The sequence below is a fragment of the Pseudomonas fontis genome, from assembly GCF_028656955.1.
GTDB classification, from domain to species: domain Bacteria; phylum Pseudomonadota; class Gammaproteobacteria; order Pseudomonadales; family Pseudomonadaceae; genus Aquipseudomonas; species Aquipseudomonas fontis.
Map to the genome: position 1 here is coordinate 1 of NZ_JAMDGY010000044.1, position 57671 is coordinate 57671.

Here is a 57671-nt window from a genome sequence, read left to right on the forward strand (position 1 = left end):
AATCATTAGGCCAGTTCAGCTCGTCCCGCGATAGCGCCTAGAAGGCCGCGACAAATATCCCTTCAATCTCCGCCTGGCTAGCCGGCCGAGGGTTGGTCAGCCCACAGGCGTCCTTCAGCGCGTTGACCGCCAGCAGGGCGACATCCTCCTGACGCGCCCCGAGCACCGCCAAACCTTCCGGAATGCCAATGTCGCGGCTCAACTGCTCGATGGCATCGATAGCCGCCGCACTCCCCGCCGCCTCGCCCATCCGCGCTACATCCACGCCCAACGCCTTGGCCACATCACGCAGGCGCGCACCGCTCACGGCTGCGTTGAAGCGCTGCACATGCGGCAACAGCACGGCGTTGCACACGCCATGCGGCAAGTCATAGAAGCCGCCCAACTGGTGCGCCATGGCATGCACATAGCCCAGCGAGGCATTGTTGAACGCCATCCCCGCGAGGAACTGCGCATACGCCATGTTTTCCCGCGCCTGCAGATCCTCGCCGTCCGCTACCGCCTGACGCAGGTTGACGCTGATCATCTCGATAGCCTTGATCGCGCACGCGTCAGTAATCGGCGTGGCCGCCGTCGACACATAGGCCTCGATGGCATGGGTCAATGCATCCATGCCGGTGGCCGCCGTCAGCGACTTGGGCATGCCGACCATCAGCGCCGGATCGTTGACCGACAACAGCGGCGTGACATTGCGGTCGACGATTGCCATTTTCACGTGGCGCGCCTCATCGGTGATGATGCAAAAACGCGTCATCTCACTGGCCGTACCCGCCGTGGTGTTGATCGCGACCAGCGGCAGTTGCGGCTTGCTCGAGCGGTCGACACCTTCATAGTCACGGATATGCCCGCCATTGGTCGCACACAGGGCAATGCCCTTGGCACAGTCATGCGGCGAGCCACCGCCCAGCGACACCACGAAATCGCAGCCTTCACGCGTCAGCATCGCCAGGCCTTGCTCGACATTGGCGATGCTCGGGTTGGGCTTGGCGCCATCGAACACCACCGCATCGATGTCGCGCACGGCCAACTGCTCGGCAAGCCGCTCGGCAATGCCGGCCTTGGCCAGCCCTTCATCAGTCACGATCAGCGCTTTGCGAAAGCCGTAGCCGACCATCGCGTCCAGCGCTTGTGCCAGGCAATCGATGCCCATGATGTTCACGGCGGGAATGAAAAACGTGCTGCTCATGGCGTATCCCTCAGGCAATGTTTCATGCCTAAAGGATCCGCCTCTATGCCCTGCCCCGTGTTGATCTGGGGCAAAACCGCCTCAGCCAAGGAACAGCCGATACGCAGGGTTGTCGGTTTCATCCCAGTAGCGGTAACCCATGGCATCCAGGGCGGTGGGCAGGTCGGCGCGTTCGTCAGGCGGAACTTGCAGCGCAGCGAACACCCGCGCTTCGGCGGCGCCATGGTTGCGGTAATGGAACAGGCTGATGTTCCAGCGCTTGCCCAGCCGTTCAAGGAAGCCCAGCAAGGCCCCCGGCCGCTCCGGGAACTCGAAGCGCATCACCACCTCGCCTGCCGCCGGCCCTGCATGGCCGCCCACGGTGTGTCGCACATGCAGCTTGGCCAGCTCGTTGTCGGTCAGGTCCAGCACCTCATAGCCCTGCCCGGCCAGGCTGCCCAGCAATTGCTCGCGCGGGTCGTTCTGCGGGTGGGTCTGCACGCCGACAAACAGGCGGGCTTCCTTGCCCGGGTAATAGCGGTAGTTGAACTCGGTGATCTGCCGGCGCCCCAGTGCCTGGCAGAACGCGCGGAAGCTGCCGGGCTGCTCGGGGATGGTCACGGCGATGATCGCCTCGCGCTGCTCGCCCAGTTCGGCGCGCTCGGCCACATGGCGCAGGCGGTCGAAATTGACGTTGGCGCCCGAATCGATGGCCACCAGGGTCTGCCCACGGGCGCCCGTGGCCGCCACATATTTCTTGATCCCGGCTACGGCCAATGCGCCGGACGGCTCGGTGATCGAGCGGGTGTCGTCGTAGATGTCCTTGATCGCTGCACACAGCTCATCACTGCTCACGGTGATGACCTCGTCAACGAAATGCCGGGCCAGCTCGAAACAATGGGCGCCGATCTGCGCCACCGCCACGCCCTCGGCGAAGCTGCCGACTTGCGGCAGGATCACCCGCTCGCCCGCCTGCAACGCCGCTTGCAGGCAGTTGGAGTCCAGTGGCTCGACGCCGATGACCTTGACCTGCGGGCGCAGGTATTTGACGTAGGCGGCGATCCCGGCGATCAGCCCGCCGCCACCCACCGGCACGAAGATCGCGTCCAGCGGGCCCGGCTGTTGGCGCAGGATTTCCATGGCCACGGTGCCCTGCCCGGCGATCACGTCCGGGTCATCGAACGGCGGGATGAATGTTGCGCCCTCGCTCTGCGCCAGTTGCAGGGCATGGGCCAGCGCGCGCGGGAAGCTGTCGCCATGCAGCACCACCTGACCGCCACGGGAGCGCACGCCTTCGACTTTCAGTTCCGGCGTGGTGGTCGGCATGACGATGGTCGCCTGCATGCCCAGTTCCCGCGCCGCCAGCGCCACGCCCTGGGCGTGGTTACCGGCCGATGCGGTGATCACGCCGCACTCGCGCTGGGCCTGGGTCAGCTTGCTCAGCCGGTTGTAGGCACCACGGATCTTGAAGGAAAAGGTCGGTTGCAGGTCTTCACGCTTGAGCAGTACCTGGTTGCCCAGGTGTTCAGACAAGGCGCGAGCCGGCTGCAGGGGCGTTTCAATGGCCAGGTCATATACCGGAGCGGCAAGAATGCGGCGCACGTAGTCCGACAGCAGGCTCAGTGGCGCAGTCGGGGTGCTGGGGCAAACGGTAAGGCTGGTCATCGGTGACTCCTGGTTTTTTTGTAGTGCCCAGGAGTCAGAGAGAAAAAACCCGCCTCCAGGGCGGGTTAGGTGCAAGTGCCAGCTAGCCCGCCAATCTGATAATGGCGGTAATAATGCTGTGCTGTGGCAAGTGCAGGAATGTCGTCATGCCAGCGAAACTAGCCTAGCCGATTGAGCAAGTCAATCACTCGTTGCCTTCCAGGCAAGGGCGCGCGGAAGCCGGTACATCGAACACCCGGTCGAAGGCCCACTGGAACACGAAGGCGTAGACGAAGAAGAAGGCGAACAAGGCGATATTGGTAGCCAGCGCGGCCATCAGGCTGATCTGCAGCCAGTAGGCCACCACCGGCAGCAGGATCAGCACCAGCCCGCCTTCAAAACCAAAGGCGTGGACCAGGCGCCGGGTGAACGTGCGGGTACGTTGCGCCTGGCGCGCTTCCCAGTACTCGAAAGCGCCGTTGTAGAGCATGTTCCACAGCAAGGCCACGGCGGAGAGGATGAACGACAACGCCGTCGAATGGGCCATGCCCTCATCGAACGCCAGCGCCAGTGCCGGGGCGACGCAGGCCACGGCAATGGCTTCATAGAGAACCGCCTGGACGATCTTGCGCGGTGCGCCTTGCATGGTGTGGCTCCTGATCCGGTACTGCCTGGCAGGCTAGGCGCATTGAGACAGGGGTGCAATTGAGCTAGATTGAGCCACCCTCAATCTGGTTCATCAGCGTGTTCGCCAAGCTACCATTGACTGCCCTGCGTGCGTTCGAATCCGCTGCCCGTCTGGGTGGCTTCAAGGCGGCTGCCGATGAATTGGTGGTCACCCCCGCGGCGATTTCCCACCAGATCAAGACCCTGGAAACGTCACTCGGCGTGCAGCTGTTCACCCGCACCGGCCAGGGTGTGTTGCTCAACACCAATGGCGAGCGGTTGCAACGGCAGGTACATGCCGCGTTGCATGACATTCACCTGAGCTTGGCGGCGTTCCAGTGCGAGCCTGACCCATTGCAACTGAACCTGACGACCACCGCCGCGTTTGCCAGCCTGTGGCTGATACCTCGGCTGGGCGAGTTTCATCGGCGCCATCCGCAGATCCGCGTGCGGGTGCAGACCCATAACCAGGTAATCGACCTGCACCGTGACAGCTCGCTGGACCTGGCGATACGCGCGACGTTCAGCACGGACCCGTCGTTGTATGCGCTGCCGTTGTTCGATGAGCATTTTTCGGTGTATGCCCCGCCCGGCTGGCGCGTGCCAGAGGCTGACGGCGCCCTGGAACTGATCGATGCGCCGTGGATATCCGCTACGCAGTTGCCTATCGACTGGGAGCACTGGTGCGCGCAGGCTGGGCATGAGGATTGGCTTGGGCGGGCGATTCGTCATGGCTACGATGACGAGCAGTATGCTTTGCAGGCGGCGATGGCCGGGCATGGGCTGGTGCTGGCGAGCAATGTGCTGGTGTCGGACAGCCTGGCGCGTGGGCTGCTGGTGCCGTGGCGCGAAGATATTCGCCTGCCGGCGGCACACTACGCGGCCGTGTGCGTGCCGGGCCGGGAGCGCGAGCCTGCGGTGCGGGCTTTCATGGATTGGCTGGCGAACTTGATCTAGGTGATTGTTGCGCAATCATTCGCTGTAGCCGCTGCCGTCAGGCTGCGCTCGCCTGCATAGCAGGCGCAGCCCCTGGGAGCCCTCACGGGCTCCAGCGCAGCCTGTCGGCAGCGGCTACAAAAGGTGTGCACGACAGTTGCTCCCATCAAGGCTTGGGCTCTGCCTCCAGCTGTCCATCCCAGCCGCCACCCAGCGCGGCAATCAACTGCACGCTGGCTACCAGTTGCCCCTGGCGCAAGGTCAACACACTGCGCTCGTTGCTCAGCGCCGTGGTTTGCACGTTCACCACATCCAGATAGTCGATCAAACCGGCCTTGTACTGGTTCTCGGTCAGGCGCAGCGACTCCCGCGCAGCAACCAGGGCTTCAGCGCGCACCTGCGCCTCGTCCTCGTATACCCGCAACTGCACCAGGTAATCCTCCACCTCGCGGAACCCATCCAGCACCGCCTGGCGGTACTGCGCCACGGTCTGGTCATACACCGCCACCGTGCGGTCCACTTCCGCCGAACGCTTGCCGGCATCGAACAAGGTCATGGCCAACTGCGGCCCCACCGACCAGAAACGGTTCGGCAGGCTGATCCAGTCCTTGAAGCTGCTACTGCTGTAGCCACCGCTCATGCTCAAGGTCAGGTCCGGGAAATACGCCGCACGTGCGACGCCAATACTGGCGTTGGCCGACATCACCTTGCGCTCTGCCGAAGCGATGTCGGGACGGCGCTCAAGCAACTGCGACGGCAAGGCGCTCGGCACTTGCGGCAAGGTAGGAATGTCCTCGGTTTGCGCCAGGGAAAACTCCGCGGGGGCCTTGCCCATCAGTACCGCAATGGCGTTCTCCAATTGCGCACGCTGCCAAACCAGGTCGATCAGGTCGGCCTGGGTGCCCTTGAGCTGGGTCTGCGCCTGGGCCACTGCATCCTGGCCAGACACACCGGCGCGGTACTGGTTCTGGGTCAGCTTGAGCGAGCGCTCATAAGCCGCCACTGTGGCCTCGAGCAAGCGCTTCTGCTCATCCATCACCCGCAACTTCAAATAATTCTGCACCAGCAGCGACTGTTGGCTCAGGCGAATCGAGGCCAGGTCGGCAAAGCTGGCCTCTGCACTCGCTTCATTGGCTGTGAGGCCATCGCGCAGCTTGCCCCACAAGTCCAGCTCCCAACTCACCCCCAGGGTGGTGCTGTAGGTGTCGCGAATACCGCTGCTGTTGTTGCTCAGGCTGGAACTGCTGCTCCCGGTGCCCTGGCTTGAGCGGGTCTTGCCGGCCTTCAGGTCCAGGCTCGGGAACAAGGCGCCGCGCGAGCTGTTGACCAACGCCAGTGCCTGACGGTACTGGGCTTCGGACTGCGCGACAGTCTGGTTGCTGGCATTGAGCTGCTCGATCAGGCTGTTGAGCTGCGCATCGCCATACAACTCCCACCAGGCACCCCTGGCCAGGGCATCGGACGGGTTGGCCTGGGTCCAGCCTTCAGCCTGCTTGAACTGCGCTGGCGTAGTCATCTCCGGGCGCTGGTAGTCCGGGCTCAGGGTGCAGGCGCTGAGCATCAGCACGCACAGGCTGGCACTCAGCAGGCGCGAGCCACGGGCGCTGAACAGGCGCTGCAACGAGCGCTCGGCGGGCATTGGATGTTCGGTCATAGCGGAGTTTCCAGGGCAGCATCGGTCCGCACTCCGCGCCAACGGTTGAAGCGATGGCGCAGGCGGTCCAGGTAGAGGTAAACCACCGGAGTGGTGAAAAGCGTAAGGATCTGGCTGAAGACCAGCCCGCCAATGATGGTCAGGCCCAGCGGCTGGCGCATTTCGGCGCCTTCGGCAGTGCTCAGCAGCAACGGCAAGGCACCAAGGATCGCCGCCAGCGTGGTCATCAGGATCGGCCGCAAACGCAGCAGGCAGGCCCGACGGATCGACTCTTCAGGGCTCATGCCCTCGTGGCGCTCCAGTTGCAACGCCAGGTCGATCATCAGGATGGCGTTCTTCTTCACCACCCCGATCAGCAGGAACAGCCCCAACAACGAAATCAGGCTGAACTCGCTGCCTACCACGTACAGCGTGAGCAACGCGCCGACCCCGGCCGACGGCAAGGTCGAGAGAATGGTCAGCGGGTGGATGTAGCTCTCGTAGAGAATCCCCAACACCAGGTACACCGCCAGCAGCGCGCCGAGGATCATCCACGGCTGACCCTGCTGGCTCTTGGTAAAGGCGTCCCCGGTGCCACCGAGCTTGGCGATCACTTCTTCCGGCAAACCGACCTTCGCCACCGCGCGCTCGATGGCCGCCATGGCGACGTCCTGGCTGACGCCTTCGGCAACGTCGAAGGAGATGTCCTCGGAGGCAAACTGCCCTTCGTGACTGACGCGGTCTTCGGCCAGGCTGTTTTCGTAACGGGCGAAGGCTGACAGCGGCACGCGCGCGCCATCGGCAGTGATCACCTGGATCTGCTCGAGCGAACGCGGGTCCTGGGCGTATTTCGGGTTGATCTCCATCACCACCTGATACTGGTTCAGGCTGTCATAGATGGTCGAAATCTGCCGCTGGCTGTAGGCATTGTTGAGCACGGCGGTGACCATGTTCATGTCGATACCCATGCGCTTGGCCTGATCGCGGTCGACCACCAGCGTCACCTGCTGGGTACCACTGCCCTCGCGGGCATCGATAGCGGTCAGCTCGGGCAGCGCCTTGAACGCCGCCACCACTTTCGGGTACCAGGTCCGCAGCGCGGCAAGGTCACTGCTCTGCAAGGTGTAGAGGAACTGCGAACTGCTCTGGTCATGACCGCCGCCACCAAACTGCAGGTCCTGGTCGGCCATCAGGAACAGCCGCCCGCCCGGCACCTTGGGCATGTTCTTGCGCAGGCGCTCGATGATCTTCTGCGCCGACTCCTTGCGTTCCTTGATCGGCTTGAGGCGCACCAGCACCATGGCGTTGTTGATGCCGCTGTTGCCGCCGATAAAGCCGGCCACGCTCTCCACCGCCGGGTCCTTGAGCAAGGCGCGCCGGTAGATTTCCATTTTCGGCTGCATCACCGCGAACGACAGGCCGTCGTCGCCGCGCACAAAGCCCATCAACTGGCCGGTGTCCTGCTGCGGCATCAGGGTCTTGGGCACCACCACATACAGCGCCACATTGACCACGATGGTCACCAGCAAACTCGCCAAGGTCAGGCGCCGATGGCGCAGCACCCAGCCCAGGGCGCGGTCGTAGCCGGCCATCATGCGTTGGTTGAGGCCTTCGCTCCAGCGTTGCAGGCGGGTCTGCTCGCCACTTTGGTGAGGTTTGAGCCAGCGCGCACAGAGCATCGGCGTGAGTGTCAGCGACACCACCAGCGAAACGATGATCGCCGCCGCCAGGGTGATCGAGAACTCGCGAAACAGCGACTCGACGATCCCGCCCATGAACAGGATCGAGACAAACACCGCCACCAGCGAGGCGTTCATCGCCAGCAGCGTGAAGCCCACTTCCTTGGACCCGAGGAAGGCCGCGCGCATCGGCGACATGCCCTGGTCGATATGCCGGGAAATGTTCTCCAGCACCACGATGGCGTCGTCCACCACCAGGCCGGTCGCGAGGATCAGCGCCATCAGCGAAAGGTTGTTCAGCGAGAACCCGCACAGGTACATCACCGCGAAGGTCCCCACCAGCGACACCGGCACCGCCAGGGTCGGGATCAGCGAGGCGCGCAGGTTGCCAAGGAACAGGAACACCACCAGGATCACCAGCGCCACCGCGATCAGCAGGGTGTGCTCGGCCTCCTTCAGCGTGGCGTTGATCACCGGCGAACGGTCCATGGCCACATCGACCTTGACGCTCGCCGGCATCAGCGCTTCCAGGGCCGGCAACTGCTCGCGAATCTTCGCCACGGTCTCGATGATGTTGGCCCCGGTCTGGCGGTTGATCACCAGCAACACGGCCTGCTCGTCATTGAAGAAGCCGCTGTTGTAGCGGTTCTCCACGCCGTCGGTGATCTTCGCCACATGGCTCAGGCGCAGCACCGAGCCGTCCTGGTAGCGGATCACCAGGGGCTCGTAGTCCTTGGCCTTCTCCAACTGGTCATTGGCCTGTACCTGCCAGCTGCGCTGCTCGTCCTCGATAAAGCCCTTGGGGCGACGCTGGTTGGCATTGGCAATGGTCTGGCGCACCTCGTCGAGGCTGACCCCGTACTGGTTGAGCAGTTGCGGTTCGAGCTCGATGCGCACGGCCGGCAACGAACTGCCGCCGATCTGCACCTCGCCGACCCCCGGCACTTGCGACAGGCTTTGCGACAGGATGGTCGAGGCCAGGTCGTACAGCTGGCCCTTCTGCAACACCGTGGAAGTCAGCGACAAGACCATGATCGGCGCCTGCGCCGGGTTGATCTTGTTGTAGGTCGGCATGCTGCGCATGCCGCTGGGCAGCAGGTTGCGCGTGGCATTGATCGCCGCCTGCACCTCGCGGGCCGCGCCGTCGATGTCGCGGCCCAGGTCGAAGCCGAGGATCACCCGGGTCGAGCCCTGGCTGGAACGGCTGGTCAGGGTGTTGACCCCGGCAATGCTGCCCAGGGAACGCTCCAGCGGCGTCGCCACCGTGGACGCCATGACCTCCGGGCTCGCGCCGGGCAAACTCGCCGACACCACGATCACCGGGAAGTCCATCTGCGGCAACGGTGCAACCGGCAGCAAGCCGAAGCTGACACCGCCCAGCAGCATGATTGCCAGGCTCAGCAGCATGGTCGCTACCGGGCGGCGGATAAAGGGTCCGGAAAGGTTCATGCGTCAGCCTGTTGTGCGTCAGGCTGACGACGCCAGCGGCGTGCCAGGCGGTCGAAGTACAGGTAGATCACCGGCGTGGTGAACAGCGTCAGCACCTGGCTCAGCAGCAACCCGCCAACCATCACCAGGCCCAGCGGCTGGCGCAGCTCGGCACCCGAGCCGCTGGCCAGCATCAGCGGAATGGCGCCGAACAGCGCCGCCAGCGTGGTCATCAGGATCGGCCGGAAGCGCAGCATGGCCGCGCGGTAGATGGCGGTCTGCGGGTCCATGCCCTGATGCCGCTCCGCCTCCAGGGCGAAGTCGATCATCATGATGGCGTTCTTCTTGACGATACCGATCAGCAGGATGATCCCGATGATCGCGATCATGCCCAGGTCATTGCCACTCAGGAGCAACGCCAGCAAGGCACCCACCGCCGCCGATGGCAAGGTCGAGAGGATGGTGATCGGGTGGATGTAGCTCTCGTAGAGCACGCCCAGCACGATGTACATGGTCACCACCGCCGCGAGGATCAGCAGCAAGGTGCTCGACAGCGAAGCCTGGAAGGCTTCGGCCGCGCCCTGGAAGCGCGTCTGCACACCCAATGGCATGCCGATGTCTTTCTGTACCTGTTCGATCACCTGCACGCCCTCGCCCAGGGACACGCCCTCGGCCAGGTTGAACGACATCATCACCGCCGGGAACTGGCCAATATGGGCTATCGCCAACTGCGCCTGGCGCTGCTCGACGCGGGCCAGGCTCGACAGCCGGACCTGGCCGCCGTCGGTGGTCTTGACGTGGATCTGGTCAAGCACCTCCGGGCCGATGTTCGCCGCCGCAGCCGCCTGCAATACCACGCGGTACTGGCTGGCCTGGGTGTAGATGGTCGAGATCTGGCGCTGGCCGAAAGCGTCGAACAGGGCGTTGGTGATATCGGCGACGTTGACCCCAAGACGGCTGGCTGCGTCGCGGTCAATCGCCAGGTAGACCTGCAGGCCCTTGTCTTGCAGGTCGCTGGCAACGTCCTTGAGCTCCGGGCGCTCGTGCAAGGCATCGACCAGCTTGCCGGTCCACAGCGACAGCAGCTCGGCGTCCGGCGAGGACAGGCTGAACTGGTACTGCGTGCGGCTGACGCGGTCTTCGATGCTCAGGTCCTGCACCGGCTGCATGAACAGACGGATACCGACCAATCTGTCCAGTTGCGGCTGCAAGCGGTCGATCACCTGGGTGGCCGTGATGTCACGTTCGCTGTGCGGCTTGAGGTTGATCAGCACGCGGCCGCTGTTGAGCGTGGCGTTGTCGCCATCGACGCCGATGTAGGACGACAGGCTTTGCACGGCCGGGTCCTTGAGGATGATCGCGCTCAGCTCTTGCTGGCGCTGGCTCATGGCGGCGAACGACACCGACTGCGGCGCTTCGGAGATGCCCTGGATCACCCCGGTGTCCTGCACCGGGAAGAAGCCCTTGGGCACCATCAGGTACAGCACCACCGTCAGGCCCATGGTCGCGATCGCCACCAGCAGGGTCAGCGGTTGATGGCGCAGTACCCAGGTCAGCATGCGGCCGTAGTGCCCGATCAGCCAGTCGATCCAGGCACCGCTGGCGCGGTAGAAGCGGCCCTGGTCTTCCTCTTTTGGCTCACGCTTGAGCAAGCGCGCGCACATCATCGGCGTCAGGGTCAGCGAAACCACCAGGGAAATCAGGATGGCCACCGCCAGGGTAATGGCGAACTCGCGGAACAGCCGGCCGACCACATCAGCCATGAACAGCAGCGGGATCAGTACCGCGATCAGCGAGAAGGTCAGCGAGATCAGGGTAAAGCCGATCTGCCGCGCGCCCTTGAGCGCCGCCTGCATCGGAGTCTCACCTTCCTCGATATGCCGCGAGATGTTCTCCAGCATGACGATGGCATCGTCGACCACAAAGCCCGTGGCGATGGTCAGGGCCATCAGCGTCAGGTTGTTGATCGAGAAACCCGCCAGGTACATCACCCCAAAGGTGCCGATCAGCGACAGCGGCACGGCAATCGAGGGGATGATCGTGGCGCTGAAGCGGCGCAGGAACACGAAGGTAACCATCACTACCAGCACGATGGCGATCAGCAGCTCATGCTGCACGTCCTTGACCGAGGCGCGAATGGTCTGGGTGCGGTCGGTGAGGACGACCACGTCCAGGCCGGCTGGCAGGTTGTCGGTGATGGTCGGCAGCAGGGTCTTGATCCGGTCGACCACTTCGATGACGTTGGCACCCGGCTGACGCTGGATATTCAGCAACACGGCCTGGTTCTGGTTGGCCCAGGCGGCCAGGCGCTCGTTCTCGGCGCCGTCGACGATCTCGGCGACATCCTTCAAACGCAGCGGCGCACCGTTCTTGTAGGCCAGGATCAGGTTGGCGTATTCCTCGGGGGAACGCAGCTGGTCGTTGGCATCAAGCATCGATACCCGGGTCGGGCCATCGAAGTTGCCCTTGGGCTGGTTGACGTTGGACGCGCCGATCAGCGTGCGCACATCGCTAAGGTTGAGGCCGGCAGACGCCAGCGCCTCCGGGTTGACCTTGATTCGCACAGCCTGGCGCTGCCCGCCGGCGATGCTGACCATGCCGACGCCGCTGATCTGGGCGATTTTCTGCGCGACACGGGTATCGACCAGGTCGTTGAGCTTGGGCAACAACATGGTCTTGGAGGTGATCGCCAGGGTCAGCACCGGGGTGTCGGCCGGGTTGACCTTGTTGTACACCGGCGGCGCCGGCAGGTCGCTTGGCAGCAGGTTGGTGGCGGCGTTGATCGCGGCCTGGACCTGCTGCTCGGCGACGTCCATGTTCATTTCGAGGCTGAAGCGCAGGGTCAGCACCGAGGCGCCGCCAGAACTGGTCGAGGCCATCTGGGTCAGCCCTGGCATCTGCCCGAACTGGCGTTCAAGCGGCGCCGTCACCGCGCTGGTCATGACCTGCGGGCTGGCACCGGGGTACAGCGTCATGACCCGGATGGTCGGGTAATCGACCTGGGGCAAGGCGGCCACGGGCAGCAACTTGTAGGCGATCAGGCCGGCCAGGACGATGGCCAGCATGCTCAGTGTGGTCGCCACCGGGCGCAGGATGAACAGCCGCGAGAGGTTCATGCGTCAGCCTTTACCGGCTTGGCGTCGGTGGCCGACACATCTTTCTTGTCCTGGCCCTGCAAATGCTGGCCGGGAGTGGTCGGCACGTCGCTGCTGTCGTTGACCACTTCGACGTCACTGCCGTCGCGCAGGCGGTCAGTGCCCTCCAGGACGACTCGGTCGCCACTGGCCAGGCCTTCGGTAACCACGGTGTGATCACCATCGCTGGCGCCAACCTTGAGGTTGCGGATGCGCACCTTGGTGTCGCCTTCCATCACGTAGGCGAAGGTGCCGTCGGTACCGAATTGGATCGCGGCCGAAGGGGCCAATACGACGCCCTTGAGGGTATCGGCAAGCAGGCGCACGTTGACGAACTGGTTGGGGAACAGCACTTCGCTCTGGTTGTCGAAGAACGCCTTGAATTTCAGGGTGCCGGTGGTGACATCGATCTGGTTGTCGAGGCTGCGCAGTACGCCGTCAGCCTGCTTCTGCGTATCGCCACGGTCCCAGGCTTCCACAGGCAGTTGCGCGCCACTACGGAAGCGCGTCAGCACGGGCGTCAGGTTGGTTTCCGGCAGGGTGAAGGCCACGGTGATAGGTTGGGTCTGGGTGATCACCACCAGTGCGGTGGTGTCGTTGGCGGCCACCAGGTTGCCCAGGTCGAGCTGACGCAGGCCGAGGCGGCCGCTGATCGGTGCGCGGATCTTGGTGAATTCCAGGTTCAGCTTGGCGTCGTTGACCGCCGCCTGGTTGGTCTTGATAGTGCCCTGGTACTGGCCAAGCAGCGCTTCTGCGGTGTCGACCTTCTGCTTGGCGATGCTGTCTTCGGCGTACAGGCCTTTATAGCGCTCGAAGTCGATCTGCGCGTTTTTCAGCTGCGCCTGGTTTTGCGCCAGGGTGCCTTCGGCTTGCTGCAGGGCGATCTGGTAGCTGCGCGGGTCGATCTCTGCCAGCAGGTCACCGGCCTTCACCCGCTGCCCTTCCTGGAAGTAGATCTTCACCAGCTCGCCAGCCACGCGGCTGCGCACGTTGACCGTATTGGTCGCGGTGACCGTGCCCAGCGCCTTGTAGTACAGCGGGAAGTCGCCAACGGTTGCTGGCGAGACGCGCACAGGCACCGCCCCGGCAAAGGCGCCAAACCCGGGCCGACCACCCCCAGGCCCGCCTTTGCCCGCTGCGCCGGCGGCTGGCGCGTGCGCTGTCTTGGCCGGCCAAAGCCACCAGCACAGGCCAGCAATCAGCAGCAGGATCAGCAGGCCTGTAAGCCAGCGACGGGTATGACGGGAACCGGAGGATTGCATGGGTTGATCGACCATTGTGCGAAAGGAATCTTTTGAGGAGGCTGAACGATAAGCAACAGAGCGGTTTTAGCAAAGCGCCTTTACCGGCTATTTACCTAGAGCTGACGTTGGCAAAGTGCTGAACTATAAATAAAAAAGGCCTGGACTAAGGCCAGGCCGTTACAACTTTACGCACTTTTTCACGCAATACCCGAATAAACACCCGCCTGTGGGAGCTGGCCTTGCCAGCGATGGGCTCGGCGGGGTGTCATGGCATGCGTGCTGCCTGCATCGCTGGCAAGGCCAGCTCCCACAGGGTACAGCGTTGCGATTACTTCAAGACAGCCAGGGCAGCCTCGTAGTTCGGCTCGTCGGCGATCTCTTTTACCAGCTCCACGTGCAGCACCTTGTCGCTCTCGTCCAGCACCACGACAGCACGTGCGGTCAGGCCGGCCAGCGGGCCGTCGGCGATGGCAACGCCGTAGTTCTCGATGAACTCGCGACCACGCAGGGTGGACAGGTTCTGGACGTTTTCCAGGCCTTCAGCGCCGCAGAAGCGCGCCTGGGCGAACGGCAGGTCAGCGGAGATGCACAGCACAACAGTGTTGTTCAGCTCGCCAGCCTTCTTGTTGAAGGTGCGCACCGACGTAGCGCAGGTCGGGGTATCAACGCTTGGGAAGATGTTCAGCACTTTGCGCTTGCCGGCAAGGCTTTGCAGCGTCACGTCAGCCAGGCCAGCACCAACCAGCGAAAACGCCGGGGCCTGGGCGCCAACTTTTGGCAGCTCGCCGTTGACTTGAACCGGGTTGCCTTTGAGGGTCACTTGAGACATGAACGAAGTCCTTATGCGGGGGTGAGTAAAGGACCCAGAGTTAAGCATGAAAGTTGCGTACAACCTATGCCTTGCGCATAAATTGTTGAATTGCCAGACAAGTTTTGTGGGCAACGGCAATTGCCCAGGCACCGAAAGCGGCACCTGGGCTGTCAGGCATCAGCTCAGCAGCGAGTACACCAGCGCGGAAATCGCCACCAGGCCAACGGCCACGACGAACACGTTGGACATCGCCCCGCTGTATTTGCGCATCGCCGGCACACGGCGGATGGCGTACATCGGCATCAGGAACAGGATCGCGGCAATCACCGGGCCACCGAGGGTCTCGATCATGCCGAGGATGCTCGGGTTGAGGGTCGCGACGATCCAGCAGATCACCAGCATGAAGCCGGCCGTCATGCGGTCCAGGGCTTTCGCGCTCGGGCGCTTGCCGCTCTTGAGGACCAGGCCCTTGAGGCCTTCGCTGGCACCGATGTAGTGGCCCAGGAACGACTTGGCAATGGCAATGAAGGCAATCAACGGCGCGGCAAAGGCGATGGTCGGGTTGCTGAAGTGGTTGGCCAGGTACGACAGGATCGACAGGTTCTGCGCCTTGGCTTCGGCCAGTTGCGCCGGGCTCAGGGTCAGTACGCAACTGAACACGAAGAACATCACCATGGCCACCATCAACAGGTGGGCGCGGCCGAGAATCTGGCTGCTGCGCTGTTCAGCGTTAACGCCGTAGCGGCGCTTCTGGTCAACGGCAAAGGCCGAGATGATCGGCGAATGGTTGAACGAGAAGACCATCACCGGGATCGCCAGCCACAAGGTGTGCAGGAAAGCCGAGCCGGACGGCATTTCAGTTGCGGTGCTGAGAATGCCACCGCTCCAGTGCGGCACCAGGAACACCGCAAGGAAGGCCAGGGCCACGATGAACGGGTAGACCAGCAGGCTCATGACCTTGACGGTGGCCTGCTCGCCGCAGCGCACGATGGCCAGCAGGCCGAGAATCAGCACGAAGGACAAAATGGCCCGCGGCGGTGGCGCTATGTGCAACTGATGCTCCATGAAGCTGCCGACCGTGTTGGTCAGGGCGACACTGTAGATCAGCAGAATCGGGAAGATCGCGAAGAAGTACAACAGGGTGATCAGGGCACCGGCCTTGAGGCCGAAGTGCTCTTCGACGACATCGGTGATGTCGGCGCCGTCACGCCCGGAAAGCACGAAGCGGGTCAGGCCGCGGTGTGCGTAGTACGTCATGGGGAAGGCCAGCAAGGCCAGGATCAACAGCGGCCAGAAGCCACCCAGGCCGGCATTGATGGGCAGGAACAGGGTTCCGGCGCCGATGGCCGTGCCAAACAGGCCCAGCATCCAGGTGGTGTCCTGACGGTCCCATGCGCCGAGGGCGACGGGGGTCGAATCGAGGCGTTGTGCAACGCTCGGGGCCTGCTCATTCATCCGGGTGCAACTCCACTCGCAAGACTGCAACAGGGCTGGGAGTGGCGAAACAGACGCGTCACCGCAACCCAGCCATAAAAGAGGGGCTGGATTGTGCGCCGGTTGGTTGCACTTTGGAAGCCCTCACCGAGGAGCGGTTGCACCTTTTCCGGGGAGGACGGTGGGAGCCGGCAATACCGGCCCCCACAGCGGCGTTACGCGGTTTTCTGCACGGCCGCAAACGCTTGGGCAACCTGTTGCAGGTTGTCTGGACGTACACCCGACATGCACACCCGACCGCTGTCGATCAGGTACACACCGAACTCGTCACGCAGGCGACGGACCTGCTCGACGCTGAAACCGGTGTAGCTGAACATGCCGCGCTGGGTCAGGAAGAAGTCGAAGTTCTGCCCTGGCAGCAACACGTTCAGCGCGTTGACCAGTTCCTGGCGCATGTCGAGGATGCGCAGGCGCATTTTCTCCACTTCCGCTTCCCACTGGGCGTTCAGGCCGGCATCGCTGAGCACGGCAGCCACCAGCTGGGCGCCAAAGGCTGGCGGGCTGGAGTAATTGCGGCGCACGGTGGCCTTGAGCTGGCCCAGGACGCTTTGCGCGGTGGCGCTGTCATCGCAGACCACCGACAGGCCCCCTACCCGCTCGCCGTACAGCGAGAAGATCTTCGAGAACGAGTTGCTCACCAGGCACGGCACGCCGGCACGGGCGACTTCACGAATGGCGAAGGCGTCTTCTGCCAGGCCTTCACCAAAGCCCTGGTAGGCGATGTCGAGGAACGGGATCAGCTTGCGCGCCTTGACCGCCTCGATCACTTGCTGCCATTGCGCCTGGGTCAGGTCGGCACCGGTCGGGTTGTGGCAGCACGGGTGCAGCAGCACGATGCTGTTGGCCGGCAAAGTGCCCAGTTTTTCCAGCATGGCGGTCACGTTGACGCCGCGGCTGGCCTGGTCGAAGTACGGGTAGGTATGGACCTTGAAGCCCGCACCTTCGAAGATTGCGCGGTGGTTGTCCCAGGTCGGATCGCTGACCCAGACCTGCGAATCGGGGAAGTAGCGCTTGAGGAAGTCGGCACCGACTTTCAGTGCGCCGGAGCCGCCAACGGTTTGCACGGTGGCCACGCGCCCGTCGCTGACAGCTGGGTGATCAGCGCCGAACAGCAGGGCCTGGATGGCTTGGCGGTAGCTGGCCAGGCCTTCCATCGGCAGGTACAGCGAGGCTTCGTGTGGTTGCTCGGCCAGGCGCTTCTCGGCTGCGCCAACGGCGGCCAGCTGCGGTACCACACCGGCGGCGTCGTAATACAGACCGATACTCAGGTTGACCTTGTTGGCACGCGGATCGGCCTTGAAGGTCTCCATCAGGGAGAGAATCGGATCGCCGGCATAGGCATCGACATGTTTGAACACAGCGCGCAACTCCTTGGGTCAGGACAGTTCGGACAAAGATGCCGCTGAGGATACCTGTAGCGGGCGCGCAGGAACATGACCTGTGCTGCAACGGGTGCTTGCAGGCTTGCAACGGTGGCCGATGCCGTCAGGCTGCGCTCGCCTGCAACGCAGGCGTCGCTTTGGGGAGCCCTTACGGACTCCAGCGCAGCCTGACGGCAGCGGCTACAAACGCATGAACAAGGCCAATGTGGTTAACCGGCCAACGCCTGCAACCCCGCCCACTCCTCGGCCGTGACCATCACCCCTTCTCGCGCCGACAGCTCGCGCTCACGGAAACGCCGCTCGCCCGGCATGCGCTGCAAGCCGACCGCCTGCATCTGCCGTACCAGTTCGCGGCTGCGCTCGGCAAAGCGGTTGCCCACCGACTTGGCCGGGTCAATCACGATGATCAACTGCCCGGTCCACGGCGTCTTTGCCCCCGGGTGCTGCGACCAATCAAACTCGAACGAGAAATTGCCACCGGTCAGCGCCGCCGCCAGCAGCTCGACCATCATCGACAGTGCCGAGCCCTTGTGCCCGCCGAACGGCAACAGCGCGCCGCCCGCCAGAATCGCCTTGGGGTCACAGGTCGGCTCACCAGCGCTGTCCACCCCCATGCCCTCGGGCAACAATTCGCCCTTGCGTGCGGCTATCTGCACATCGCCATGGGCAATGGCGCTGGTCGCCATGTCAAAGACAATCGGGTCATTGCCGGCACACGGCGCGGCAAAGGCAATCGGGTTGGTGCCGAACAACGGCTGCTGCGCCCCATGGGGCACCACGCAGGTCATGCTGTTGACCACGCTCAACGCCACCAGGCCTTCCTCGGCAAACGGCTCGACATCCGGCCACAACGCCGCGAAATGGTGCGAATTGTGAATCGCCAGCACGGCGATCCCGGCACTGCGCGCCTTGCTCACCAGCAACTCGCGCGCCGCCGCCAGCGCCGGCTGGGCGAAGCCGCCCTGGGCGTCCACGCGCACATAACCGCTGGCGACATCCTCGACCTGCGGCTGCGCCTTGCCATCCACCCAGCCACTGTTGAGCGTTGAAACATACGCCGGCATACGGAACACGCCATGGCTGTGCGCCCCGTCACGCTGGGCGCTGGCGCAGTTGTAGGCAAGGCTGCGGGCGACCTCGGCAGAGGTGCCATGACGTTCGAAAATCTGCTGCAACAGCACTTCAAGATCAGCAAACGGCAAATGATGAACAGGTGCGGACATCTGAAGCTCCCTTATTGGAATTGGAGTAGGCAACAGCATGGGCAATGCCCCGACTTTCATCTGTTTGACAGCAAACTGTCAATTGTTGACTTGATGACAGAAAAGATTCATTTTCTGTTTCCAGCGCCATCGCCGCCGAGAATCACCCATGCACCCACCGATCAAGCAACGCCTGGAAAACAGCCTGCAGGATGCATCGGCTTCGGGGCGCAGGATCGCCACCTACATGCTCGCCAACCTAACCGACCTGCCGTTTGAAACCTCGGCAAGCCTGGCGGCAAAAATCGGCGTCAGCGAGTCCAGCGTCGGGCGCTACTGCCGCGCGCTGGGTTATGAGCACCTCAAGGCCCTCAAACACGACCTCAAGGACGACCTCGGTGACGGCCCCTGGCTGGTCGGAGATCGTCTGCAAGAATTCCGCCAGGAGCACGGCAAGGATGACGCCGGTATCGCCCGCAGCCTCGAACAGGAAGTCGCGGCGCTGGTGCGGGTCTACGAATACAGCCGCACGCCCGCCTGGCAAACCGTCAGCCAGCGCCTGGCGCAGCGGCGCAAGGTGTTCATCGCCGGTTTCCAGACCGAGCGCGGTATCGCCCAGTGCATGGCCCACCTGCTGCAATACCTGCGCGACGGCGTGCAGGTGGTCGATGGCAGTGCCGGGCATTTTGGCGAAGTGCTGCTCAGTGACCCGGCCGACTGCGCGCTGGTGGTGTTCGAAGCCCGCCGCTATTCGCGCCATGCCCTGAACCTGTGTCGCAAGGCACGTGAGGCGGGCATCCCGGTAACACTGGTTACCGACACCTTCTGCGATTGGGCCGACGCCCACGCGGACGAGGTCTTTCGCATACCCACCGAATTCAATCTGTTCTGGGAGTCCACCGCGACGATGCTGTCGTGGGTACACCTGATGGTCAACGAGGTCTGCAAGAAGCTTGGACCGGATGTTGAAAAACGCTTGGAAGCAACTGCCGCTCTACACAACGAGTTCGTCGGCTACACGTCGTCGAACAGACAATAGCAAGAGTGCAAACACCAACAGATCGAGGTGCACCATGAAACCCGTCCTCCGCTTCGCAGGCGCTTGCGCCCTGCTGCTCGCCGGCGCCACTGCCGTTCAGGCCGAGACCCTGAAGATCGCCACTGAAGGCGCTTACCCACCGTTCAACTTTGTCGACTCGGACAACAAGCTGCATGGCTTTGACGTCGACATCGCCAACGCCCTGTGCGCGCAGATGAAGGTCCAGTGCACCCTGGTGGCGCAGGATTGGGAAGGCATCATTCCGGCATTGATGGCGAAGAAGTACGACGCCGTGGTGGCCTCGATGATCGATACCGAAGAGCGCCGCAAGAAGATCGCCTTCACCAACCACTACTACAAGACCCCGTTGTCCGTGGCTGTGGCCAAGGACAGCGAGATCACCGACGCGCAAACCAACTTCAAGGGGTACACCGTGGGTGCGCAAGCCTCCTCGACCCAGGCGATCTATGCCGAGGATGTCTATGGCAAGGCCGGCGCCGACGTGAAGCTGTACCCGACCCTGGATGAAGCCAACGCGGACCTCGCGGCCGGTCGCCTGGACGGGGTGATTGCCGACAAGTTCCCGTTGCTGGAGTGGCTGGGCAAGGCCGGCAAGGACTGCTGCAAGACCCTGGGTGATGTGAATGGCACCCGCGCCGATGCCTCGATTGCCGTACGCAAGGACGACGAAGCCCTGCGCGAGCGCCTGAATACTGCACTGGACGCCATCGTCGCCGACGGCACCTACCAGAAGATCGCCAGTCGCTACTTCGACTTCGATATCTACCAGTAACCCTGTGGGAGCCGGCCTTGCCGGCGAACGGCCACGCCACAGTCCTCTTGGGGCAAGGCGTTGCCTTGCTTCGCCGGCAAGGCCGGCTCCCACAGTGCGATAGGGCCACCGGAGCTTTCAGATCATGCTCGATCAACTGTCCCTGCTTTCCTTCGCCAGCGGTGGCTGGGGCCAGGCCCTGCTGGCCGGGGCCCTGGTGACCTTGTCACTGGCCCTGGCCTGCCTGCCCATCGGCCTGCCACTGGGCCTGGGCGTGGCCCTCGCCGCCCGCTCGCCAAAACGCTTCCCGCGCGCCGCCGCCACGGTATTTTCCACGGTGTTTCGTGGCCTGCCGGAACTGCTCACGCTGCTGATCATCTACTACGGCTGCCAGATCGCCGCACAGAAGATCCTCGCCGCCATGGGCTATGAAGGTGAAGTGCTGATCAACACCTTCCTCGCCGCCATGATCGCCTTCAGCCTGGTATTCGCCGCCTTTTCCAGCGAAATCTGGCTGGCCGCCTTCAAGACCGTGCCCAAGGGCCAATACGAAGCTTCGGCGGCATTGGGCCTGAGCAAGGCCACCACATTCCGCAAGGTGGTCTTCCCGCAACTGGTGCGCATCGCCCTGCCCGGCCTGTCGAACAACTGGCTGTCGCTGCTCAAGGACACCTCGCTGGTATCGACCATTTCCCTGGTCGACCTGATGCGCCAGACCAACCTCGCGGTCAGCGTCACCAAGGAGCCAATGTTCTTCTACGGCGTGGCCTGCCTGGGCTACCTGCTGTTCTCGGCGCTGTCCGGGCGGGTATTTGCCTTTATCGAACAGCACTTCAGCCGCCACCTGCGGAGCGCCCGCCCATGACTTTCGACGATCTGCTGGCAATGTTCGTCAACCCCGAGCTGCTGGAACGCTACGGCCCGCGCTTTGTCGATGGCCTGCTGGTGACCGGCAAGCTGGTGGCGATTTCCTTCACCCTCGGCGCCGTACTGGGCCTGCTGCTGGCCCTGGCGCGCATGTCGAAAAGCCAACTGCTGCAACGCCTGGCCGCCGGCTACATCTATTTCTTCCGTGGCTCGCCGCTGCTGGCCCAGTTGTTCCTGCTGTATTACGGGCTCGGCTCGCTGAAGAGCTTCTGGCAGGACGTCGGCCTCTGGTGGTTCTTCCGCGATGCCTGGTTCTGCACCCTGCTGGCGTTCACCCTGAACACCGCCGCCTACCAGGCGGAAATCTTCCGTGGCAGCCTGCTGGCGGTTGCGCCGGGGCAATACGAAGCGGCCAAGGCCCTGAGCCTCAAGCGCTCGACCACCTTCTTCAAGGTGATCCTGCCGCAATCGCTGATCGTCGCCATCGGCCCGCTGGGCAATGAACTGATCCTGATGATCAAGGCCAGCGCGATTGCTTCGCTGGTGACCATCTACGACCTGATGGGCGTGACCAAGCTGGCGTTCTCGCGCAGCTTCGATTTCCAGATCTACCTGTGGGCCGCCGTGCTCTACCTGCTGATCGTCGAAATCGTGCGTCGCAGCCTCAAACACATCGAAGCCCGCTTGGGCCGCCACCTGCGCTAAGCCGTCACCGCCGAGGATTGTTCCATGCATTGCCACACCATCGTTCTAGGCGCCGGTATCGTCGGCGTCAGCACTGCGCTGCACCTGCAAGCGCGCGGGCGCAAGGTCATCCTGATCGACCGCGACGAACCCGGCAGCGGCACCAGCCACGGCAATGCCGGGTTGATCGAGCGCTCCAGCGTGATCCCCTATGCCTTTCCGCGTGAGCTGTCGAAGCTGCTGCGCTATGGCCTCAATCAACGCTCGGACGTGCGCTACAGCTGGCAGTACCTGCCCAAGTCGGCGCCATGGCTGTTCAAGTACTGGCAGAACTCCGCGCCAGCGCCGCTCGCCAACGCAACCCGGGCGATGCTGCCGCTGGTGGAGCGCTGCGTTGAGGAGCACGACGCGCTGATCGAGGCCGCCGAGCTGGGCTCGCTGGTCCGCGCCAGCGGCTGGATCGAGGTGTATCGCAATGCCGAAGGCTTCAAGCAGGCCGTGGCGGATGCCCATGCGCTGGCGCCCTATGGCTTGAAATACGAGGTACTCGACCGCCAGCAACTGCATGCCCGTGAAACCGCCCTGGGCAGCGACGCGGTAGGCGGCATCCACTGGCTCGACCCCAAGACCGTCAGCAACCCCGGCGGCCTGACCCGTGGCTACGCGGCGTTGTTCGTCAAACGCGGTGGGCAGTTCATCCATGGCGATGCGCGCAGCCTGCGCCAGGTGGCAGGCGATTGGCAGGTCGATACCCGCCAGGGCCCGGTCACCGCGCCAGACGTGGTCATCGCGCTGGGCCCGCAAGCGGGCGAGGTGTTCCGCCCGCTGGGCTACCGGATCCCGCTGGAGATCAAGCGTGGCTATCACATGCACTACCAGGCGCAGGCAGGTGCCGAGCTCAAGCATTCGCTCTGTGATGTCGAGGCGGGCTTCGTCCTGGCGCCTATGGCCCAGGGCATTCGCCTGACCACCGGCATCGAATTCGCCGCCAGCGGCGACCCGGCCAATGAAATCCAGCTCAAACGCTGCGAAGCGGTAGCTCGCAAGCTGTTCCCCTTGGGCCCGCGCATCGACCCCGAGCCGTGGCTCGGCCGGCGCCCGTGCCTGCCGGACATGCGCCCGGTGATTGGCCCGGCCGGTCAGCACAAAGGCTTGTGGTTCAACTTCGGGCATGCCCACCACGGCCTGACCCTGGGCCCGGTCAGCGGCCGCCTGCTGGCGGAAATGATGACCGGTGCCACGCCCTTCACCGACCCTGCGCCCTACAGCGCCGATCGTTTCAACTGAAACCCTGCGGGAGAACAACAACATGACCGCCAGCCTCAGCCTTGCAACGCCGCTGCCTGTTGCCCAGCCCGACCCACGCAACGTCGTGGTGAATATCCAGGGGTTGAACAAGTATTACGGTGAGTTCCATGTATTGCGCGATATCGACCTGACCGTTCACGAAGGTGAGCGCATTGTCTTGTGCGGGCCATCCGGCTCGGGCAAGTCGACCTTGATTCGCTGCATCAACCAGTTGGAGGTCGCCGAGAAAGGCAGCATTCGCGTCTATGACACCGACCTCGCCGCCAACCACCGTGCAGCGGCGCAAGTGCGCAGTGAAATCGGCATGGTGTTCCAGCATTTCAACCTGTTCCCGCACATGAGCGTGCTGGACAACTGCACCCTGGCGCCCATGAGCGTACGCGGCTTGTCGCGCCAGGAAGCCGAAGAGCGGGCGCGCTTCTACCTGAACAAGGTCGGCATCGAGAACCAGGCCGGCAAATACCCCAGCCAGTTGTCAGGCGGCCAGCAGCAACGGGTGGCGATTGCCCGGGCGCTGTGCATGAAGCCGAAAATCATGCTGTTCGACGAGCCCACCTCGGCGCTGGACCCGGAAATGGTGGCCGAAGTGCTGGATGTGCTGGTGAAGCTGGCGGACACCGGCATGACCATGCTGTGCGTAACCCATGAAATGGGCTTTGCCCGGCAGGTGGCGCAGCGGGTGTTGTTCCTTGATGGTGGCCAGGTGATCGAGGACAGCCCGCCGGAGGCGTTTTTCAACAATCCGCAAAGTGCACGGGCCAAGGGATTCCTGGCACAGATTCTTCATTGAGCCCAACAGCATCGCGGGACCAGCCCGCTCCCACAGCAACTGTGGGCGCGGGCTGGTCCCGCGATGGGCTCACTGCGGATGCATTTTCGACTTGATGAACCCGGCAATGAAGGTAAGCACCGCGCCCCCTGCACCACCGCCGATGATGCTGCTGATCAAGCCCGGAATATCCAGGCCTCCGCCCGCCGCAGCCACAGTACCCGGCTCACCGGTCATGGCCGCGACGATCTGGCCGAGCACCACCCCGCCAACACCGCCGAAAATCGAATTGAGTAACGGCCCCATGCCTTGCTTGCTCATGCCGGCAGCGTTGCCACCGACCACACCTGCGATGATCTGAACGATCAGACTGACGATATCCATTGTGTGCACCCTCTGTAGCGCTGATTGAGTGACGACTCGCTTCCGGCTACTTCAGATACGGCACCACCACAGGCTGGGAGACGTCCGGGTCCGCTCGACGACAGCGACCTGTGGCGGATAGTGGAAGTATAGCTCGTCAAATATATTGAACTGCCAACCTCGCCAAACCGCAGCGCAGAGCCCTGTTTAAAGGGTTCAGCGGCCATCATTGCGTGGCTGCATAGTCACTATGCCAAGTCTCCCTGCTGCCTTCGCTTGAAATATTAAACGGCTCTGGCAAGCTATGAGACAGGTTTCGACCGGGAATAGGCGCCCGCGCGCAGTCTCGGCAGTGCTCGAAACCTCAGGTAGCGTCAGGCTGGATCGATGCGCCTGCACAACAATGACAGGCGAGCCTGTCCCAAGGTGACATATGCCCAACAGCAACATTGGCAATAAGAAACAAACCCTTCGCAAACCTGTGGTCCTGATGACCATGGGTACCCAGGAACGCAAGGGCCACGACTATCAGGTCATGACCCACAAGTACATCAAGCCGCTGGTTGATCACGCAGGCTGTGTACCCCTCCTGATCCCGACCTGCTGCGGGACCGAAGACCTCGAACAGTACCTGGACATGGCCGATGGCGTGTACCTCACCGGTGCCGGCAGCAACATCGACCCTGCCCTCTACGGCCAGGAAAACCAGACCCCGGAAAAAGCCCAGGACCGCAACCGCGACCTGTTCGACATCCCCCTGGTACAACTGGCAATCGCCCGTGGCCTGCCAATCTTCGGCATCTGCCGTGGCATGCAGGAAATCAACGTCGCGCTGGGTGGTGATATCTACCAGAAGCTCTACGTCGAGCCACAGTTCAACGATCACCGGGAAAACCCGGAAGATCCGGTGGACGTTCAGTACAGCGCATCGCATGGCGTGCGCCTGGCCGATGGCAGCTGGCTGAAGAAGCTGCTGGGCACTGATGAAATCCGCGTCAACTCGCTGCACGGCCAGGGCCTGAAAAACCTCGGCGAAGGCGTCGAAGCGCTGGCCTTTGCCGAAGATGGCCTGGTCGAGGCGATCCATGCGCCGAAGCTCTCGCCGTTCCTCTTCGCGGTGCAATGGCACCCGGAGTGGCAAGCCGCGCAGAACCCGGACTCGGTGAAGATGTTCGAAGCCTTTGGCGACGCCTGCCGCAAGCAGATCGCCAATGCGCAGGGCGTGAAGAAAATCAGTTCCGCTGCCTGATAGCAAACGGCTCCCACTGCAACAGTGGGAGCCGTTTTCGCCATTGCAAAACGACTGGCACCTTGGCCTGGGTGCTTGTTTCAGCCTGTTGCGGCATCACCGTGCGGGTTGTAGATGACCCGGTGGCAGAACACCGCTGACCAGGCTTTCCTCGACCTGGCTGTCAAGATAATAGGCCCCCGCCATCACTCCAGTCAGTGGGTTCTCCATTAGGCTCTGCCATTCCTCGTTCAAGGCGACATTCAGGATTACCCGCAGTTGCTCGACCATCTCTGGTCGTTCGCTTTCATGCATCATCGCGCCGATCCCGGCTGAGGCCAGGGATATCGCCAGCCCGGCGGCTTTACCCACCGCAGCAGCTATCGCACTGGCGGCGCCGCGCGGGGCCAGGGTGGCTTCGAGCTTGGCACTGGCTTTCTTGGCCACGGACGACAGCCCTTTGTCCGAGGGCGCGGCGCCTGCCGATGCGGCGGCCTTGCGGATCTTTTCATTCAACGCCAGGTAAGCCGGGAACTGCACGAACGGTTCGGCGCGGATGAGCTGGTACAGCGAGGCATTGCGCGCCGCTGGCGGGCCCAGGCTGATGGCGGGAATACGGTTCAGGCGCAGCGCGAACTGATCGGGCGCGGCCCGGTAGCGCTGGGCGATGGTTTGCAGTTGCTGCTTCATCAACTGCACGTACAGCTCGCTGGCCCGTTCGCGGATGAGGTCCGGGTTGATCTCCTTGGCAACATTGCTCAGCACGCGATCGTGGTATTGCTCCTGCACGTACAGGGCCAGGCGGTTTTCCGTTGGCTCGCCGCCTTGCTGGTTGGCGTTGATCTTGTACCAGGCCACCTTGAGCGTCAGCCATTGCTGGGTCCAATAGCCGGTGAACCAGGGGATGAAATCTTCCTCGGTGCGTTGCTGCACACGTTCGCGCCAGACCTTCATGGAGCGCCGGGCGTAATCCTGGACCGAGCCGACCACGCCGTGCGAGGCGTCGACGATGTCCCGGTCGACTTGCTGCCAGGCGGCTTCGGACAGCACGGCGGGTGGTGCTTCGGGAACACGCGGTTTGCTGGCACAGGCGCCCAGCAGCATCAGGACGGCAATCAGCAGCGGGTACAGCAGGGAATGCCGGTTCACGCTCGCGAGCCCCTTTGAGGCAGCCTGGAATCCTCAGTATAGGCGGCACATTTTCTGTAGCCGCTGCCGCCAGGCTGCGCTCGCCTGCGACGCAGGCGCCGCTTTCGCGAGCCCCATCAGTCCCCAGCGCAGCCTGACGGCAGCGGCGACAACGTCTCGGGCATGCCAGTAGTTCCCACAATCGCCTGCCAGCTTCTAGACTTGCAACGACCCCCGCCTCCCGGAGCCCCCATGACAGACGTGCACACCTCGGCCAGCACCGGCTATACCGCGCAATCCGACACCTACGCACGCGGCCGCCCGGACTATCCGGAACAACTCAAGACATGGCTAACCAATGAGGTCGGCATCAGCCCCGCCACAACCGTCGTGGAAATCGGCGCCGGCACCGGCAAGTTCACCCGTCTGTTGCAAACCTTGCAGCCCACCGTCATTGCCATCGAACCGGTTGCCGCGATGCGCGCCCAGTTCAGCGCCAAGTTGCCCGACACGCGCATCCTCGACGGCACCGCCCAACACCTGCCGTTACCCGACGCCAGCGCGTCGGTCATTATCTGCGCCCAAGCCTTCCACTGGTTCGCCAACGCCGAAGCCCTGGCCGAATTTCACCGGGTCCTGGCCCCCGGCGGGCGTCTTGCGCTGGTATGGAACGTGCGCGACGCGTCCATCGACTGGGTCGCCGAGCTCACCCGCATCGTCAACCCCTACGAAGGCGACACCCCGCGCTTTCACACCGGTCAGTGGCGCAACGCCTTCGATGGTCGCTACTTCAGCGAGCCACGCCTGAGCAGCTTTGCCCACACCCACGAAGGCAACCCGCAGGCCGTGATCATTGACCGTAACCTGTCGGTCAGCTTCATCGCCGCGCTGGATGACGCCGAAAAAGCCAAGGTCAGCACCCGCCTGCAATCGCTGATCGACACCCACCCGGCCCTGCGCGGGCGCAACCACATCACCTTCCCCTACCAGACGCAGGCCTTCGTCTGCGACCGCCTGGCCTGATGCGCGCCAGCCTCGCCCGCCTGCTCAAGCGCAGTGCACTGGTGCTGCTGGTCAGTGTGCTGACGCTGCTGGCCTGGCGCATCTACGACACCGAACGCGGCCCACCGCTGGAGCCTTGGCACCGCACGGTGCCCCATGAATTGAGTGAAGCCGAACTCGATGGCAGCGACTGGGCGGCCTGGCTGCGCGCTGAAGATTCGGTGTTCAGCGAAGTACGCGAGGAGGTCAGCGCAGAGCTGCCCGTGCAGACGCAGCCTTCGATGAACCGCTACCGCCCAGGCAGCCCGGTCTACCCGCCGCACTTTGCCCAGGACTGGAACCGCTCCTACCTGCTCGAACCCCAGGGCACGCCGCGTGGCGTGGTAGTCCTGCTGCACGGCCTGACCGACTCGCCGTACAGCCTGCGGCACATCGCCCGGCGCTACCGTGAGCTGGGCTTTCTTGCCATCGGCCTGCGCCTGCCCGGCCACGGCAGCGTACCTGCGGGCCTGACCGACACACGTTGGCAAGACTGGATGGCGGCTACCCGCCTGGCCGTTCGCACGGCCCGCCAGCGGGTACCGGCACCGGCGCCGCTGCATGTGGTGGGCTTCTCCAATGGCGGTGCACTGGCAGTCAAATATGCCCTGGACACGCTGAGCGATCGGCAATTGCCGGCTGTAGATCGGCTGGTGCTGATTTCGCCGATGATCGGCGTTACCCGCTACGCCCGTTTTGCCGGGCTCGCCGGCCTGCCAGCGGTGCTGCCGGCGTTCAGCAAAGCGGCCTGGCTGAGTCGCCTGCCCGAGTTCAACCCATTCAAGTACAACTCGTTCCCGGTGAACGCCGCGCGCCAGTCGTGGCTGCTGACCGATGCCTTGCAAACCCAACTGGCACGCCTGGCCAGCCAACAGAACCTCAAGACCCTGCCGCCCATCCTCAGTTTCCAGTCACTGGTGGATTTCACCGTCAGCACGCCTGCGTTGGTCAGTGGCTTGTACCGCCACCTGCCAGCCAATGGTAGCGAGTTGGTGATCTTCGATATCAACCGGGCCAGTGACTTCGGCGGCTTGCTCGACCCCACTGCAAGTACCGCCCTGGAGCGGCTCCTGCCGGCGCCACCACGCAACTACAAGACCAGCGTCGTTACCAACGCCTCGACCAGCAGCAACGCGATGATCGAGATCAGCACCCTGGCCTTGAACAAGACCAGCAGCCAGACCCCATTGAATCTGGAATATCCACGCGAGCTGTTTTCGTTGTCGCACGTCGCGTTGCCCTTCCCGTATGACGACGCCTTGTACGGCCGTGAGCCGGCCAGCAACGAGGACTTCGGCATCCACTTGGGGACCCTGGCGGCCCGGGGTGAGCGCGGCGTGCTGATGGTGGACCTGGATGCGTTGATGCGGGTGGCGTCGAATCCGTTCTTCCCCTACCTGATTCGACGGATCGAAACGGATATTCCCGGGAGCCCACCCGAACCGGTCGATAAAAAGCGCCCCGTCAACCGTGGGGCGATTGCCGCGAGCCTATCTACCGAAGACATTGAACGTTGGTAAAAACCTGCCGCCCATGGCTATGCTTGGGCCTATGAGCACGCCGACCTTTCCTACTCGCCAACCCTGCCCGCCCGGCGCCTGTGACTGTGGCCGCGAAGCGTTGCTGGGCCCGTCGGACATGCGCATCCTGCGCCTGACCCGCGAGGAAGAGAAACGCCTGCTGGAACGCCTGGAAAACCTCAGCAGCCTGGCAGATCTCGAGCACATGCAACGCAAGCTGTACGACAACCTGGGCATTCGCCTGAGCATTTCCCCAAGCTTCAATGAAGTCCGCACGATGCGTGGCATCGCTATCCAGATCGAAGACCTGCCGGGATTGTGCCGCAAGACCCGCAAATCCATCCCGGCCGCAATCCGTCGCAGCCTGGATAAACAGCCGGAAATACTCTACCGCCTGCTCGACGCCCACGACTTGTTGCGTGACGCCTGAATTACCCCAGCAACGGCCACTGCGCCAACGGCAGATAGCGCCCCTTGTGCGATTCATAGAGGGTGAAGTGCCGGGCTATCAAGTGAAAGTCCGGGGCTGCACTGGCTTCGGGCACACCGTCGCGATAATCACGCACCAGGGTCAGGTGTGGCCGGTATTCACGGGTGTCGGGGGTGAAACCCAGGGCCAGCATGGCCTGTTGCAGGTCATAGACCAGGCGTTGTAGCGGCAATAGCGGCTCGCTCGGGGTGAGCAACAACACGTTGCTGCGCCGCCAGGCGTCCAGACGGTCCAGGGGGACACGCAGGCGTTCGCTGGGGGAGCGGATGCTGGCTGCGGCATCGAGTACTGCCGGGAGCTGGGATACACCGACATCACCCAGGAACATCAAGGTCAGGTGGAAGTTGTCGGTGGGGACGGGGCGGCCGCTGTTCAGTGCCAGGCCTTTGCGCCACTGGTTGATGGCGCGGCGTTGTTCTGCAGTGCAATCCAGGGCAAAGAACAGGCGTTTGAACGGTTCGGCCATGATGCGGGCTTCCTGTCTCACGGTAGAGATCTCCTGTGTGAGACTGGAAGGATAGCGCCTTTTTTCGGTGGCCTTGCGGGCTCGTCCCGCGATGCTTTTAAAGGCTTACCAGTTGTACGTCAGGTTCGAGGTAATGGTGCGCCCCTCGCCGTAGTAGCAGTCCCAGATGCTCTGGCAACTGCTGAGGTAGGTCTTGTCTTCGAGGTTCTGCAGGTTCACCTGCAGTTTCACCCCTTTCAGACGCAGCGGCGACTCGGCGAAATCGTAGGAAATCATGCCGTCCAGCACGGTATACGACGGGATGGTGAAGTGGTCCTTGGCCGTGTCGGTACCATCGCTGCCACGCACATAGCGTGCACCAATCCCCGCCCCTAGCCCTGCAAACGGAGTATCACCCTTCAACGTGTAATCCAGCCACAGCGACGCCGTTACCGGTGCTACCCCGGCCGGGTGACGCCCCTCACGCCCATCGTTGTCACGCGTGTACTTCACGTCGTTGCGCGCCACCGAGGCAATCAGCCCCAGGTTGTCGGAAAGGCTGGCCTTGCCCTCCAGTTCCACCCCTCGGGAACGCACCGCACCCGACTGGGTGCTGAACATCGGGTTGTCCTTGTTGGAGGTGAGGATGTTCTCCTGGTCGATCTGGTACACCGACAGCTGGATAAAGCTCTCCTGCCCTGTCGGCTGGTATTTCACCCCGGCTTCATACTGCTTGCCGGTGGACGGGCTGAACGGCGAGCCCGTGGCACTGGTCCCGCGCAACGGCAGGAACGACTCGGCGTAGCTGACATACGGCGTGACACCGTTCTCGAAGGAATAACCCAGGCCCGCACGCCCGGTAAATTTCTCATCCTTGGAGTTGGTGTGGGTCCCGGCAAGCGGCACCTTGTTGTCGGTTTCCGCCCAGTCATAACGACCGCCGACGGTGAGGAACCACTGGTCCCATTTCAACTGGTCCTGCACATACAGGCCGGTCTGGATAACCGTGTCATCCCAACGGTACGGGTTGGCAAAGTTCAGCGCCTGGCCATAGGTCGGGTTGAACAGGTCGATGATCGGCGGGTTGTAGTCGTAGCGACCGAGGAACTGCGAGTTGAAGTGGTAGTAGTCCAGGCCGATCAGCAGCGTGTGCGCCACGTCGAAGGTGTTGAAACGTGCCTGGGCCATGTTGTCCACGCCGAACACTTTGTTGTGCTGGGCCCAGTCGACACCAAAGCGGGTAGCGTAGCGCTGGTCGTCCTGCCCGGTCTGAGGGTTGGTTACAAAGCGGTAACCGTGCAGCGGCGCAGTGTAGCGGTCGTCCACGTAGGCGTAGCGGGTGTTCTGCTTGAGGGTCCAGACATCGTTCAGTTCGTGGCTCAGCTCGTAGCCCACGGTGAACTGTTCGCGATCATAGGCGTTGACGTCAGGTTCGCCGAGAAACAGGCTGCGCTTGATCTTGCCATTGGGGTTGAACTTCGCGGTGCCGGACGCCGGCAGGCCCTGGGCCTCGGGTACGTCGTTGTCTTTCTGGTAATGCGCGTACAGGGTCAGGCTGGTCTGGTCGTTGGGCGCCCAGGTCAGGCTTGGGGAAAGCATGAAGCGCTTCTTCTCGACGTAGTCGATCTGACCGTTTTCATCGTTGAAGGTACCCACCATGCGGTACAGCAGCGTGCCCTGCTCGTCCAGGCGGTCACCGTAGTCGAAGGCGCCGTAGCGACGATCATAGCTGCCGCCGCCCAGCACGATTTCACGCACTGGCGTGGTGCTCGGGCGCTTGGTGACCATGTTCACCAGGCCACCGGGCTGGTTCTGCCCGTACAGCACCGACGACGGCCCTTTCATGACTTCGATGCGTTCAAGGTTGTAGGGGTCGATCTGCAAGGCGCCGCCGGTGCTGCCGTTGCCGTAGGGCAAGTGCAGGCCGTCGAGGTACAGCGGCGTTGGCAGGAAGCCCCGCGAGGTCGGCTCGTCGAACAGGCCAACCCGGTCAGGGAAACCGCCACCGGTGATGCCCGGCGTGTAGCGCAAGGCCTGGGTCAGGGTCTGGGCGCCGCGTACCTTGATCTCGTCCTGGGTGATGACGTTGATGGTCTGCGGCACTTCCAGCACCGATGTATCGGTCTTGGTGGCGGTAGCCGAGCGGCTGGCCACATAGCCCTTGACCGGGCCCCAGGCGTTTTCCGGCGTGCGCTCGACGATCTGGGTCGGGCCCAGCTCCAATGCGGCGCTATTGCCCGCCGGCACCAGGCTCCAGGTGCCACCAGCGGTGGTGTTCAGGTTCAGGCCGCTGCCGCCCAGCGCTTGCATGGCGGCTTGCTCTGCACTCATCTGGCCACGAATGGCGGGTGCCTGGCGGCCTTGCAACAGCGCCGGACGTACCGACAGCACATGCCCGGACTCGCGAGCGATGCGGCTCAGGGTTTCACCGAGATCCCCGGCGGGAATATCGAAAGCCTGCAGGTTGCCTGCTTGGGTGGATGCGTTTGCAGCAAGCACCGGGAAGGCAGCGCTGCTGCCCAGGGCGATGGCGAGGGCCAGTAGGCTGGGGCGGATGATGATGTCGGGCATGGCGTGTCGGCTCGATTGAAGTTGTTTTCCATTACGAGGACACGCCAGTGTCGAGATCCCCTCACAGCGATTGATTTTTATTTGCGTTTTTATTGCACATCGATGCGGGTCAGCCAGGGGCCCAGGGTCTCGACACGGATCGGCAGGGTTTCCGCCAGTGAACGCAGGGTGCGCTCGCTGTCGTCGAGCAGGAAGGTGCCGTAGACGCGGATCCGCGCGGCCTCGGGGCTGATCCGCAGAAACCCGCTACGGTACGGGCGCAGTGCGTCGACCAGCTCGCCCAGCGGCTCGTCACGCACATCGATGCGGCCGTCGCTCCAGCCTGCCCGGGTGCGCCATGACGGTGCCAGCGCGTCGATGCGCTGGCGATCAAAGCGAAACGCCTGGCCACTCTCGACCCGCTGCGTGCGGCCGCTGGCAGTGGTCAGCAATACGCTGTGCTGTTGCACCGCAACGCTGCTGCTGGTGGCTTGCTGGGTGACGCTGAAACGGGTGCCAAGGGCCTGCACGCGGCCTTCGTGGGTTTCGACGATGAAAGGCCGGTTCGGGTCGGCGGCAACATCCACCTGCAGTTCGCCGTCGCGTAGAAGCACGCGGCGCACTCCCCCCTCGAAACGGATGTCGACGGCGCTGCGTGCGTTCAGGCTCAAGCGCGAACCATCACTGAGGGTGAAGGTGTGGCGCTCGCCCGTGCCGGTACGCAGGTCGGCGAACACGTCGCCCAGCGGCGTCAGGCGTTGGGTGATCGCAGCGCCGCCAAGCCCCAGCAGCAACATCGCCAGACCACCGCCGATTGCCTTGCGCCGTGACGGCGACGGCAATGAGCGCAGCGCGCGGCTGGCAGCGGCCAGTTGCCCGGGGTGACGTTGATCGGCATCGAGCAAATCCGCTAGTGGCGCACCGAGCAAGGCATTGACTTGCGCCCAGGCCTTGGGATGCGCAGGGCTGCTGCGCAACCAATGGTCGAAGGCCAAACGCGTGGGGCTGCCGGGTGGCTGGCCTTCAAGCTTGAGCAGCCAGTCGACAGCTTCGTGGGTGGCGGTATCCAGTGGTTTGAAGCTCATTGCGACCTCGCGCTCAGGCAGTGCAGGAACGCGCGGCGCAGATCACGCTCGACGGTTGCCAGGGAGACCCCCAACTGCTCGGCGATGGCCGATTGGCTGAGGCCTTCGAGACGACTGAGGATGAACGCATGGCGCACGCGGTTGGGCAGCCCGTCGAGCAGGCGATCGATTTCAGCAAGGGCTTCACGGACCAGCGCCAGGTCCTCTTCGGACGGCGTGCAGTGTGCCGGCAAGTGCGCGAGCTCATCTCCAGATAGGCATGCTCCAGCGCCCGACGGCGGAACAGATTGCTCAGCAGACGCCGTGCCACGGTCGCAAGAAACGCCCGTGGCTCTTCCAGTGCAGGCAACTGCGGGCTGCTCATGGCACGCACGAAGGTGTCCTGGGTCAGGTCGGCGGCATCATGCGGGCAATTCAGCCGGCGGTAGAGCCAGGCGCGCAGCCAGCGATGATTGTCGCTGTAGAGTTCGGCCACGACAGCCTTGGAGTCGACAGAGCTCGGCACAAGATCAACCACACATTAATGGTAATTAATCTCATTATCGTGATGGCGAGGCGATAAGACAATCCCCCCTGCCTTTGGGTTTCTCGGTTTGCCTGGCTACGACCCACTGAAACCCCGCCGCGTGTTCTGCGTGCACGCCTGGTCTGCACTGATTGTTCCGTCAAAGGCGGCTCGTCACTCCCGCGCTAAGCAAAGCCTCTTCGAACAAGTCAGATACCGGCGCACCCTCAAAATCTCGATAGTTGTTGTCAGGCATGTCCCAGATTATCGCTAGCTCCTTTACACGCTGCCCTTGTAGGGGGCGGTTCAGGCACGCCTGCCTGCTTTGCTTACCCAAAAGAAGACTGCAAACGTGACACTCAAAACGCTTTCTGTATTCGGGACCCGTCCCGAAGCAATCAAAATGGCTCCGCTGGTACTTGGCCTTGCGAACGATGGGCGCTTCGACTCCCATGTCTGCGTGACTGGGCAGCACCGGCATATGCTCGATCAGGTCCTTGAGCTGTTCGACATCACGCCAGACTACGACCTGAACATCATGAAAGCGGGACAGGACCTGACTGACGCGCTGGCAGCCTTGCATTTCGCGCCCAGCGAACGCTCACGCGACAACCTGCTCAGGGAAGGCGTGAACAACACGCAGATCCATATCACCGGCAACACCGTGATCGATGCACTCCTTGCAGTCGTCGACAAACTGAAAAGCACCGGCATGCAAGCACAGCACCTGGCCCAATTACTCACGGACAACGCTCTCTATTCTCAGATGAGTGTTGCCCACAACCCGTACGGTGATGGAACAGCATGCGTACTTATCCGCGAAGTACTGTCCAGCCTGTGCCGCCCAAACACCGAGAAAGTCGCATGAGTTTCAACAAGATTTCCGTCATTGGTTTGGGCTATATCGGCTTACCCACTGCTGCAGTATTTGCCTCCCGCAAGAAACAAGTGATCGGTATCGATATCAACCCGGATACCGTGGCTACTATCAACCGCGGCGAAATCCATATCGTTGAGCCAGAACTGGACAGCGTCGTGCAGGCTGCCGTCAGCGCAGGTTACCTGCGCGCCTCGCTGGTCGCCGAACAGGCCGATGCCTTTCTGATTGCAGTGCCGACCCCCTTCAAGAATGCCCATATGCCCGACTTGAGCTACATCGAGTCTGCCAGCAAGGCCATTGCACCGGTGCTCAAGCCGGGCGACCTGGTCATTCTCGAATCGACCTCTCCGGTCGGGGCTACCGAACAGATGGCCACTTGGCTGGCAGAAGTTCGCCCGGACTTGAGCTTCCCGGCAACCCATGGTGAAGCGTCCGATATACGTATCGCACATTGCCCTGAGCGTGTTCTGCCAGGCCATGTATTGCGTGAACTGGTAGAAAACGACCGGATCATCGGTGGTTTGACGGCTAGATGTTCTGCTGCAGCTGTGCGCCTGTACCGCACCTTTGTTGAGGGCGAGTGCATTGTCACCAACGCGCGCACGGCTGAAATGTGCAAGCTGACCGAAAACAGCTTTCGCGACGTCAACATCGCCTTTGCCAACGAGCTCTCGATCATCTGCGACATGTTGCAGATCGACCCCTGGGAGTTGATCCGCCTGGCCAACCATCACCCCAGGGTCGATATCTTGCAGCCAGGCCCTGGTGTTGGTGGGCACTGCATCGCAGTAGACCCATGGTTCATTGTCAGCCAGACCCCGGAACAGGCCCGACTGATTCGCACTGCCCGTGAAGTCAACGACAGCAAACCGCAATGGGTGATCGATCAGGTGAAACTGGCCTTGGCTGACTTCCTTCTGAAAAAGCCGGGCACCACTGCCACTGAAGTGAAAATTGCCTGCTACGGCCTGGCTTTCAAAGCGGATATCGATGACCTGCGTGAGAGCCCGGCAATGAGCATCGCCGAGCGCCTGGGCATCGAGCTTGGCTGCTCGCTGCAACTGGTCGAGCCCAACATTCAGACCCTGCCGACACACCTGGCCCAACACCAGCATGTGGACTTCGAGTGTGCCCAGGACGATGCCGATATCCACCTGTTGCTGGTCAAGCACCGCGAATTCAAAAAGTCGTTTGCTGTTCGCAGTGGCGCCATTGTCATTGATGCCGCTGGCATTACTACGGGTTGATTGGGAGCCTTGAAATGAATAACACCGAGCCCGAATTCACCCCAAACCTGGCTGAGCCCACCTCCCCTTTGGCGGATATCCATGACCGCGTCATGGAAGCCTATTACGGCAAGATGGGGGAGCAGTTCATGCGCGAGACTCAATCGCGCATTCACTGGATCTGCGCCCAGGTCAGCGGTCGCAAGGTACTGGATGTGGGGTGTTCTCAAGGCATCGTACCGTTGTTGTTGGCCCGCGAAGGCTGCGATGTTACTGGTGTAGACATTAGCCCTCAGGCCATCGAACAAGCCAAGGGCTACATGCAAAGTGAACCTGAGCATGTGCAACAGAAAGTCACGTACATCAACGCTGATTTCCTGTCCCTGGATATCCAGGACATCGTTGCCGACACCATTGTGATCAGCGAAGTACTCGAGCACCTGGTGCGCCCCGAACTCTTTGTAGAAAAGGCCGCGAACCTCCTCACGCCAGGGGGATGCCTGATTATTACCGTACCCTTTGGGGTCAACGACTTCATTGACCACAAACAGACTTTTTATGTGCTGGAACCCTACCGGCTGCTCAATGAACACCTACAGATCTGTGAGATCAAGGTAATCGGCAAATGGCTCGGGATGGTCGCCCGCAAGGTCGAAAAAAGTGCACTGACGTCGCTGAACGTGTTTGACATCGAGTATGTTCGCCAACTTGAGGAGGCCTTTGAATCCATCGAGCGCCACCTGCGCAAGAGTTTCGTAGAACTCAGCAATCGCTTGGCGCAGGCCAACAGCAAATACCGCACTGCAACCGAGCAAATAGATCAACTCAAACATCAGTTGATCAGCCTTGAGTTGGCAAAAAATCGGCTCACTCAGGAGAGCAGCCAGCAATTCGCCCACCTTGAAAGCCGCTTGGCCGACGCACAAGTTCAGCTCTTGGCACGTGATAGGGAAGCTCAGGCATTGCTAGCGCAAAACAGCTCAGCGCACACGCAACTGTCCAAAGAACTGGCTGTATCACGAAACAAGTTGCATGCCGCCAACCTGAAATACCGCGCGGCCACTGGAGAGCAGATCCCCGCTCTCAAGGCCAACCTCAATAGCCTGCAGAAAAAACTGAGCGCCCAACAGCACAGGGTCGAGCTACTCAGCACCGATCTGGCGCGTGCCATCGCTCAGCGTGCTCTGGCCGAACAGCGCTTGATCAAGACCCGTGCGAGCACAACCTTCCAGCTCGGCTACCAGATCAAGTCCAGCGCCCACTCACTGGGGGGCATCCTGCGTCTGCCGTTCAAGCTGCTGCGCCTCTACCGCAAAGCAAGCGAGCAACGCGCACGCGTCACGCAAAAACAACTCGCCGGTGCAACGCCCAACGTAGCATCCATTTTGCCCCCACAGGCAGACATTGACCGACAACTACCTGTTGCACTCGAGACCAGTGTGCATGCGCGTAACACGTTGCTACGCAGCGCCGATGAACCGACACGCTCGATAAAAGTCGCTTGTATCATGGATGCGTTCACGTTCAGTTCCTATCGCTTCGAGTGCGACCTACTGCAACTGACCCCCCAACACTGGAAACAAGAGCTAGACAGCTTCCAGCCAGCGCTACTGTTTATCGAGTCGGCCTGGCGTGGCAAGGACGGTTTGTGGGGCAGCAAAGTCGGTCACAACAGCCAGGAACTCCAGCAGATTCTGGGCTGGTGCAAGCAGCACCAGGTGCCGACTGTGTTTTGGAACAAGGAAGACCCGGTTCACTTCGAAAGCTTCCTGAACACGGCAAAGCAGTTTGATCATGTCTTCACGACGGATATCGACTGTATTCATCGGTACAAAGGCGCGCTAGGCCATGAACGTGTCTATCTGCTGCCGTTCGCTTGCCAGCCGGCGCTACATAACCCCGTGGAACTGTATCAACGTAAAGAGGCCTTCTGTTTTGCCGGCGCCTATTACGCACGCTACCCCGAGCGGACCCAGGACCTCGGCAACTTTGCCGCGCACCTACCCACGCTTCACCCGCTGGATATTTTCGATCGTAACTTCGGCAACAACGACGCCAACTATCAGTTCCCACCGGCTTACCAGCCCTTTATTGTCGGTACGCTGGCGTTCGAGCAGATCGACATGGCCTACAAAGGCTATCGCTACGCGCTCAATCTAAACTCGATCAAACAATCGCAATCCATGTTCGCCCGCCGAGTTTTCGAGCTGTTGGGCTCCAACACCCTGACGGTCAGCAACTTCTCCCGTGGCGTTCGCTTGCTGTTTGGTGAGCTGGTGCTGAGCACAGACAACGCAGAAGAAGTGCAGCGGCGTTTGCAGCGCTTGGCCGACGCCCCGCAAAGCATCGACAAACTGCGTCTGGCAGCATTGCGCAAGGTCATGCTTGAGCATACCTATGAACAGCGCCTGGGCTATGTACTGAGCAAGGTCCACGGCAAACCGGCAGTGCAACAACTGCCGGAAATCGCTGTGCTGTGCGCTGCTGTCGATCGCCAGCAGTTCGAGGCGCTATTGGCCCATCTGGCGCGCCAGACACACCCTAATGTGCGCCTATTCATTGTTACCGACGGCTTCGATAGCACGGGAGTCCAGGAGGATCCGCGAGTTCGTGTCTTCAAGCGCCAGTCCATTAACAAAATAAAAATTGCTGAACTGCTGGGCAACACCGCTTGGCTGGCAAGCTTTGCCGCCCAGGACTATTACGGCCCCAACTACCTGTTGGACCTTGCCTTGGCCACGCGCTACAGCCAAGCACTGCTGGTGGGCAAGGCAGCCTATTCAACCTGGAATGGCAAATGCGTTGAATTGCAGCAGGCAGAACAGGCCTACCGGCCTACCCGCCAATTCGCTGCGCGCAGGGCTCTGATTGCGAGGCAACTGGTTGGCGAGCAATCGCTGAACGCATGGTTCAAGGCCCTGCCCTCTTTGCATTACACCCATGAATTGGGCCTGGCCATCGACGCCTTCAACTACTGCGAGAACGCCTCGAACTGTCCGAGCAGCGAAGTGCATCAGCACGTAGATGATCTGCAACTGGACGACGGTATCAGCATCGATCAACTGCAGGCACGAGCAGAGGCCATTGCCCCCCTGCCGGTCAGCCACGATGCCCGAGAGCTGTCGGGCCGTGAGCTGTCCGAATTGTTTGGTGCGCTCGGCAGCAAATGCATCGACCTCGAGGTCGACACTGACAGCTGGCAGGTGCGTTCTGATCTTGGCGACGGCAAGCATGAATACCTGTATGCCAAGCAGGAACTTGGACTGGAGCAATTGGACAGTGCGAATGGCGTGCTGAAGCTGTATCTGGACTGCACTCCCGGGCTGAATCTGCAATTGGTTGTGCTGTTTCTGGATGCCCAGAAGCAACGCATCAGTCATCTGATTCAGCCAGCCAACCGCAACCACACGGCGGACATTCCCACAGAAGCCGCCTATGTCCGCTTGGGGCTTCGCGTTTATGCCAATGGCTGTGCCGACATCAAAGCGCTGGTACTCGGCCATCGGAATCTGCAACCGTCGGAACTGCTTGGCAAAGCCGAGCACCTGCTGCTGACCAACCACTACCCTGCTTATGACGACCTCTACCGCAATGGCTTTGTGCACAGTCGGGTAACCGCTTATCAGCAACAAGGGGTAAACGTCGACGTTTTTCGCCTGCGCAACCATGAGACGGTCAGCTACCACGAATACCAGAATGTCGATGTCGTTACAGGTTGCCAGGCTACGTTGGCGAAGATGTTGGACGCGGGACAGTACAAAACGATTCTTGTGCACTTTCTAGATGCGGCCATGTGGGCGGTGTTGCGCAAGTATTTGGCCACGACGAGGATCATCGTTTGGGTACATGGGGCTGAGGTACAGCCGTGGTGGCGCCGCAAGCATAATTATCGGACTGAAGAGCAACTCGCACTGGCCAAATTGCAAAGCGCCGCTCGGATGAGCTTTTGGACAGAGGTACTGCAGCCCATGCCGGTGAACCTCTCTTTGGTATTTGTATCGAAATACCTTGCCGAGGAGGTGATGGAAGATATTGGCTTTCGCCTCCCAGAGACACAGTATCAAATCATTCACAACCCGATTGACACAGACCTGTTTACTTATCAGGAAAAACCTGAAGCGCAGCGTATGAAAATTCTGTCTATACGCCCATTTGCCTCACCAATATACGCGAATGATCTAAGTGTTAAGGCGATTGAACTACTGGCCAACAAGCCTTTTTTTAAAGACCTTGAAATACGACTGATTGGCGACGGGGTAATGTTCGAAGAAACACTGGCACCACTGCGCAAATACCCTAACGTGGTAATTGAACGGCGCTTTATCAATCATCAAGAAATAGCATGCTTGCACAAAAGTCATGGGATATTTCTATGTCCAACGAGAAGCGACACGCATGGAGTATCCCGTGATGAAGCTATGGCATCCGGGCTTATTCCTGTCACAAACAGTGTAACTGCAATTCCCGAGTTCGTTGACGAAACATGCGGACTGCTAGCACCAGCAGAGGATGCCTTCGCAATGGCAGATGGAATATCGTTGATCGTAGAAAAACCTGAGCTCTTCAAAGAAATGTCCATTGCAGCACGCCAGCGAATTGAGACACAAACAGCAAAAAACCTAATAATCGCCAAAGAGCTTGAAGCCTTCCACGCAGACAACGCTGCATTGCGTGTCGCACCGGGTCATAAAACCTCATGAGAAACTCACTAAAACACTACATATTTACAAACTTCGGCATTGGTATAAAAGATGAGCTATGGCTTTCCTACCGGTTAGAAATATTCATCAACACTGTTTTCCCGACACTGCAAAATCAGAAAAATAAAAATTTTGAGTGGATTATCTTCATCGATGAAGCTCTAGCTACAATTTACAAATCACGCCTGGTCACGGCCATGTCAGCGTCCGGCTTGAATGTGCGCACTCAGGCGGTGAGTGATTACTTTCTAGTCAACCAGGAAATCGAAAAAATCCTCAAAAACACTAAAGAACAGGTGGTCCTCACCTCTAGAATCGATGACGATGATTGTATTCGAGAGGATGTAGTAGAAATAATTCAAAACGAAGCAAGCTCTGCTGAACACACCGATGATGTCTTGCTGATTTCTCTAAAAAACGGCATAGAACTTCTACCTTCAGACAACTGCTACCGAGAGGTTGCTCTTGATACACTTGCACTAGCACTAACACTGGTCAGCAAAAGCCAAAACACCAAGCACCTGAGTATTACTCACTACCCTCACCACGAAGTGGTGGATACACTCAAAGCGCAAACGGCAGCGAGCTAGCATTGGTCGATGGCAGCACACTCACAATCGCCGGCAACCATATAAAATCCTATAAAAAATCTAACACTACAGGCGTTCAAAAAACAAATGAGTTCTCCCTCTCCCTCTCGCCCAGCGATTCGGAAAATCACATTTCCACACACCTACTGAAAGCAGGATATACACGAAAAATCATCAGCAACGAAACAGGCCACCTGAAAATCCACTATTCCAAACAAGGTAACACTGTTATTGGTGCCACCTTTGCAGCACAAAACAGCTAAAGCAAAACCGACACCATTGCAACACTGTACTGGCAAGAATAAAACACCACAAAGAAGAATTGAGACCGATAATATCGCCATGAAATGCTATGAAACTACACACTAACATTAAGTTAACAATTGGCTGGTGCCTTTCCCTTAGCTCCAAGCTTTTCAAGAATGCGCCAACTGCCACCGTCGCAGTGCAAGTTGCAACCTTGGCGAGTCAGTCCTTCTTATTACTTGCCTTCTTTTTACCAATCAAGGTAATCATTCTAATTGGCGCAGAAAAAATACCACATTATTTTCCTGAATCATTCCAGACTGTAGAATTCGATCAGCTTATTATTATTTTAAGCACTGCGACGGCACTCTGTTATTCAATGCACCTTGCCTTTGAGCGAGTGATTGCCAAATGCTGTAGCAATGGGGCAAAAAAAATACTTAGCAAAAACTCAAAGCTTTATCTATTTCACAACCAAGACACCGTAGCAATTCAAGCCTATTCTCGATTCACTAGAGCAATAGCTTCAGCACTGTTTTTCACCCTCAGCCTAGCAACCTTAACAATATTTTACAAAAACCTGGCTATATTCATCTGCGGCTACATCGTTTTCACTGCCAGCCTGACAATACTTTTCTACAACTCCAGCCAACACATCAGAAACCTGCTAAATGCAAATCACAGCAGTGCAATAAATTTGCTTGGCACCATCGGTTTCTTTTTAGGATTCTTCTATCTCGTCGCAGACTTCCTGTACCTCTCCCCCCCCCAAAACCTCAACGCCATCATTGCCATTCTCATTCTACGCCAAGGGCTTCAGCGCTTAACAGGAATGCTTCAAGCCATTGTTGCACTTCGCTTGCAGTACCGAAAAATCAATGCCCTCCTGTATCACGCGCAACCTCTGATTGAAGAAAAAACATACAGCAGTGACTCACTCAATCAATTACTCACGCCTGAAAACAGAAAAAACCGGCTCAAAGAGATTTTCGCTCAAGCTGGAATCTTAGGTTCAGACACACTTGAAGAAAGCTGGCACCCACTGGGCATCCATGATATCTATGCATTCAATGTAAGCCTCTGGGTGAAGGACAAAAAGCACGACTACTTAATTAAAATTTTTGACGCCCGCAGTTCCGCCCTGGCTGAACAAGAACGCTTGCTTCTTAGCCTGCAAAATGGATTACCCACACTCGAATGGCTCGGAAATTTCAAGTCAGCTGAGCTCGACTGTCACATACTTAAACTTGATGGTCGCACCAACGTAACTCGCCAGCAGATAGGCCTCGGGCTTTTGAGCACAGCAAAACAACTCTTACGTCTCGAGCCAAATCCGACATTACAGCTACGCTTTTCTCGTTCCCATCTGTGCTTAGAGCAACGGCTCTGCGCAAAATCCACCATGGGGCTTCGCTTTGCCTGCTCAACGCCTGAGGACAAGGCCAAGGTAGAGTTGCTAGAGCAATCGTTCCCGTTGATTCTCTCACGGCTTGAGAAGCTCCCTCGGCAGATCATCTGCCTCGGCACAACATCTGAGACGATTTTAGTATCCGAGAACCAGTGCTTCTGTATCAGTCACTGGAGCAATTGGCGCATTGAACCATTGGGTTCAAATTGGCCAATTTGCGAAATCACTCAGTTGCGCGATGCAGTCGAGCATATTCGTATTGCACGCCCAGCAGCCCGCGACACCAGCACCCAAGACGTTGTTTTGGCGGCACTTATGTTCACCTACGAGTATTTCGTATCCAGGAAGAATTACGCAGCAGCACTCGCATTGCTCCATGACATATTGGAATGCCTCCCCTCTTCGAATAGCTTGCAAAGCCCGCGAGAGGTAAACACATGACACGTATAGCCATGATCGTCTGGAATGAATTTCGCCACGATGCGAGAGTATTGAAAGAAGCGCAAACACTGCGAGCGGCAGGGTATCAAGTGTGCGTATTTGCTCTCCACACGCCAGGTATCACTGAGCAACATCAACGATTGGAAAGTGGCATTGAGGTCCGGCGCATTGCCCGCAGCCCATTGTGGAAATTGCGCAAACGCAATGTACAAAGCCTCCCTGCATTTTCATCTACAGGATCAGGCCCCATCGGGCCAATAAGCCTCAAGCAGCAAATCCTAGGTATCGCCGCACGCACTTGGACGCACCTGAGCTTGATCTACCATATGGTTCGATTCCGCGCCGACGTTATTCATGCTCACGACGTAAATACACTGCCTACGGCCTGGGTCGCAGCGAAACTCAGTCAGGCAAAAATAATTTATGACGCCCATGAAATCGGCACCAGTCGTGAGGGTTACGGCAGCTTTCGCACACTGGTTGGGCGGGTGGAAAAATGCCTGATGCCGCGCGTCCATGGTTCAATCACCACAACGGACGCCCGCGCCAAATTCTTTGCCCGGGCCTACGGTGTCGCACGCCCGATGGTGTTGCAAAATCGCCCCCGACTGACCCACGTTCCCGCGGGCGAAAAAATTCGTCAAACACTCGGGCTCAGCCAACCGTGGCCGATCATTCTTTACCAAGGTGGACTGCAACAAGGTCGTGGCTTGGAGAAGCTGCTGCATGTGGCCACACAGGTACCCGGGGCTTACTTCGTATTCATCGGTGGCGGCCGACTCAGCCAGGCCCTCCAGGCGTTAAGCCAACAGCTGGGTCTGCTGGACAGAGTGCGCTTCATTCCAACGGTATCGTTAGCCGAATTACCTACGTATACCGCATCGGCAGATATTGGTGTTCAACCGATCGAGAACACATGCTTCAACCACTTCACTACCGATTCGAACAAACTCTTTGAATACCTGATCGCAGGCTTGCCTGTGGTCGCTACAGACTTCCCGGAAATCCGCCGGGTTGTTCGAGATCATGATGTGGGTTGCCTGGTTCCGGCCAACAATCAAGTGGCATTGGCCCATGCACTGAATCGCCTGGTGGCCAATCCGACACTACGCAAGCGCTACGCAAGCAATGCTCGAATTGCCGCCCAGCGGTTGAACTGGGAAACTCAAGAAGGCCAGTTGACGGATTTGTATCAGCAGATTCTGTCATCGCAGGCTAAATACTTGGATGGGCAGCCATGATCACGCGCATTCTGGTGCTGAGCTACTATTATCCACCGGATCTTTCTGCTGGCGCTTTCAGGGCTCAAGCACTAGTCAGGGCCCTGGTCGCAGAACTGGGCGACCAGCTACAGATAGATGTGGTAACGACACAACCAAACCGTTACCACAGTTATACCGCAGACGCCGCAGCCAATGAGTCCATTAGCGGTGTTAATGTACGTCGGATTAGCGTTTCTTCACACCAGAGTGGCTTCCTTGACCAGTCCCGCGCATTCGCCACTTACGCTTTAAGTGCACGACGCCTGGTCACGAATAGTCGCTATGATCTGGTAGTCGCTACTTCATCGCGCCTAATGACTGCAACGCTAGGTGCCATACTGGCCCGGCGTTGCCAAGCCCGGCTGTACCTGGATATTCGCGATATCTTCGTCGACATGCTGCCGGAACTGTTTTCAGTAAACACCGGGAAGCTGGTGGCCAGACTCTTTTCCCCTGTAGAACGCTGGACTATTCGCCAGGCAGCACGAGTCAACCTGATTTCTCCCGGTTTTTCTTCATACTTCAACAACCGCTATCCAAACAAGGAATTCTCGCTTTACTCCAATGGTGTGGATGACCTGTTTCTAAGCAGTCCACTCTTCACTGCACAAATGCCAGTAGCGAAACGCAGAAAACGGTTGCGGGTTGTTTATGCAGGGAATATAGGAGCCGGACAAGGTCTAGACCTGATACTGCCGGAACTGGCCAACCGACTGAGCCAAACAGTCGAATTTCAGGTCATCGGTGACGGAGGTGCACTGCACAAACTGGAACGTGAACTTGAACAGGCCAAGGTCAGGAACGTTGTCATCACGCCGCCCATGAGGCGCGAACGATTGCTACAGGCTTATCATGAGGCAGACGTATTGTTTTTGCACCTCAACAACCTAAAAGCCCTTCAGCGTGTGCTGCCCTCAAAGATTTTCGAGTATGCCGCCACCCATAAGCCCATATGGGCAGGCCTCACAGGGTACTCCAGCCAGTTCGCGATTGAGAACATCAAGAACGTGGCACTGTTCCAGCCGTGTGACATCAATGGTGCAGTGCAGGCTCTGGAGACGCTCCGCGTACAGCCGACCTCCCGAGAGGAGTTCGTTAGGCAATTCTCCCGAAGCACAATCATGCAACGTATGGCCAAGGATGTACTGCACACTTCCTCATGCTGGCACTAAAAAGCAAACGCCCTAGCCAAGTACTTCGGCCAGGGCGCCACGTTTATCCACTTTACCGGGACACTCTCTAAATACGCCCTTCCCGCTCCTTGAGGTCATAACGATCAAGGTTCATCACCTTGTTCCAGGCCTTGATGAAGTCGCGTACGAAGATCGCCTGCGAATCGGTGCAGGCATAGCTCTCCGCCAGCGCCCGCAGTTGCGAGTTGGAGCCGAACACCAGGTCCACCACCGTGCCGGTACGCTTCAGATCGCCCGAGGTGCGATCACGACCTTCGATCACGTTGCCATCCGCCGCAGACTTCTGCCATTTCGTGCGCATATCCAGGAGGTTGACAAAGAAATCGTTGGTCAGTGCACCCGAACGGGTGCTGAACACACCATGCTTGGCCTGGCCATAGGTCGGGTCCAGTGCACGCAAGCCACCCACCAGCACAGTCATTTCAGGTGCCGTCAGGTTCAACAGGTTGGCGCGGTCCACCAGCAGTTCCGCCGGTGAGCCCTCTACCCCAGCCTTCACATAGTTGCGGAAGCCATCGGCCTTGGGCTCCAGTACGGCAAACGCTTCGACATCAGTCTGCGCCTGCGACGCATCGGTACGACCCGGCGAGAATGGCACGTTGGCCGTGACCCCGGCGTTCTTGGCCGCCGCTTCCACCGCCGCACAACCGCCCAGTACGATCAGGTCAGCCAGCGAGACCTTCTTGCCACCCACCTGCGCGCTGTTGAACGCCTGCTGAATCGCTTCGAGCTTCTGCAGCACCTTGGCCAGTTCTGCCGGCTGGTTCACCTCCCAGTCCTTCTGCGGTGCCAGGCGAATCCGCGCACCATTGGCCCCACCACGCTTGTCGCTGCCACGGAAGGTCGACGCCGACGCCCACGCCGCGCTGACCAGTTGCGAAATCGACAGGCCGGATGCAAGCACGCTGGCCTTGAGCGCCGCAATGTCCTGAGCATCGATCAGCGGATGGTCCACTGCCGGTACCGGGTCTTGCCAGATCAGCTCTTCTTGCGGCACCTTCGACCCAAGATAGCGGGCGATCGGCCCCATATCGCGGTGCGTCAGTTTGAACCAGGCCCGCGCAAAGGCATCGGCAAACTTGGCCGGGTCGGCCATGTACTCGCGGGAGATCTTCTCGTAGATCGGGTCCATGCGCATCGCCATGTCGGCGGTGGTCATCATCGGTGCGTGGACCTTCCGGCTCGGGTCGCCGGCATCCGGGACGGTGTTGTCCCCCGTATTGCCTTTGGGCTTCCACTGGTTCGCCCCGGCCGGGCTCTTGGTCAGCTCCCACTCATAGCCGAACAGGTTCTTGAAGTAGCCGTCATCCCACTTGATCGGGTTGTTGGTCCAGGCGCCCTCCAGGCCGCTGGTGGTCGCATCGGTGCCCACGCCGCTGGCGTGGGTGTTTGCCCAGCCGAGCCCCTGCGCCTCGATATCCGAGCCTTCAGGGTCGCTGCCCACCAGGCCCGGGTCACCGGCACCGTGGCATTTGCCGAAGGTGTGGCCACCGGCGGCAAGGGCCACGGTTTCCTCATCGTTCATGGCCATGCGGGCGAAGGTTTCGCGGATATCACGCGCCGAACCTAGCGGGTCGGGTACACCTTCCGGGCCCTCCGGGTTCACGTAGATCAGGCCCATCTGCACCGCCGCCAATGGGTTGGCGAGCTGGCGATCACCGCTGTAGCGTTCCTTGCCGCCGTCTTCACCCCCCAGCCACTTGCGCTCGTTGCCCCAGGTGATGGAATCGTCCGGCTCCCAGGTGTCAGGCCGACCGCCGGCAAAGCCGAACGTCTTGAAGCCCATGGACTCCAGCGCCACGTTGCCGGTCAGCACGATCAAGTCGGCCCAGGACAGCTTGCGGCCGTACTTCTGCTTGATCGGCCAGAGCAGGCGCCGGGCCTTGTCCAAGTTGCCGTTGTCCGGCCAGCTGTTGAGCGGGGCAAAGCGCTGGGCGCCGGTGCCGGCGCCGCCGCGCCCGTCGGCAATACGGTAGGTGCCTGCGGCATGCCAGGCCATGCGGATGAAAAACGGCCCGTAGTGGCCGTAATCCGCTGGCCACCAGTCCTGGGAGTCGGTCATCAAGGCGTGCAGGTCCTTGATCACGGCATCCAGGTCGAGGGTCTTGAATTCGTCGGCGTAATTGAAAGCGGTGTCCATGGGGCTGGACAGAGGGGAATGCTGCTGGAGGATCTTCAGGTTGAGTTGATTGGGCCACCAATCCTGGTTCGTGGTGGCCTTGGGCATCCCGCCGCCCGAGAACGGGCACTTCGCATCATTTGACATAGCGCGCTCCTCATTCTTGTTTTTTAGCTAAACACGATGCTTGAGCTTGGATTCGGATTGGCAATCCGGCAAATCGGTTTTTGTGATGGGCTCGATAGCCGCGCTCACTGAGCGCGGGTACGTGAGCCAACTACTTGATCCGGCGGGTTTCTCGGGAGGGGGTGTAGCCAAAATAGGCGCTGTAGCATTTGCTGAAATGGCTAGGCGAGACGAAGCCGCAGGCCACGGAAACCTCGACCTGGGACAGTTCCGTGTGCTGCAGCAGGCGCCTGGCCTCGGTAATGCGCAGCTCCATGTAGTAGCGCTGCGGCGTGGTGCCCAATTGCTCCTTGAACAATCGCTCCAGCTGGCGGCGTGAACGGCCGGCGTAGACGGCCAGTTGCTCCAGCTCCAGCGGCTCCTCCAGGTTGGCGTCCATCAGCTTGACCACTTCGCGCAGCGGCGCACTGACTGAGGCGTGCAACTCGGGTTTGATCCGCCGATAACGTGACTCTTCAAAGGCCAGGATGTCCTCGATGCCTTCGACCAGAGCCTTGTCATGCAGGCTCTTGATCCAGGCCAGCGCCATGTGGAAGGCGCCAGCCGGGCTGGAGGCGCTCAGGCGGTCGCGATCCACGACAAAGGCGGCGCTGGTGACGTGGGTCACCTTGGCGATTTCCGCCAGGGCTGGCCGATGCTCGGGGTGAATCGCGCATTGATAGCCTTCCAGCAACCCGGCAGCCCCGAGGAACCATGCGCCGTTCCACAGCCCGGCCAGCGTGATGTGCTGCTCGGCCGCCGCCTTGAGCAGGCTGACCAGCGCCTCACTGGCCTCAAGCTCGGTGCGATAGCCGCCACACACCACCAGCAAGTCCAGGCCCTGCAGCGTCGCCAGGCTGATCTGTGCATCCGGCCGAATCACCAGGCCCAGGTCGCTGACCACCTCGCCCTCGCCCAGCCCCAAGGTACAGGGCGCAAACAGGTTGGGCCGCAGCAGGTTGGCCGTGACGATGGTATCCAGCGCCTGGGTAAAGGCCGGCAGGGAAAAATGCTCCAGCAGCAGGAAGCCTGCGCGGGTCGGGCGTTCAGGAGCGCTGTGCTGCGCGTCCAGGTAACGCAGGTTCTTGCCCTGCATGCCCCCGCTGAATTGGCGTCGTTCAGTCAATGTTCGCCTCGCTTGTTGTTATTACGAACACATTGCCTTCCCTTGAATAGCAAAGTCGAAATTCTCCACTGCTGCTCGTCTGCCAGCAACCACAAGCGAAGGTTTTCCGGGCAGTGCGCAAGCGCCTCCTATACTCAGGCGTCCGCACGGCAGTCCGTGTACTGAACACCCCCTTACACCCCCTGCAAGGAGATCAGACATGACCATTAGAATCGGCGACGAAGCGCCGGATTTCACCGCCGACACCACTGAAGGCCCGATCCACTTCCACCAATGGATCGGCGACAAATGGGCGATCCTGTTCTCCCATCCCAAGGACTTCACCCCGGTCTGCACCACCGAGCTGGGCTATGTGGCCCGCCTCAAGCCCGAGTTCGACAAACGCAATACCAGGGTCATCGGGCTGAGCATCGACCCGGTCAGCGACCACCATGCCTGGGTCGGTGATATCGCGGAGACCCAGGGCCATGCCGTCAACTACCCGATGATCGGTGACGAGAACCTGGTGGTGGCCAAGCTCTACGACATGATCCACCCCAACGCCAGCGGCGGTTCGCGCAGCGCGGTAGACAACGCCACCGTGCGTTCGGTGTTCATCATTGGCCCGGACAAGAAGATCAAGGCCATGCTGATCTACCCGATGAGCGCCGGGCGCAATTTCGACGAGGTGTTGCGCCTGCTCGATGCGCTGCAATTGAATGCCAAGCACACAGTGGCCACGCCGGTTAACTGGAAGCCGGGGGACGACGTGATCATCCCGACTTCGGTGTCGGATGAAGATGCCCGCAAGAAGTACCCGGAAGGCTTCAAAACCCTGAAACCCTATCTGCGCACGGTGCCTCAGCCCAAGTGACGCGTGTGTGGGGCGCCTGGTCGCCCCACTACTTGCTCAGCGCAAGACCATTGCCGCCGCTGCTGCCAGCATGATCGCCGCCGCCCCGGGCGGTGATGTCGACTTCCTGCTGATGCATTTGCCGAATTTGCCATGTCGGTGGCCCGGCGCTTGCCGGGCATCAAGAAAATGCGGAGTATGTTCGTGCTCAAGGAAATCAAGCCGTTCGTATCGTTCCCGGTGAAACGCGCCCTGGACATTTGAAACTTCAACCTTATGGATGAGTACCCGCACATGCGTGAAAGAAAATCAGCCCGGCTCCTGGCGGTGAGCCCTGCTCGCAACGTCCTGCTGTTCAGGTTCGTACACAAGGAGGAGCAAGCGGGTGTGTTCGAGCCGGCCAGCCTGGCTGAACGGGAGGCGTCATGATCACGGTACGGCAGGTAGTGCCTGCTGAATGGGCGCTGTACCGGGATCTGCGCCTGCAAGCACTGCGTGACGCACCGGATGCGTTCGGCAGTACCTATGAAGCAGAGGCGCAACGGTCAGACGAACTTTGGTCGGCGCGGGTCGCGGCTGCGTTTGATAGCGGCAGGGACCGGGCTTTTTTTGCGCGCAATGGCGCTGCCGTGTGCGGCTTGGTCTGGTGCAAGGTGTCCGCCACTGAAGCCACAGTAGCCGAGGTTTTCCAGATGTGGGTCGAGCCTGCTTCGCGTGGCAGCGGCGCCGGGCGTGCCCTGCTGGCAGCGGCCGTCGCCTGGGCGCAAAGTGTCGGTGTGCGTGGTGTTCGGCTGGGGGTCACCACTGGCGACAGCCCTGCCACGCGCCTGTACACGGCGCAAGGCTTCCGCCCGGTGGGTGACCTGGAGCGCCTGCGCGAGGCTTCTGAACTGATGGCCCAGACGATGGTGCTGGAGTTGTCAGCACGCTGATTTGCCAGCAGTACCGGCCACATCGCTGGCAAAGCCAGCTCCCACCCTGATCAGTGGCATCCCCGATCCATTGTGGGAGCCGGCCTTGCCGGCGATTGGCCAGCGACGCGCACGTCTGCACAGCAGCCACAGCTTTTAGCCAACAGCTACCACGCCTGACCACGGCGCTTGACGTCCAGGCGGCGGATGAACTCCTCCAGCACCAAGCCATACAAATCATCCTTGAGATAAGCATCCTCGATCCCGGCATCAAGGTTGGGATTGTCGTTGACTTCGATCACCACGACCCGATCACCACATTGCTTCAGGTCCACCCCATACAACCCGTCACCGATCAGGTTGGCCGTGTTCACCGCCAGCTCCACCACCGCCCGTGGCGCCTCATGCACCGCCAAGGTCCGGCACTCACCATTGATCTCCCCCGCCTGGGCCTTGTGGTTGTAGATTTGCCAGTGCCCCTTGGACATGAAGTACTGGCACGCATACACCGGCTTGCGGTTGAGCACACCTATGCGCCAGTCGTACTCGGTGTAGAGGTACTCCTGGGCCAGCAACAGCACCGAATGCTCAAACAACTGCGCCGCAGCCAACGCCATGGCCTGCTGGCTCTCCACCTTGATCACGCCCTTGGAAAAACAGCCATCGGGGATTTTCAGCACCAGCGGGAAACCCAGGCGCTCAGCGACCTGCGCCATCTCCTCGGGGCGATCCTTGTAGAGGATTTCACTGCGCGGCATGCTCAAGCCATGGCTCTTGAGCAAGTCATTGAGGTAGACCTTGTTGGTACAGCGCAGAATCGAAGCCGGGTCGTCCATTACCACCAGCCCTTCGCTCTCGGCCTTCTTGGCAAAGCGGTAGGTGTGGTTGTCGACACTGGTGGTTTCGCGGATCAACAGCGCATCGTATTCGGCCAGGCGCGCGTAGTCTTTCTTCTCGATCAACTCCACGTCCACGCCCAGGCGCCGCCCCACTTCGATGAACCGGCTCAGCGCCTTGGCGTTCGATGGCGGCAAGGCCTCCTGCGGGTCGTGCAGGATGGCCAGGTCGTAGCGGAACAGCCGTTTGGAGCGCGGCTGACGCCAGATCTTGCGGCTGAAGCCATCCAAGGCCAGCGCAAAATCATCCTGCTGAGCACCGCGCAAGCGTGTCAGGGCCCCCGCCTTGATGCCGGTGATATGCCAATGCTCGCGCTTGCGAAACTCCACCAGCAGAATCGGGCAGGGGAATACATCAAACAATTGCCGGGCCAACTCTTGCAACGGCTGAAGTTCGGTCTGGCCAAAGTACAAACTCAGGGTGAAACTTTCCGTGTCGTCATACGGGTGGTCATGCAGGGCATGATCAAGGCTTTTGTCCAAGTCATCCAGGGCAAGCCCGTAGAGTGACTTCCTGGTTAACTCACTGATGGTTTTAACCGACGGGATTACGTTGTGCCCGCGCGCCTCGGCCAATAACGAACAATAGTAACCCTGCCCCAGATACTTATAACTACGGCACAGATTGATGACCTGCACCCGTTTGCCGCCTGTGGCCTGAAGGGGTTTTTCCAGGTAGTCCTGCGCCGTGACCAGATCTTCGCTCGGGAAGTAGGACGCCCAGTCCTCCAGGCGTTCGACGATGATCACCAACTGGCTCTGGGTAGCCGGCAGGGGTGTCATCAGCGGTCGAAGAGGCATTGCCGAAGCGGGCGATTGAGTTGATACTTCAAACGTTTTCAGCGGTACCGCAGCCATGGGTAATCGATCCTTGGGAAACCAGTCCTTTCTATAAAGCACAGGCTTTTTTGAAAGTCCCGTTTCGTTACTCACTCTTTACGGTCGCCGCCATGGACTTTATATATCGACGCGCAGAGCTCACCGATATCGCTGAACTTCTGCACTTGGAACAACAGTGTTTTGCACAGGATCGGCTGAGCGCCCGCCAGTTTCGCTGGATGCTTTGCCGCGCCAATGCCTGGCTGCTGGTCGCCCAGGCCGGTACGCAGTTATCGGGATATGCCCTGGTGCTGTTTCGCCGCCGGACATCACTGGCCCGCGTGTACTCGTTGGCGATTGCCGCCAGTGCCCGTGGCCAGGGCCTGGGCAAACGCTTGCTGAGCCTGGCCGAAGACCACGCAAGGCAGCGCCATTGCACGGCCCTGCGCCTGGAAGTACGCACGGACAACCCGGTAGCCATCGCCCTGTACGAGCGTCATGGCTACCGTTGTTTTGCCCGCGTGGAGAGTTTTTACCAGGACCACACCCCGGCACTGCGCTACGAGAAGCGCCTGGGTGCCGACGTGTCCGCCATCAGTCCAGATCTGCTGCGCTGTGCCGTTCCGGCACCTGGCTCGCTTCATCACCCCAGGTCCGGTTGACCCGCTGCCCGCGCATCACCGCCGGGCGCTTGGCAATCGCCTGCGCCCAGCGCTGTACGTGGGTGTACTCGTGCACGCTGAGGAACTCCGCCGCCGAATACTGGTTGCCCACGACCAACTGGCCATACCAGGACCACACCGCGATATCGGCGATGGTATAGCTGCCGCCGGCCAGGTAGGCACTCTCGGCAAGGCGCCGGTCCAGTACGTCCAGCTGGCGTTTCACTTCCATGGTGAAGCGGTTGATCGGGTACTCGAACTTCTCCGGCGCGTAGGCATAGAAATGCCCGAAGCCGCCCCCCAGGTAAGGCGCCGAGCCCATCTGCCAGAACAGCCAGTTGAGTGTCTCGGTACGCCCGGCCAGGTCAGTGGGCAGGAACTCGCCAAACTTCTCCGCCAGGTACAGCAGGATCGAGCCGGACTCGAACACGCGGATGGCCGGCGACGCAGTGGTGTCGAGCAATGCCGGGATCTTCGAGTTGGGGTTGACCTCGACAAAGCCGCTGGAGAACTGCTCACCCTCGGTGATCCGGATCAGCCAGGCATCGTACTCGGCACCGCTGTGCCCAAGCGCCAGCAGCTCCTCCAGCAGGATGGTGACCTTCACGCCATTGGGCGTGGCCAGCGAGTAGAGCTGCAAGGGTTGCTTGCCAACCGGCAGCGCTTTTTCGTGGGTCGGCCCGGCGACAGGCCGGTTGATGTTGGCGAACTCGCCACCGTTAGGCGCCTCGTGGCGCCAGACCTTGGGCGGAACATAGGCTGCTTTGCTCATGAAGCCGATCTCCTGGTTGGGCTGGAGGGCTAACTTACGCCAACTGTCCCGGCGCTGGCCAACCCTTCTTGGCCAAGGCCGCGCTAGAAGTCATAGCGCGCCGTCACCCCCAGCGTTCTCGGGGTACCGAGCACACCGGTGTAGGCGCCGTTGGGCGAGTTCCACAGGGTGGTGTAGTAGGTTTTGTCGAAGGCGTTTTTCAGCCACAGCGAAACGTCCCACTGGCCATCGCCCAAGTCCCCTCGCACCCCCGTCGACAGGTTGACCAGCGCGTAGCTGGGCAACTGCGCAAAGCGCGAATCGTCCACGGTGCCGACCGCGTGCGAGCGGAACGCGTAGCTGGCGTTGACGTAGGGGCGCACGCTCTCCAGCTGCCACTCGTAGGTGCCGTTGCCATTGATGATCCATTTTGACGCCCCTACCACCGCATGGCCACTCAGGTCACAGGAGGCCGGCGCCCCCGGTTGCAGCGCGACCTCGGCCGGGCAAGGTGCATCGGCGTAGGACAGGTAGCGCACATCGTTGTACGAGCCATTGAGGTTGAGGGTCAAGCCGCGCACTGGCAGCAAAGTGGCCTCGAACTCCAGCCCCCGGCTGCGCACGGAACCGGCATTGGTCAGGTAGCTGGTGAGGTTGGCGTCATCGTAGGCGTTGGTCTGGTAGCCGTGAACCTCGGTCCAGAACAGGTTGGCGTTGAGCAGCAACTTGCGCTCCAGCAGGGTGCTCTTGATGCCCAGCTCGGCGTCGTTGGCCCGCTCACTGCCAATCAACAGGGAGTCCGCACCGGCGACCGGCGCACTGGCAACGCTGAGGTTCACCCCACCGGATTTCTCACCATGGGACAGCGAGGCATAGCCCATGACCTGGTCATTGAAGTGGTAGGCCAGGCTGACCAGTGCCGAGGGGCTGAAGCTGTACAGGTTGAGGTCGCCGGAGTCATAGGTGCCCAACCGCGCCGCACGTACCGTGGCCGCCGCGCCAGTCACCGTGGCGCCGCCCTGCGGGGCGAAGCGCCCTACCCTGGCTTGCTTGTGCTCGTAGGTGCCGCGCACTCCCAGCGTCAGGTCCAGGCGCGGCGCCAGGTGCCAGGTGCCTTGGGCGAACAGCGCGAAGCTGTCAGTGTCGATCTCGCCCTTGCCGATGCTGGTGACATTGTTCAGCGCACCTTGCGGGGTGCCATTCCAGGTGTCGGCCAGTGGGCCGTAGTCGGTGAAGACCTTGTTGCGCATCTCCTGGCGGAAGTAATACCCACCGAGCACGTAGTCGAACACCTCGCCAATCGGTGAGGCCAGGCGCAGCTCCTGGGAATACTGCTTGTCCCGAGCCGACTGGCCGACGTTGTACATCACCGGCACATTCAACTCGTCGTCGTTGCGCGGGGTGAAATCCCACCAGCGATAGGCGCTGATCGAGGTCAGGGTGTAGTCATTGGGCAGCGTCCAGTTCGCCTCCAGGGACGTGCCGCCCTGAAACACCTTGACGCTCTGCTCGGCATCCAGGTTGACCCTGCGCCCCTCCACCAGCGTCGCCCCCACTGCGGCGGCACGTTGCTCGTAGCGATTGATGCCGTTGATGGTCGGCCCGGTGCTGAACAGCGAGCGGGTGCCGGCGCTGGAATCCTCTTCGTTGTAATCGCCGATCCAGCGCAGATTGAACGCCTCGTTGGGCTCGAACAGCAGTTGCCCGCGAAAACCCTGCTTGGTGCCGCCGCCCAGCGTATGGCCGTCGTACGCATTCTCGACATAGCCGTTTTCCCGCGTGCGGTAGGCCGAGAATCGCCCGGCCAGGCCGGCGCTCAAAGGGCCGCCGATGCTGGCGTGGGTCTGCACATAGCCGTCCTCGCCCACGGAGCTGGCCACACTGCCTTCAGGGGTGAAGCCTGGCTTGCGCGTCGAGATGTTGAGCACCCCCGCCGTGGTGTTCTTACCGAACAACGTGCCCTGGGGCCCGCGCAGCAGTTCGAGCTGTTCGATGTCGAGCAAGTCGAACACCGCCATGCCCGGTCGCCCGAGGTACACGTTGTCGAGGTAGATGCCGGCACTGCCTTCCAGGCCATCGCTGGCCGGGTTGTTGCCCAGCCCACGAATCGACAGGCTCGATTGGCGGGCATGCATGAACGCGACGTTGAGGCTGGGCATCGCCTGTTGCAGGTCTTGCAGGCGGTACAGGCGCTGGTTCTCCAGGGTCTGCGCCGACAGCACGCTCATGGCGCTAGGCACTGCTTGCGCCTCCTCCACGCGGCGCCGTGTGCTGACCGTGACGGTTTGCAAGGTTGTGCCATCGCCTGCGGCTGCCGGGGCGCTGGGCGTGGGGGCAGCAAAGACCGGAAAGCAGGTCAGTGCGGCAATGGCAGGCATGAGGCTACGCAACGTACGCGCAAGTGGGTGCCGGGGAAAAGGCATGTTCATCAGGAACTCCAGTGATGAGTGAACCCTTCGCTGCGCGTGGTGTGCGTAAGCGTGATCGTGGTGGTTTGAGGGGGCGGCTGCGTCAGTCGCGCAGCCAGGGAATGTCCTGCGCCTGGTAGCGATGCGCGCGGAAGATGGCGTTGTTCTCGCCCGGCAGATACGCCCGCGAAGCGGCATCCGGGTAGGCGGCAAAATGCGGGTTGATGTACTCCCAGACCACCTCGCCGGCGCGGGTCACCTCGAACAGGCGGCCGAAGTTGGCTTCGGTGATCAGCGTGTTGCCGTTGTGCAGGCGCTGGGCGCCGCCCATGAACGGGGTGAAGAAGGCATAGCCCGGGGTGTCGGCGTATTGCCATTCGATTCGCTGGGCAATCGGGTCCACTTCAATCACCCGCGAATGCGGCATCGAGATGTTGGGCCGTGAGATGCCGTTGTCGAACACCAGGATGCGCCCGTCTTCCAGCTCGCTCGGGCAATGCTGCTGCGCCACCAGGTCATGGCCCAGGCGCCACAGCACGCGATTGCTGGCCTTGTCGACGGCGATCACCGACGACACGCTGCGCATGCTGAGGATGACCTTGCCATCGCGGCCCGGGGTCACCGCATTGGTCATCGGCCAGTGGTAGCGCTCGAAGCAGTCGTGCAGCGGGTAGTCCTCCGGGGCCAGGTGCTCCCAACTGCGCCATTGCCAGACCAGGTTGCCGGCGCGGTCGACTTCCTTGACCACATCGCCATAGATCGTGCCGTCGGCGGCTTCGCTGCCAGGTATGCCGCCGATCACCCGCGCCGCAATTGCTGCCGGC

Annotated in this window: 42 protein-coding genes and 4 pseudogenes (1 of these 46 running past the window's edge); 23 read left to right on the forward strand and 23 right to left on the reverse strand. The window is 61.0% G+C overall.

Translation table 11 applies throughout. The features are described from left to right. Window positions 1–37: 37 nt before the first annotated feature. The 3 genes from yiaY to M5G11_RS15365 all read right to left on the reverse strand — a co-directional run bounded on the left by yiaY (window position 38) and on the right by M5G11_RS15365 (window position 3455). Complete coding sequence (yiaY, locus tag M5G11_RS15355) at window positions 38–1186, reverse strand: L-threonine dehydrogenase (RefSeq protein WP_273912350.1); 1149 nt, start codon at window positions 1184–1186, stop codon at window positions 38–40. An 81-nt stretch (window positions 1187–1267) separates the two neighbouring features. Then, on the reverse strand, window positions 1268–2830 hold the full coding sequence (gene ilvA, locus M5G11_RS15360; protein ID WP_273912349.1) for a threonine ammonia-lyase, biosynthetic: 1563 nt from the start codon (window positions 2828–2830) through the stop codon (window positions 1268–1270). Between the two features lie 184 nt (window positions 2831–3014). Next, window positions 3015–3455 carry a PACE efflux transporter gene (locus tag M5G11_RS15365; RefSeq protein ID WP_273912348.1) on the reverse strand — a complete coding sequence of 147 codons (441 nt, stop codon included), beginning with the start codon at window positions 3453–3455 and terminating at the stop codon, window positions 3015–3017. 98 nt (window positions 3456–3553) lie between these two features. On the opposite strand from M5G11_RS15365, the gene M5G11_RS15370 reads away from it, so the two are divergent. Further along, window positions 3554–4432 (forward strand): LysR substrate-binding domain-containing protein, encoded by an 879-nt coding sequence (locus M5G11_RS15370; RefSeq protein ID WP_273912347.1) that lies wholly within the window; start codon window positions 3554–3556, stop codon window positions 4430–4432. Window positions 4433–4577: 145 nt separating this feature from the next. On the opposite strand, the gene M5G11_RS15375 is transcribed toward M5G11_RS15370, so the two are convergent. From M5G11_RS15375 to M5G11_RS15410, 8 genes are all read right to left on the reverse strand, one after another. Continuing rightward, window positions 4578–6065, reverse strand: a complete 1488-nt coding sequence (locus M5G11_RS15375) for an efflux transporter outer membrane subunit (protein ID WP_273912346.1) — start codon at window positions 6063–6065, stop codon at window positions 4578–4580. After that, window positions 6062–9172 carry an efflux RND transporter permease subunit gene (locus tag M5G11_RS15380; protein WP_273912345.1) on the reverse strand — a complete coding sequence of 1037 codons (3111 nt, stop codon included), beginning with the start codon at window positions 9170–9172 and terminating at the stop codon, window positions 6062–6064. Before M5G11_RS15380 ends, M5G11_RS15375 begins: the two co-directional genes overlap by 4 nt. After that, window positions 9169–12267, reverse strand: a complete 3099-nt coding sequence (locus M5G11_RS15385; RefSeq protein WP_273912344.1) for an MdtB/MuxB family multidrug efflux RND transporter permease subunit — start codon at window positions 12265–12267, stop codon at window positions 9169–9171. Before M5G11_RS15385 ends, M5G11_RS15380 begins: the two co-directional genes overlap by 4 nt. Then, window positions 12264–13562 carry an MdtA/MuxA family multidrug efflux RND transporter periplasmic adaptor subunit gene (locus tag M5G11_RS15390; RefSeq protein WP_273912343.1) on the reverse strand — a complete coding sequence of 433 codons (1299 nt, stop codon included), beginning with the start codon at window positions 13560–13562 and terminating at the stop codon, window positions 12264–12266. Before M5G11_RS15390 ends, M5G11_RS15385 begins: the two co-directional genes overlap by 4 nt. A 295-nt stretch (window positions 13563–13857) precedes the next feature. Continuing rightward, window positions 13858–14358, reverse strand: a complete 501-nt coding sequence (gene tpx / locus M5G11_RS15395) for a thiol peroxidase (protein WP_273912342.1) — start codon at window positions 14356–14358, stop codon at window positions 13858–13860. 159 nt (window positions 14359–14517) lie between these two features. After that, window positions 14518–15795 (reverse strand): serine/threonine transporter, encoded by a 1278-nt coding sequence (locus tag M5G11_RS15400; RefSeq protein ID WP_273912341.1) that lies wholly within the window; start codon window positions 15793–15795, stop codon window positions 14518–14520. Between the two features lie 194 nt (window positions 15796–15989). Beyond that, window positions 15990–17192, reverse strand: coding sequence for an amino acid aminotransferase (locus tag M5G11_RS15405; protein ID WP_273925310.1), 1203 nt, complete (start codon window positions 17190–17192; stop codon window positions 15990–15992). A gap of 233 nt (window positions 17193–17425) precedes the next feature. After that, window positions 17426–18439: an Ldh family oxidoreductase gene (locus tag M5G11_RS15410; RefSeq protein WP_273913600.1), complete on the reverse strand. Its 1014-nt coding sequence runs from the start codon at window positions 18437–18439 to the stop codon at window positions 17426–17428. A 148-nt stretch (window positions 18440–18587) separates the two neighbouring features. Between M5G11_RS15410 and M5G11_RS15415 the strand changes: the two genes are divergently transcribed. The 6 genes from M5G11_RS15415 (at window position 18588) to M5G11_RS15440 (ending at window position 23878) form a co-directional block, all read left to right on the forward strand. After that, window positions 18588–19457, forward strand: a complete 870-nt coding sequence (locus M5G11_RS15415) for a MurR/RpiR family transcriptional regulator (RefSeq protein WP_273913601.1) — start codon at window positions 18588–18590, stop codon at window positions 19455–19457. A gap of 34 nt (window positions 19458–19491) precedes the next feature. Next, window positions 19492–20250, forward strand: a complete 759-nt coding sequence (locus M5G11_RS15420) for a transporter substrate-binding domain-containing protein (protein WP_273913602.1) — start codon at window positions 19492–19494, stop codon at window positions 20248–20250. Between the two features lie 124 nt (window positions 20251–20374). Next, complete coding sequence (locus tag M5G11_RS15425; RefSeq protein ID WP_273913603.1) at window positions 20375–21094, forward strand: ABC transporter permease; 720 nt, start codon at window positions 20375–20377, stop codon at window positions 21092–21094. Then, entirely contained in the window at window positions 21091–21801 is a 711-nt protein-coding gene (locus M5G11_RS15430; protein ID WP_273913604.1) for an ABC transporter permease, read from the forward strand. Before M5G11_RS15425 ends, M5G11_RS15430 begins: the two co-directional genes overlap by 4 nt. A 24-nt stretch (window positions 21802–21825) precedes the next feature. After that, window positions 21826–23067, forward strand: coding sequence for an NAD(P)/FAD-dependent oxidoreductase (locus M5G11_RS15435; protein WP_273913605.1), 1242 nt, complete (start codon window positions 21826–21828; stop codon window positions 23065–23067). 22 nt (window positions 23068–23089) lie between these two features. Next, window positions 23090–23878 carry an amino acid ABC transporter ATP-binding protein gene (locus tag M5G11_RS15440; protein WP_273913606.1) on the forward strand — a complete coding sequence of 263 codons (789 nt, stop codon included), beginning with the start codon at window positions 23090–23092 and terminating at the stop codon, window positions 23876–23878. Window positions 23879–23947: 69 nt separating this feature from the next. Here M5G11_RS15440 and M5G11_RS15445 read toward each other — a convergent pair whose 3' ends face one another. Continuing rightward, window positions 23948–24241 carry a hypothetical protein gene (locus M5G11_RS15445; protein ID WP_273913607.1) on the reverse strand — a complete coding sequence of 98 codons (294 nt, stop codon included), beginning with the start codon at window positions 24239–24241 and terminating at the stop codon, window positions 23948–23950. A 412-nt stretch (window positions 24242–24653) separates the two neighbouring features. Here M5G11_RS15445 and M5G11_RS15450 point away from each other — a divergent pair, with 412 nt between their 5' ends. Further along, on the forward strand, window positions 24654–25469 hold the full coding sequence (locus M5G11_RS15450; protein WP_273913608.1) for a gamma-glutamyl-gamma-aminobutyrate hydrolase family protein: 816 nt from the start codon (window positions 24654–24656) through the stop codon (window positions 25467–25469). A gap of 96 nt (window positions 25470–25565) precedes the next feature. On the opposite strand, the gene M5G11_RS15455 is transcribed toward M5G11_RS15450, so the two are convergent. Beyond that, window positions 25566–26552, reverse strand: coding sequence for a hypothetical protein (locus M5G11_RS15455; RefSeq protein WP_273913636.1), 987 nt, complete (start codon window positions 26550–26552; stop codon window positions 25566–25568). 276 nt (window positions 26553–26828) lie between these two features. Here M5G11_RS15455 and M5G11_RS15460 point away from each other — a divergent pair, with 276 nt between their 5' ends. Genes M5G11_RS15460 through M5G11_RS15470 form a run of 3 tightly spaced genes read left to right on the forward strand, consistent with a single transcriptional unit; the run spans window position 26829 to window position 29567 of the window. Next, window positions 26829–27599 (forward strand): class I SAM-dependent methyltransferase, encoded by a 771-nt coding sequence (locus tag M5G11_RS15460; protein ID WP_273913609.1) that lies wholly within the window; start codon window positions 26829–26831, stop codon window positions 27597–27599. Beyond that, a complete protein-coding gene (locus M5G11_RS15465; RefSeq protein WP_273913610.1) occupies window positions 27599–29137 on the forward strand; it encodes an alpha/beta hydrolase in 1539 nt (512 codons plus the stop codon). The genes M5G11_RS15460 and M5G11_RS15465 overlap by 1 nt, the downstream gene beginning before the upstream one ends. 31 nt (window positions 29138–29168) lie before the next feature. Further along, the gene (locus M5G11_RS15470; RefSeq protein WP_273913611.1) at window positions 29169–29567 is read left to right on the forward strand and encodes a hypothetical protein; all 399 of its coding nucleotides are present in this window, start codon (window positions 29169–29171) and stop codon (window positions 29565–29567) included. A 1-nt stretch (window position 29568) separates the two neighbouring features. On the opposite strand, the gene thpR is transcribed toward M5G11_RS15470, so the two are convergent. The 4 genes and pseudogenes from thpR to M5G11_RS15490 form a co-directional block, all read right to left on the reverse strand. Next, window positions 29569–30093 (reverse strand): RNA 2',3'-cyclic phosphodiesterase, encoded by a 525-nt coding sequence (gene thpR / locus M5G11_RS15475; protein WP_420793865.1) that lies wholly within the window; start codon window positions 30091–30093, stop codon window positions 29569–29571. Between the two features lie 105 nt (window positions 30094–30198). Then, complete coding sequence (locus tag M5G11_RS15480) at window positions 30199–32643, reverse strand: TonB-dependent siderophore receptor (RefSeq protein ID WP_273913613.1); 2445 nt, start codon at window positions 32641–32643, stop codon at window positions 30199–30201. An 89-nt stretch (window positions 32644–32732) separates the two neighbouring features. Continuing rightward, the gene (locus M5G11_RS15485) at window positions 32733–33707 is read right to left on the reverse strand and encodes a FecR family protein (RefSeq protein WP_273913614.1); all 975 of its coding nucleotides are present in this window, start codon (window positions 33705–33707) and stop codon (window positions 32733–32735) included. Continuing rightward, a pseudogene (locus tag M5G11_RS15490) lies at window positions 33704–34224 on the reverse strand (sigma-70 family RNA polymerase sigma factor). The gene M5G11_RS15485 and the pseudogene M5G11_RS15490 overlap by 4 nt, the downstream one beginning before the upstream one ends. A gap of 340 nt (window positions 34225–34564) precedes the next feature. On the opposite strand from M5G11_RS15490, the pseudogene M5G11_RS15495 reads away from it, so the two are divergent. From M5G11_RS15495 to M5G11_RS15530, 8 genes and pseudogenes are all read left to right on the forward strand, one after another. Beyond that, window positions 34565–34948 (forward strand): annotated as a pseudogene (locus tag M5G11_RS15495) (UDP-N-acetylglucosamine 2-epimerase); the annotation flags it as partial. 128 nt (window positions 34949–35076) lie between these two features. Continuing rightward, on the forward strand, window positions 35077–36339 hold the full coding sequence (wecC, locus tag M5G11_RS15500) for a UDP-N-acetyl-D-mannosamine dehydrogenase (RefSeq protein WP_273913615.1): 1263 nt from the start codon (window positions 35077–35079) through the stop codon (window positions 36337–36339). A gap of 14 nt (window positions 36340–36353) precedes the next feature. Next, window positions 36354–41018, forward strand: coding sequence for a methyltransferase domain-containing protein (locus tag M5G11_RS15505; protein ID WP_273913616.1), 4665 nt, complete (start codon window positions 36354–36356; stop codon window positions 41016–41018). Then, complete coding sequence (locus M5G11_RS15510) at window positions 41015–41608, forward strand: glycosyltransferase (RefSeq protein ID WP_273913617.1); 594 nt, start codon at window positions 41015–41017, stop codon at window positions 41606–41608. The genes M5G11_RS15505 and M5G11_RS15510 overlap by 4 nt, the downstream gene beginning before the upstream one ends. Before the next feature lie 2 nt (window positions 41609–41610). Next, window positions 41611–41871 (forward strand): hypothetical protein, encoded by a 261-nt coding sequence (locus M5G11_RS15515; protein WP_273913618.1) that lies wholly within the window; start codon window positions 41611–41613, stop codon window positions 41869–41871. 89 nt (window positions 41872–41960) lie between these two features. After that, the gene (locus tag M5G11_RS15520) at window positions 41961–43703 is read left to right on the forward strand and encodes a hypothetical protein (protein WP_273913619.1); all 1743 of its coding nucleotides are present in this window, start codon (window positions 41961–41963) and stop codon (window positions 43701–43703) included. Then, the gene (locus M5G11_RS15525; protein ID WP_273913620.1) at window positions 43700–44944 is read left to right on the forward strand and encodes a glycosyltransferase family 4 protein; all 1245 of its coding nucleotides are present in this window, start codon (window positions 43700–43702) and stop codon (window positions 44942–44944) included. Before M5G11_RS15520 ends, M5G11_RS15525 begins: the two co-directional genes overlap by 4 nt. Further along, window positions 44941–46137, forward strand: coding sequence for a glycosyltransferase family 4 protein (locus M5G11_RS15530; RefSeq protein WP_273913621.1), 1197 nt, complete (start codon window positions 44941–44943; stop codon window positions 46135–46137). Before M5G11_RS15525 ends, M5G11_RS15530 begins: the two co-directional genes overlap by 4 nt. 67 nt (window positions 46138–46204) lie before the next feature. Here the strand turns inward: M5G11_RS15530 and katG are convergent, their stop codons facing one another. Both katG and M5G11_RS15540 read right to left on the reverse strand, forming a co-directional pair. After that, entirely contained in the window at window positions 46205–48424 is a 2220-nt protein-coding gene (gene katG, locus M5G11_RS15535) for a catalase/peroxidase HPI (RefSeq protein ID WP_273913622.1), read from the reverse strand. Window positions 48425–48554: 130 nt separating this feature from the next. Next, window positions 48555–49538 (reverse strand): GlxA family transcriptional regulator, encoded by a 984-nt coding sequence (locus M5G11_RS15540; RefSeq protein WP_273913637.1) that lies wholly within the window; start codon window positions 49536–49538, stop codon window positions 48555–48557. A gap of 229 nt (window positions 49539–49767) precedes the next feature. On the opposite strand from M5G11_RS15540, the gene M5G11_RS15545 reads away from it, so the two are divergent. The 3 genes and pseudogenes from M5G11_RS15545 (at window position 49768) to M5G11_RS15555 (ending at window position 51332) form a co-directional block, all read left to right on the forward strand. Beyond that, window positions 49768–50421, forward strand: coding sequence for a peroxiredoxin (locus M5G11_RS15545; RefSeq protein WP_273913623.1), 654 nt, complete (start codon window positions 49768–49770; stop codon window positions 50419–50421). Between the two features lie 111 nt (window positions 50422–50532). Next, window positions 50533–50664, forward strand: a pseudogene (locus M5G11_RS15550) (Lrp/AsnC family transcriptional regulator); the annotation flags it as partial. A gap of 161 nt (window positions 50665–50825) precedes the next feature. Beyond that, a complete protein-coding gene (locus M5G11_RS15555; RefSeq protein WP_273913624.1) occupies window positions 50826–51332 on the forward strand; it encodes a GNAT family N-acetyltransferase in 507 nt (168 codons plus the stop codon). Window positions 51333–51478: 146 nt separating this feature from the next. Here the strand turns inward: M5G11_RS15555 and M5G11_RS15560 are convergent, their stop codons facing one another. After that, on the reverse strand, window positions 51479–53065 hold the full coding sequence (locus M5G11_RS15560; protein ID WP_273913625.1) for a RimK family protein: 1587 nt from the start codon (window positions 53063–53065) through the stop codon (window positions 51479–51481). A gap of 92 nt (window positions 53066–53157) precedes the next feature. On the opposite strand from M5G11_RS15560, the pseudogene M5G11_RS15565 reads away from it, so the two are divergent. Then, window positions 53158–53601, forward strand: a pseudogene (locus M5G11_RS15565) (GNAT family N-acetyltransferase); the annotation flags it as partial. A 19-nt stretch (window positions 53602–53620) separates the two neighbouring features. On the opposite strand, the gene yghU reads toward M5G11_RS15565, so the two are convergent. From yghU to M5G11_RS15580, 3 genes are all read right to left on the reverse strand, one after another. Continuing rightward, on the reverse strand, window positions 53621–54460 hold the full coding sequence (gene yghU, locus M5G11_RS15570; protein WP_273913626.1) for a glutathione-dependent disulfide-bond oxidoreductase: 840 nt from the start codon (window positions 54458–54460) through the stop codon (window positions 53621–53623). A gap of 83 nt (window positions 54461–54543) precedes the next feature. After that, entirely contained in the window at window positions 54544–56817 is a 2274-nt protein-coding gene (locus M5G11_RS15575) for a TonB-dependent receptor (RefSeq protein ID WP_273913638.1), read from the reverse strand. 133 nt (window positions 56818–56950) lie between these two features. Further along, window positions 56951–57671, reverse strand: partial view of an aryl-sulfate sulfotransferase gene (locus M5G11_RS15580; protein ID WP_273913627.1) — the 3' portion only. It continues 398 nt past the right edge of the window; 721 of the gene's 1119 nt are visible here — the last part of the coding sequence; its start codon lies beyond the right edge, outside the window; it ends in the stop codon at window positions 56951–56953.

Excerpts from the sequence above, each read along its gene's own strand:
- yiaY (WP_273912350.1), bottom strand. The coding sequence starts at position 1,186 with ATGAGCAGCACGTTTTTCATTCCCGCCGTGAACATCATGGGCATCGAT.
- ilvA (WP_273912349.1), bottom strand. The coding sequence starts at position 2,830 with ATGACCAGCCTTACCGTTTGCCCCAGCACCCCGACTGCGCCACTGAGC.
- M5G11_RS15365 (WP_273912348.1), bottom strand. The coding sequence starts at position 3,455 with ATGCAAGGCGCACCGCGCAAGATCGTCCAGGCGGTTCTCTATGAAGCC.
- M5G11_RS15375 (WP_273912346.1), bottom strand. The coding sequence starts at position 6,065 with ATGACCGAACATCCAATGCCCGCCGAGCGCTCGTTGCAGCGCCTGTTC.
- M5G11_RS15380 (WP_273912345.1), bottom strand. The coding sequence starts at position 9,172 with ATGAACCTTTCCGGACCCTTTATCCGCCGCCCGGTAGCGACCATGCTG.
- M5G11_RS15385 (WP_273912344.1), bottom strand. The coding sequence starts at position 12,267 with ATGAACCTCTCGCGGCTGTTCATCCTGCGCCCGGTGGCGACCACACTG.
- M5G11_RS15390 (WP_273912343.1), bottom strand. The coding sequence starts at position 13,562 with ATGGTCGATCAACCCATGCAATCCTCCGGTTCCCGTCATACCCGTCGC.
- tpx (WP_273912342.1), bottom strand. The coding sequence starts at position 14,358 with ATGTCTCAAGTGACCCTCAAAGGCAACCCGGTTCAAGTCAACGGCGAG.
- M5G11_RS15400 (WP_273912341.1), bottom strand. The coding sequence starts at position 15,795 with ATGAATGAGCAGGCCCCGAGCGTTGCACAACGCCTCGATTCGACCCCC.
- M5G11_RS15410 (WP_273913600.1), bottom strand. The coding sequence starts at position 18,439 with ATGTCCGCACCTGTTCATCATTTGCCGTTTGCTGATCTTGAAGTGCTG.
- M5G11_RS15415 (WP_273913601.1), top strand. The coding sequence starts at position 18,588 with ATGCACCCACCGATCAAGCAACGCCTGGAAAACAGCCTGCAGGATGCA.
- M5G11_RS15420 (WP_273913602.1), top strand. The coding sequence starts at position 19,492 with ATGAAACCCGTCCTCCGCTTCGCAGGCGCTTGCGCCCTGCTGCTCGCC.
- M5G11_RS15425 (WP_273913603.1), top strand. The coding sequence starts at position 20,375 with ATGCTCGATCAACTGTCCCTGCTTTCCTTCGCCAGCGGTGGCTGGGGC.
- M5G11_RS15430 (WP_273913604.1), top strand. The coding sequence starts at position 21,091 with ATGACTTTCGACGATCTGCTGGCAATGTTCGTCAACCCCGAGCTGCTG.
- M5G11_RS15435 (WP_273913605.1), top strand. The coding sequence starts at position 21,826 with ATGCATTGCCACACCATCGTTCTAGGCGCCGGTATCGTCGGCGTCAGC.
- M5G11_RS15440 (WP_273913606.1), top strand. The coding sequence starts at position 23,090 with ATGACCGCCAGCCTCAGCCTTGCAACGCCGCTGCCTGTTGCCCAGCCC.
- M5G11_RS15445 (WP_273913607.1), bottom strand. The coding sequence starts at position 24,241 with ATGGATATCGTCAGTCTGATCGTTCAGATCATCGCAGGTGTGGTCGGT.
- M5G11_RS15450 (WP_273913608.1), top strand. The coding sequence starts at position 24,654 with ATGCCCAACAGCAACATTGGCAATAAGAAACAAACCCTTCGCAAACCT.
- M5G11_RS15455 (WP_273913636.1), bottom strand. The coding sequence starts at position 26,552 with ATGCTGCTGGGCGCCTGTGCCAGCAAACCGCGTGTTCCCGAAGCACCA.
- M5G11_RS15460 (WP_273913609.1), top strand. The coding sequence starts at position 26,829 with ATGACAGACGTGCACACCTCGGCCAGCACCGGCTATACCGCGCAATCC.
- M5G11_RS15465 (WP_273913610.1), top strand. The coding sequence starts at position 27,599 with ATGCGCGCCAGCCTCGCCCGCCTGCTCAAGCGCAGTGCACTGGTGCTG.
- M5G11_RS15470 (WP_273913611.1), top strand. The coding sequence starts at position 29,169 with ATGAGCACGCCGACCTTTCCTACTCGCCAACCCTGCCCGCCCGGCGCC.
- thpR (WP_420793865.1), bottom strand. The coding sequence starts at position 30,093 with ATGGCCGAACCGTTCAAACGCCTGTTCTTTGCCCTGGATTGCACTGCA.
- M5G11_RS15480 (WP_273913613.1), bottom strand. The coding sequence starts at position 32,643 with ATGCCCGACATCATCATCCGCCCCAGCCTACTGGCCCTCGCCATCGCC.
- M5G11_RS15485 (WP_273913614.1), bottom strand. The coding sequence starts at position 33,707 with ATGAGCTTCAAACCACTGGATACCGCCACCCACGAAGCTGTCGACTGG.
- wecC (WP_273913615.1), top strand. The coding sequence starts at position 35,077 with ATGAGTTTCAACAAGATTTCCGTCATTGGTTTGGGCTATATCGGCTTA.
- M5G11_RS15505 (WP_273913616.1), top strand. The coding sequence starts at position 36,354 with ATGAATAACACCGAGCCCGAATTCACCCCAAACCTGGCTGAGCCCACC.
- M5G11_RS15510 (WP_273913617.1), top strand. The coding sequence starts at position 41,015 with ATGAGAAACTCACTAAAACACTACATATTTACAAACTTCGGCATTGGT.
- M5G11_RS15520 (WP_273913619.1), top strand. The coding sequence starts at position 41,961 with ATGAAACTACACACTAACATTAAGTTAACAATTGGCTGGTGCCTTTCC.
- M5G11_RS15525 (WP_273913620.1), top strand. The coding sequence starts at position 43,700 with ATGACACGTATAGCCATGATCGTCTGGAATGAATTTCGCCACGATGCG.
- M5G11_RS15530 (WP_273913621.1), top strand. The coding sequence starts at position 44,941 with ATGATCACGCGCATTCTGGTGCTGAGCTACTATTATCCACCGGATCTT.
- katG (WP_273913622.1), bottom strand. The coding sequence starts at position 48,424 with ATGTCAAATGATGCGAAGTGCCCGTTCTCGGGCGGCGGGATGCCCAAG.
- M5G11_RS15540 (WP_273913637.1), bottom strand. The coding sequence starts at position 49,538 with ATGCAGGGCAAGAACCTGCGTTACCTGGACGCGCAGCACAGCGCTCCT.
- M5G11_RS15545 (WP_273913623.1), top strand. The coding sequence starts at position 49,768 with ATGACCATTAGAATCGGCGACGAAGCGCCGGATTTCACCGCCGACACC.
- M5G11_RS15555 (WP_273913624.1), top strand. The coding sequence starts at position 50,826 with ATGATCACGGTACGGCAGGTAGTGCCTGCTGAATGGGCGCTGTACCGG.
- M5G11_RS15560 (WP_273913625.1), bottom strand. The coding sequence starts at position 53,065 with ATGGCTGCGGTACCGCTGAAAACGTTTGAAGTATCAACTCAATCGCCC.
- yghU (WP_273913626.1), bottom strand. The coding sequence starts at position 54,460 with ATGAGCAAAGCAGCCTATGTTCCGCCCAAGGTCTGGCGCCACGAGGCG.
- M5G11_RS15575 (WP_273913638.1), bottom strand. The coding sequence starts at position 56,817 with ATGCCTGCCATTGCCGCACTGACCTGCTTTCCGGTCTTTGCTGCCCCC.